Below are 57,671 nucleotides of genomic sequence, written 5' to 3'. Positions count from 1 at the left end.
GAAAAAGGTCAAGAGTTGTCTGCTCTGTATTACAAAGCGGCTCCGTTTATCAGTTCAAAAATGGTCTTCAGTAAAACACTGCGTGATAGTGTCTACCATGATCTTGTTCAATTAAAGGATTTGTTTACTGATGTTGCAGCCAATGGCAGTGCAAGTTCATACAAAATCACGAAAGAAGATCAAAAAGCGATCAATAATCTGTACAACAATGCACTTGAATCAACTCCTGAGTTCATCCAGGAGAAAATCGAGAACACAGGTAAGAGCGTCGGGATTTCAAACCTGACGAACTCAACGGTTTCTACTATTCTGGCAAAAGCAGGACTTTCTCCTATTAAGGCTGCCAGTGATGAAACCCGTTTAATCGTGAAATTAAAAGATAAGAAAGATGCAGCAAGTATCCAGGGGAAAACAAAATCAATGGGTGTGGACTCCATTTCCCCTTTAAAGGCGAACGATTCTTTCTTCTCAAATATGTATGTAGTAGAAGTAGATGGAAACGCTTCTGGTAAAGTCTCCACAGCATCATTAAAAGCTACTTCAAAAGAGATTGCGAAGCTGCCTGAAGTCGAGTTTGTTGAACCAGTCCAACAATATAAAGCTCTGTCTTCCGATGCTCAATATCCTTACCAGTGGTCCCTTAAGAATAATGGAGACAACGGAGGTACCCCTGATGCCGATATTCAGTACGAACAGCTTCAGGAGATCTTGAAAGAAAAAGACCTGGAAGATACGGTCATTGCTGTAGTGGATACAGGTGTGGACCACACGCTGGCAGATCTGAGTCATCATGTCCTAAAGGATGACGGTTATAATTTTGTAGGACGAAATTCAGATGCGATGGATGACCACGGACATGGAACCCATGTATCAGGCATCATTGCAGCAGAAGCGAATAATCACTATTCGATGGCAGGGATCAATCCTCACACAAAGATTCTTCCCGTTAAAGTGCTTGATGCATCCGGAAGCGGTGATACAGAACAAATCGCTTACGGGATCAAATATGCTGTCGATCACGGAGCTCAAGTCATTAACTTAAGTCTTGGCGGGTCATATAGCCGTGTGATTGAGTACGCATTGAAATATGCCGATGACCATGGAGTGACCGTGGTAGCGGCTACAGGTAATGACGGAATGGAAGAAATTTCTTACCCTGGTTCATCAAAGTATGTTGTTTCTGTTGGAGCGACAAATAATATGGACCTTGTTTCAGACTACTCAAACTTTGGAAATGGAATTGACCTGGTTGCACCGGGAACGAATATTCCCAGTCTGGTTCCAGATGGAAACGTGACCTATATGAGTGGAACGTCTATGGCGACACCTCATGTGGCAGCGGTAGCTGGTTTACTGCTTTCCCATGATGCCGGGTTAACGCCGGCTCAAGTAGAGAGAGTGTTAACAAGAACAGCTGTGGATATTACGTTTGACGAAGAAGATAACCCGGGCAACGGTTATTATTACGAAGATGAGTATCCGTATCCTGCAGAATTGGTGCTTCCGGGATATGATACTGTATCCGGCTGGGGAAGATTGGATGCCTTAAGTGCCGTTACAGGGATCGATCAAGCGAATATTGGAACGGAACGACTCTTTGGAACCGATCGTTATGAGACGGCAGTGAAGATTTCAAGTAAAGGATGGGAGCAATCTGATGTAGCGGTCATTGCCACAGGGCGTAATTACCCGGACGCATTAAGCGCAACACCTCTTGCTTATCACCAAGATGCCCCATTATTGTTAACCAATACGACAACCCTTCCTAAGTCGGTGAAGGACGAACTAAAACGCTTGAAAGTGAAAAAGGTGATTCTGGTTGGCGGTAAATCAGTTATTACAGCCAATGTCGAGAAAGAGATGAAAGATTTAGGTATCAAGACGATTTCACGCATCTCAGGAGCCGATCGTTATGAAACATCTGTGAAAATCGCTGAACAATTAGGTTTCACCGATCGTGCAGTCGTGGCAACGGGGCAAAGCTTCGCAGATGCCCTTTCCATTGCTCCGATAGCGGCTTCCCTTGAAATGCCGATTTTATTAACAAAGAAAAACGGTACACCGGATTCTGTGCGCAGCTTCATGGAAGAGAGCATGTTCGAGCAGTTCTACGTAATTGGCGGGGAATCAGCCATCCCGGAAATGGTGGCTGAGGAGTTCATGAACTATGAACGTTTAAGTGGAATTGACCGTTATGAAACGAATAGCAGTATCATCAACTACTTCGCTGGTGAATTGAACATGTCCACACCATTCATCGCAACGGGTAAGAACTATCCTGATGCCCTGGCTGGTTCTGCACTGGCAGCTGTAGAAGGGAATCCCGTAGTATTGACTCATCCAAAAGAGGCACAGTATACAACGATGGATACTCTTGCTATGTTCGCTCCGGTTACCGATATGTATTATATTCTTGGTGGAGAAGGAGCCATATCTGATTCGGTGGTTGAATCACTTTTGGCACAATAATAAATGAGGAAGCCTCCATTTGATGCACTCGTGTATCGAATGGAGGCTTTTTTAATCCCTTATGATATCTGATCTCACTACTCATTCATCCATTTTTGAGCTCCTTTTCTCGACACTATCTCCCAGGAAATATTCCATTTCCTCAAATTATGAGATTTTTCCCGAAAAATATACAAATATAAATGGAAATCTCCTGACATTAGTATATAATAGTAATAAAGTCTCATATATAAGAAGATTCTGATAAAAGGGGCTTTATTAAAAAGGAAAAGGAAGGTGTTTTGATTGAATGGTTTAGAAGTGCTGGTTACTCGAAGGACTTTGGCGATTTGTCCTGCTTATGATGGGATCCATCGGTCTATCATTTATGACTACTCGGGGAGAAAGACGTTCAGCAAAAAATCGATTATGGAGATTTTAGATGAATCCTGTATGGCTTACCGGTCGACATATGACGGCAGGATCAAAGCCGTTCGGCATGCTACCAAGTATTTACGAAAAACACCTCTCATGATTTGCCCACAAGAGTTCATCTATTGTATACCTACCATGGCCCCAACACACTATGATTGCATCTGGTTATTCTGCCAGCATATCGAGTCATCATCCACTTCTGAAGGGAAAACATACATCCAGTTTACGAATGGTGAGCGGTTGGAAATCAACTGTTCTGAAAAAGTCATCACCAAACAACGGGAACGGGCGGCTGCCACCATGAATCACTTCGCCAGCTTCCCATCCCGCCGAGCTTTGAGAAGGACCGAAAGCGAACTATATCTTCCAGGATTCCATCCCGGTATGCTTGATTCAGCAGACATTCCAAATGATCCACAGATCGATTTTTGAGGGACGGACCCTCTGGGTGTAAAGAAAGACAAACATGAAATAAAGAAAAAACAGGAGTAGGAAGCCTGTTCCAACTCCTATTTGTCGTTAAATTCTTTGCTCTTAACGGGACTGTATTGTCATGTAAAACAAGTTCTTCCAGCAGAGTAAAAAATAATATAAAGAAAACAGATTTTCTAATTTTTAAAAGGATAACTGCTTTCTTTTAAAGGTTGTCTTCTACACATTCATTTATATTGGTTCATATAAAAAACTTTATGCTGCGAAAGTTGATTGGAGCGGAAGGTGCTCGACTCCTGCGGGAATAGCGGGAAAGTACGAAAAGCGGAGGCGGCTCGCCCAGCCCCGACAAGCATAAGATGAATGGGCCGGGAAGGCGTTTTTTGCCTTCTTGGACCATTTAGCTTATGACCTCGAGGGGCTAGCCGCCGGAGCTAGACAGTTGAGACCCCGCAGGGCAAAGCCCGAGGAGGCTCAACTCACGCCCCGCGGAAAGCGAGCACCTGAAGCGGAAATCAACCAGTACTTTCTACTGTTAAAAAACAACCATGTTTACTTTAATGAATGTACCCCCCAACTAGAAAACTTCTCCTCCTTTTCCACAAAAAACATCGGTCTATTTTAAAATAAAATTTCATATATTTAAAAATACAATTGAAATATTATTTTAAAAGTGATATTAATATAAGTAATGAAAACGCATTCAGATTTTCTAGGAGGAATGACTTATGAAAGAAGATAAATTTTTTGAATTATCAACAGAGAAGGTGAATCAGAATACGCTGGGGATCGATACGGCCAGTACAGGTGAGATTCTCCGCATGATGAATGAGGAAGATCAGAAGGTCGCTTCGGTCGTTCAAGCGGTGATTCCTCAAGTGGAACAAGTGGTTGACGAAGTAGTGAAGTCCATCTCTCAAGGCGGGAGATTGATTTATATAGGTGCAGGTACAAGCGGCAGACTCGGTGTGCTTGACGCGGTGGAATGTCCACCGACCTTTAGTGTCAGCAGTGACGTCGTGGTCGGATTGATTGCCGGCGGGGAGAAAGCATTCGTCAAAGCGGTTGAGGGAGCAGAGGATGATGAGGAGCTAGGTGTATCCGACCTGAAAGAAATAGGGCTGGCAGAGGTGGACACGGTCGTCGGGATTGCAGCGAGCGGACGTACCCCATATGTCATCGGTGGTCTAAGATATGCAAGGGAACTCGGTGCGACAACGGTTGCCCTGTCCTGTAATACAGGCTCGAAAATCTCTGCTGAAGCAAAGCATGCGATTGAAGTAGATGCCGGACCGGAAGCATTGACCGGATCCACTCGATTAAAAGCCGGTACTGCACAGAAAATGGTCCTCAACATGATTTCGACAGCGGCCATGATCAAGCTTGGAAAGGCCTATGGAAACCTGATGGTGGATGTGAATATCAGTAATTACAAGCTTGAACAGCGGGCGATCGGGATCATTGAAAGCATCACAGGTGCTGATAGAGAAACCGCAGCATCCACCTTAAAGAAAGCGAACAACGAAGTGAAACCATCCATTGTCATGATCACTCTTGGCTGTGGCTATGAAGAAGCGAAGAGCCGATTAGAAGATGCCAATGGTTATGTTCGTTTAGCCATTGAAAAATAGGATTTTTGTATAGGGGTACCTGTCCAGTTCTCTTCATAGGAATAGAAGGGGAAATGAATACAACTTGAAAGGGGAAGGTGAACAATGACGAATAAGGAATTAGCTGGCATCATTTTAGAGCAGTTTGGCGGTGCCGATAATATAGCAAGTTATGAAAATTGTATGACCAGACTGAGAGTGAAAGTGTATAACGAAGATCTGGTGCAAAAAGCCAACATCAAGAAAATTGAAGGAGTACTGGGATTTGTAGAAGACGAAACGTATCAGGTCATTTTAGGGCCGGGTAAGGTCAATAAAGTAACGGAAGAATTCGGGAAACTGGTTGCATCCGGATCAGGTGATCTTGATCTGAAAGCCCGTGCCGCTGAGCAAAAAGCGGATTTGAAAAAGAAGAACAGCACACCATTTAAATTACTTCTGAGACGAGTGGCAAATATCTTCATTCCACTGATTCCTGCGTTGATTGCGTCAGGATTGATTACAGGATTTACGAAGTTCTTCGTTCAAGCCGGCTGGTTAAATGGTGAGTCACAGCTTGTGATGATGCTATCAATCATCGGAAGTGGGTTATTCGGCTACCTTGGTATCCTTGTCGGGATGAATGCGGCGAAGGAGTTCGGTGGATCTGCAGCACTTGGTGGCTTGGCGGGTATTCTGATCATCAACCCTGCCATTGGTGATGTCACGCTATTTGGTGAAAATCTGCTTCCAGGCCGGGGCGGATTGATCGGGGTATTGATTGCAGCCATTTTCATGGCGTTCGTGGAGAAAAATGTTCGCAAAGTGATTCCCCAGGCTGTGGACATTATCGTTACACCGACCATTGCGTTACTTGTCACAGGACTATTAACATACACGGTATTCATGCCGGTAGGTGGATTTATTTCAGATTTAATCACGAACGGACTCCTTTCATTGATTGAAATGGGTGGATTGGTCGCTGGATTTGTACTTGGTGCCACCTTCCTGCCACTCGTCGTAACCGGGTTGCATCAAGGATTGACACCGGTTCATTTGGAACTGATCAACACGATCGGGGACGACCCGCTTCTTCCGATCCTTGCAATGGGTGGAGCAGGACAGGTTGGAGCAGCCTTCGCGATCTTCATGAAAACGAAGAAGAAGAAGTTGAAGAGAGCGATTGGCGGAGCACTTCCGGCAGGGATGCTTGGAATTGGTGAACCGCTTATCTTTGGTGTGACGTTACCACTAGGCCGACCATTCCTGACAGCTTGTATAGGTGCCGGATTCGGAGGAGCATTCCAAGCGTACTTTGATGTTGCGACATTCGCGATCGGTGTATCAGGATTGCCCCTGATTTTCCTTGTGAATGCAGGAGAAATTCTATACTACACGATCGGACTTTTAATTGCCTATGCAGCCGGATTTGCCATCACGTATCTGGTTGGCTTTAAAGACGAAATGGCGAGTGAGTTCGAATGATCGGGATCTCCGTTTATTTATCTGACGAAGGAGCCGAAGAGAGAATTCTTCGAGCTTCTTCATTAGGTATCAAGCTTGCGTTCACTTCTCTTCACATTCCTGAAGAGTCGGTGTATAGCAGGGAGCATGTCCGTCACCTGTTATCCATTTTTCAAAGAGAAGGATTCGAAGTGTTTGCTGATGTTTCAAAGAACACGCCTTCCTTTTTAGGGTTAGACAGCTTTGAAGAGTTAAAAGGATTGGGTTTGACGGCACTGCGTCTGGATGATGGGTTTACGGCAGAAGAGATGGTGGCGTTATCCCATCACTTCCAGATTGCCATCAATGCCAGTACCGTCGAGGAAAGGGAACTGAAAGATTGGATCGACAGCGGACTGGAAACAGGAAGCATGATTGCGTGGCATAATTTCTACCCCAAGCCTGAAACGGGATTGGATCGGGCTTACTTTATGAAACAGCAAAGACTGTTTGAAGCTATAAACATTCCGGTTTATGCCTTTATCCCGGGTGACGATGAAAAAAGAGGACCGTTATACAAGGGTCTCCCAACTTTGGAAGATCATCGTGATCAAAACCCATTTGTGAGTGCCATACAATTGAGGTACTGGGGTGTTCAGGGTGTATTCATTGGGGATCCCGGATGTTCACAGGAATTGCTTCGTAAACTAGCGGATGTTGATCAAGAAAATGTATTGGAGCTTTCATATGAGGGCGGCGTTGAAATGGAAGGACAATATCAGCTCCGACCTGATCCGGGAAGAGATGTGTATCGATTGCTGGATACAAGGAAGAGTCACGATGTTCCCCCTTCAAATACTGTAGAAAGACCACGAGGCACCATCACCCAGGACAATGCTCTGTATGGACGCTACAAAGGGGAAATGCAGATTGTCCGAAATGACCTGGAGAAAAACCCTGCCGTGAACGTGATCGGAAGCATTCTCGAGAAAGACCTTGAACTATTGGAATTAGTGGAGCCTGGTCAAAAAATCCGGTTGATGAGAGGGACGGACCTCAGTGAGTGAAGTGCTCGAATAAAATCTTCTAATGATGATTCATTAGAGGATTTTTTTTTTGTTTCAATGCGATACATCTATTATTCGACACGGTCCATACTAACTAGAAAACGCCTGTAAAGGAGGGACGACATTGAGATTAGACAAAAAACACCTGCTATTCATAACGGGACTTGCGGGTTTGATGGTTCTGCTTTGGGTGTTGTTCCCTCCTGTCATTTCCGGACGGGACATGGAAGAGAAAGGTCCTTCTTCAGCCATTGCCGCCCACTGGATCTTCTCAAAGGATTATATTCAATCCGGGACCATCACCGAAAAGGATTTGGTGATGAGAGATGTAAGTGGGAACGCGAATCATCTCCGGTTAATCAACCTGGAAGACTCCAATCAAAAGATTCCTTCCGTACGCTGGTCTGAAGAAGATTACGAACAAAAGGATGGGGTGGAGACTCTGCAGTTTCATCACAAAAAAAGTGATGCCGGAGGTCAATATTTTCAAACCGACAAGGATGCCCCTTTGAATCATAATCGCTTTAAAAACGGATATACCATCGAGGTATTATTCAAACTGCCGAAACAGTTCTCTCCTAAAGATCACGGTGGAATGGGCATTATGTCAAGGGGTGGCGGGCGCTCCACCTTATCTGTCTCCGATTTTAAACAAGTCCAGTGGGCCAGTCAGCCATTAAATCTTCAACGCAGCGAGACAGATTGGTCCCTTGCCCTTGATAGTGTAGAAAACTGGTATCATGTAGCGGTCGTTAATGATGGGAAACATTCAAGCATCTATATAAATGGAGTGGCTGACTTCAGGCACTCCACTGACGCTGAAATATTCGGGATTGATGTTGCAAAAGGAAAGGGATGGAATATCGGGGCATCAGAAAAAGAGAACAAAGCAGATGCCTTGTTTTCGGGGAATTTACAGGAAATACGCATCGCCAATCGAGCTCTTCCACAAGAAGAATGGCTTATCCAACAAAAGGCGGGTGACCACGTCCAAAACGGGTCCAATCACTATCAATCCTTACGAACAAAAAAGAAAAATTATTCCTTTCTTTTTGTCCCTGATCCTCAAAAAACGGTACGCTCTAAACCAGAAATTTTCAAAGAACAAATGAGATGGATTTCTAAGAAATATGAAAAGTTGAATTTCGCCATGACCGCTTTCTTAGGAGACATGGTCGATCAAAGCGATTCGTTGGAGGAATGGGTCCACTCGTCTACAAGCGTCGGTCTCCTCGACCAGGGAAAGGCACCGTATGTAACGATTGCCGGGAATCATGACTACGGTAAAGGAAATCCCTATCTTAAATATTATGGGTCAGGTCGTTTTAAGGACAAATCGTATTTTAAAGGGGCTTCCCCTACTGGATATAGTTCGTATTCCATCATTAAAGCGGGAAGCTATCATTACTTATTCCTATCCCTCGACATGGAACATATGAAGGAGGACATTCCATGGGCAAAAAAGGTTCTAAAAGCACATCCCAAAACACCAACCATCCTTCTTTCTCATCAAATCCTCAACATAGAGGGAGACACTCCCATTGAGACAGAGAGGGGGACACTGGCTTGGGATGAACTGGTCCATCCTTTTAACCAGGTATTCATGACGGTCAATGGCCATCATCAAGGCTCCACTCACAGAGTGAAAAAAAATGCAGCAGGTAATCAGGTTTTACAAATGCTGGTCGACTACCAGTCAAGCTATCACGGTGGCAATGGCTGGATGAGATTTGCAGAATTCGATGAATCTGATAAGGTGATTAGGTTTAAAACCTACTCCCCATGGGTGGATAAACTGCCAAGGCCTCAGAAGACGTATTTTGATGTGGCGTATTTAACGGGGGAACGTGATCAATTCCAGATACCTTTTGATTTTGAAGAGCGGTTTGATTTTGGGCAGTAGTTAATAACGGTGCAATATGCATTTTCTTAAAAGCATGAAGAAATATCTTCATGCTTTTCTATATAATTCAACTTTTTAATCCTTATAAGAAGACTAGAACTAATCATCTCGTGTTATCCACTGTTTTAACTTTATATTTACCTTTAAGAAATGTATCTATCTTCCTAGATATTTGTCGTGAAATGATAGGTTATGTCTAGTTATCTCATATATAATAAGCATTGTAACGTGTTATAGTAACACCGTCTTCTACTAATTTAAAGGATGATTTCAGTGGACAACATTGTGATAACAGGGTACGGAATTAAGGCACCAGGTGTATTAAGTAAAGAAGACTTTCAAAGGGTATTAAGGAACGGTATATGCACTCACTCCGTTCTTGAAAATAGAGGCAAAGATCAGTCCAGTGTAATTGCCGGATTAATAGAAGATGATTTTGCGATTTTGAGAGAAAAAAATTATACAAGGTATCCCCGGTCCACAAGAATGGCATTAGCTGCTGCGAATGATGCTGTTGAAATGGCTGGATTATCATGCGCCCCCCATAGAATTGCTATCATTATAGGTACTTCAGCTGGAGCCATTCTTGAAGTGGAGCACTATTCTTCAGTCGCACTGAACATGAAGAAGTATCCATTGCATGGAGTCTCACTTGTTGACTCACATACATTATCAGCTACCGTAGCGGAACATATAGGTACAAGAGGTCCGACCTTTACCATAACCACAGGGTGCACAGCAAGTTTAGATGCGGTTCTATTGGCAAAACTCTTATTGGAAGCCGGACAAGTTGATGCTTGTATAGTTGGTGGGACAGATGCACCACTTGGACAATGGAGTATCAATGGATTTATTAAGACCAGGGCCATTACTTCCGGTGTACATATCAATGAAACAGGCGTCCCTTTTTCAACAGATCATCAAGGTTTTGTTCTTTCAGAAGGTGCAGGGATTATGGTATTAGAGACTGAAGAGATAGCGCTAAAGCATGGTAAAACCATATATGGCAGAGTTGAAAAAGTATGCTCAAGGAATGAAGGTAAGCCTATTTTGCATACTGATGAAACGGGAGAAGAGATGCTTTCTGTTTATAAAGAAACGTTAGGGAATACTGTTCCTTGCTATGTAAATAGTCAAGCCCTGGGACTCAAAACCAATGATCGAATTGAAGGGATCATACATAAAAAACTATTGACAAACACAGTTCCGCTAACATCCATAAAGGGAATGACTGGTCACTCCTTTGCAGCGATGGGAGCCATACAAATGATTTCTGCTTTACTTTCTATTGAATATGGGTTCATACCTCCTACAATTAAGACAGGAGGGAAGGGATTTGAAGACTTACCGATTGTGTACCAAACCGTCTATCAACCAGTAAGCACTGTAAGTATTACGACTCATGGAAATAGTGGGAATAACGCTTGTGTCATCGTTACTAAATAGGGGGTTTACTTCATATGTTTTTTCTTTTTTTACTTCTAGTCGCCCTTATTCCACTTAGTATTGGGATTACTGTTCTTTTATTGTTCAAGAAAAGTAAACTTTCTAAAGTCTTATTTCTATTCCTGCTATTAGCGTCTTTTTGGCAGGTGGATGTAGCTTTATTGTTTGCTTATGGTGTATTATCCCAGGAAACCATCGATCTGTATTTCAGATTATTTCGAATAGGATCCATCCTTGTATCTCCAACGTTGTATTATGTGGCATACACCATTTATCAAGAAGAATTTCCAAGCTTTAAAAGGAGTAAATGGCGTTTTGTGATGAATAAATATAGCGTTATCTTCTTTTATGTCTGGAGTTTTATTGTTTATTTAGTAGGCTGGAGCAGGCATGGAATTGATACACTTATTCTAATAAAACCAAAGGGATCCTTTGAATTTTATTTTCCTGTATACGGGGAATTATCATGGGTCTTCCATACGAATGTGTTTTTATTTGGATTAAGTATGATCCTTTCATTCTTTATTTCTAAAAGAATACATCATTCAGCTTTGCGGTCATTTTTGTTTCATTTTCTACTCTCTACAGCTGTTGGGTATGGAATAGGGATTTTAAATATGTTTCCTGAATCCAGATTGCTTCCCAGTGCCATATCAGTCATGGTGTTTGCCATATCCATTTTAATTCTTTCGAACCGAATGCATGTTGGAATTGTTAGAGATATGAACAAACAGCTTGATGAACAACGGCTTTTCCTAAGAACAGTAATTGATTTAAATCCTAATTACATTTATGCAAAAGATAAAGATGGACGGTATTCTCTAGTGAATGGATCCTATGCAGGGCTTTATGGTTTAACCAAAGAAGAAATGCTCGGGAAAACGGACTTCGACATACAAATTGATAAAGAAATGGCTGCTTCTATTTATCGTAATGATAAAGCGATCCTTTCAGAGTTAAAAGGTGTATCCATTCCCGAGGAATATTTCACTGATAAAGAAGGGAATATCAGGTGGCTGCAAACGACGAAAATTCCGATCGTCAGTGGGGACGATACCATTTTGCTGGGGGTATCAACAGATATTACACAGCGAAAAAAGCATGAAGACGAACTCATTCATCAAGCAAATCATGACGTATTAACAGGTTTACCGAACAGAAGACTGTTCAATGAGGATTTAACCTCTGTTTTAATAGATCACACTTCTCATAACATCAGCGCTGCTATCATGTTGATTGATTTGGACAGGTTTAAATATATTAATGATACTTTGGGTCATGATTTTGGAGATTTGCTATTAATAGAAGTTTCAAGACGATTAGAGAAATTCCTTGAAATAAATCAGCTGTCTAATTCAAAGGTCTATCGACAGGGTGGCGATGAATTCACTTTACTGTTTCCTAATTTCTCAAGAGAAAAAGCGACTAAAACAGCCAAGCTCCTTCTTGAACAATTTAGCGAAGAGTTTCTAATCATGGATCAAGAATTCTATATTACCCCCAGTATCGGAATCAGCATGTATCCGGAAGATGGTGAAGATGCAAAAACGTTAATGAAAAATGCGGATACAGCAATGTATTATGTTAAAGATCGAGAAAAGAACAGCTTTCAACTGTTCAGCAAAGAAATGAATCAACAGTTTTATAGGAAAATGGTTATTGAGAAAGAATTACGCAATGCTCTCGAAAAGGAAGAATTTCACCTTGTTTACCAGCCACTCTTAAATGTGAAGACAGGATCGATATGTGGAATGGAAGCACTCATCCGCTGGGAAAGTAGCAGCTTAGGTAATGTATCACCAGCTGAATTCATTTCAATAGCTGAGGAAACCGGGCTGATTATCCCTATTGGGCAATGGGTACTCGATCATGCTTTGAAACAAAATCAGCAATGGCAAAAAGCGGGATACAAAGCATTGAAAGTAGGCGTTAATATATCGATTAGACAACTTCTGGACAAATCATTTGTTGGTAAAGTAGAAGAAAGTATCAAGAGATACAGTATTAATCCAGCTTACATTGATTTAGAAGTAACAGAAAGCATTGCCATGTGCGATCAAGAAGTGATGGTGTTTAAACTACAGGAACTAAAGAGGTTAGGAGTAAGTTTATCTATGGATGACTTTGGAACGGGCTATTCATCTCTTAGTTACTTAAAGAAATATCCCTTAGATACATTGAAAATCGATCGATCCTTCATTAGAGGAATTACTTCTCATGAAGATCACCAGGCCATTGTAAGAAGCACTATATCCATGGCAAAACACCTTCACTTAAACGTAACCGCAGAAGGGGTGGAGAGTCAGGAGGAATACCTGTTCTTGAAAACTAGTAACTGTGATTTGGTGCAAGGATATGGGATTGGTCACCCAATGTCTCCAGAGGAGTTCGAGAAAAATGTATTTCTAGAAAATTCCTTACCTGAATGGTTATGAGAAACGTAAAAAAGCATGAAGAATGGATCTTCATGCTTTTTTAATATCCTATTTTACTCCATAATCCCCACAGAATCAAAGCCACCGGCAGCTGCTTCTGCCTCTGCACTGCCTTCTCCATACAAGTCGACAGCAGATTGAATGATCGCTTGACGGGCATCACTGAAATCAGACACAGGCGTCAAATAAATCGTCAATGCCCGGTAATAAATTTTTCCGAGCTTTTCGCGTCCAATATCCTGAGCCGTGAGGTAGGCGGCATGATTAATGATGGACGAGTTAATATGAACACCTCCGTTATCCAAGGAACGGGGAAGATCGTAAAATTCATCCATGTGCGATGGATATTTGCCTTCACCATTTCCGTACTCTACATATTTTGCTCCTACCGGGTATTTGCTTGGGTCACTTAAGCTGCGAAGAGATTCTCTGCCGTCTGCTTTGGCAGCCGGTGCCATGATGTCTTCACCGAGCTCCCAGTTCTCGTCATCGATCAATGCACCGAAGATATCTGCGAAAGCTTCATTTAGCGCCCCTGGTTGAAAGCGGTACACAAGGTTGGCGGAGTTGGAAATGACCCCATGAGTCATTTCATGGGCGGCCACGTCAAGACCGGCAGATAATGGAACCATGAATTCTCCATCACCGTCACCGTACGTCATTTGGCGACCGTTCCAGAAGGCGTTGTTATAATTTGTTCCATAATGAACATAAGAAATGATCGCCATTCCTTCATCATCAAGGGAATTTCGGTCATGCTCATTAAGATAATATTCATACACCTTCTCTGAGTTAAAATGGGCGTCCACGGCAGGACGATCGTACTCTGATTTAAATGAAGCATCCTTATTGGAGAATATCTCTCTTGAAGGATAATCGTACGTTAAAATCCCCTCCAAATCCTCATGGCTATAATCCGCCATCTGGAATTCGGTGCCTGAATGCGGTTCCTTTACTTGTGAGATATGTAGAAGACGATGTTCACCCAATACACCTGTTCCTGTTCCTGTTTGAGTTTTGATCTCTTCGGAATGCATGATTCCATTGTATTGATCCACCACTTTTCCACTTTTCGCATCAACGAACACAAACCAGTTTCCAGGCTCTTCTCCCAGGAAGTTCACATTCACTTTATAGGCCACATGATTTTTCCCTTCAAACGGGTAGATTACGAGTTCCGATGTAGGAGTGTATTCTGTTTTTTCTGGAGCATGAACAGAGGCTTTCGCTGCTTCTACCGCTTTTTCGCTGGTAACGAGCGTAGACGTATTCAGTTCGCTCGTTTCCACTTGTTCATTGTAAGAGCCATTCACAGCTGTGATTTCACTGTTTTTGTTATAGTGAACAATGATTTCAGATCCTTCAACAGGCAGTCCATTCTTTGTTTGATGGAAGCGGACGTGGGTCATCCCCAGCTCATCTTTTTTTGATTCCTTCACTTTCAAACTGGCTTTGGGATTCTTCATTCCAATTTTACTTTTATGTTGATCCAGATAGTTAAGAGCATCATTAGAATTAACTGCAAGGCGTTTGACTGCCTGCTTTTCTTTTACAAAAAGAGGGACATTGGCAATCTCATTCCATTCTTTTGAGGCTGTATTTACAGCGTGTTCCTGGGGTTGGACGGCAAGGGCATCGCTGGACGGAAGGGCGGCAGAAAAGAGAGTAGTAGAAAGGATAATTGGTGCGATTAGTATTTTCTTCAAATTATCTCCTCCTTTAGTAACTTATGTACAAGTATAGAGAGGGTGGAAAATAATTACATGATTCATTTCTATTATCTTAATAGTCTGAATAAATAGGTATTTATTGGCGGGAGGAGAAGGTGGATATAGGTATATTAGAGCAATACACTATTTCCTCTCATTCATTTCGGATTTCAAAGTAATAAGTATGAACTAGTTATTGTCGAAAATTAAAGAATAATGGGGAAGATTATTTAGATAATAATAGGTTATAAATATTAGTTTTGTGGGTACTTAGAATTATGTGAAGAGATAAACCTTACAATAATAAAATTAATTAGCCGCCGGTTTTAATAAAACCTTTGATAGTAATGCACTTCTCTGAAAAAGGTGTCGATAAGTATTTATTCTTAATTTATAGATTATTCTGAAATATATCCTATAATAGAAGTGTAGGAAATATATGTTAATATATCACTTTGTTAGGAGGAATGACAATGTCCGGATATTATATGAAAGAAGTATGGACGCCATTAAAATTAGTAGGGATAAAAATCTTTAAAACAGAAAAAAAACGAGTATTTATGAAGTTTCTCAACAAACCAAGAAAACGTATTTTCTAAGATATAGTTTGATAATCTAATTTGCAATATTTCCATCCTTCATTCCCAACTGCTTTTCTTTCCAAAACCTCACTTTTTATGCTAAATCGCGTATTAAAAATATTCCTTTTTCCACTTATCCATTATATATAAGAAAATAATGGAACCAATTTTTTCACGTCTAGAATTCAGCTTTCTCAAATAATATAAGTTTGTAAACCGATGTTGAGCGTTACATATATTTTCAATCCGAAGGGGCTGGAGTCATGGAGAAAATCAGTACCGGTTTATTTGTCATTCTATTGATCTTCTGTTTGAGTGTTTCGCCGTCGTTTGCCGCTGGTGCGTTTGATTACACAACGATTAAAGAAGAACTTCAATCTCTCTCAAAGAAACCATCTACATCAACACTGGATGACTCTACCTTCACCAGGCTGAAAGAAAGGATGAAAGGATTAAACAAGCCCGATGAAATGAAGTTGATGGGTGAAGTGTATGAACTGGAACCCAATGATTACCCTTACCAGGCTGACTACATCCGCCTCGACGACATCGTACTCGGCACCTTTTGGTGGTCTGAAGACTTGGACTTTTACAGCTTGGATATCGATGAAATGCAAGATACGTATATTTACGGATCGACATTGACGACTCTCAATGATCTGGGGTATTTGCTTTTCACCCAGGAAGGAGAGCCTGTCTATCCCGATGAATGGCTGGAAGATGGTAGCGACAATCTCCAGATCTATTATTCTCTTCCTCCAGGTTCCTATTATCTTGCAGCCACTGACCTGAATATGTTCGGCGGGGATGGAGTATATGGATTGACCGCATTCACTGGAGAGGAAACCGTGGATAATGTGTATCGGATTTACGGAAAAGACCGGCACGAAACCGCCATTGAAATCTCAAAGGTAGGATGGCCTGACGGTGCTGAAACGGTTGTTTTGGCAAGAGACACCACATTCCCTGACGCTTTGGCAGGTGCCCCATTCGCTTATCAAAATGATGCACCGATCCTATTAAATCCAAAGGATAGCTTAAATGGTAAGGTGAAAGAACGAATAAAAGAATTAGGGGCTAAGAAGGTTGTCATTTTAGGGGGGGAGGGTGCAATATCAGCTAAAGTTGCAAAGGATTTACAGAATAACGGCTTGGATGTCCGTCGAATCGGGGGGAAAACCAGATATGAAACGGCTGCGAAACTTGCAAAAGAATTAGGGTATTACGATCAGGCAGTCATTGCCTACGGCGGCAATTTCCCTGATGCTTTATCTATTGCCCCTTTTGCTGCCTCAAGTGGAATACCTATCCTGTTAAGTCCTGCTAATGCATTAGCAGATGAAACGAAGGAGGCTCTGAAAAATGTCACGGACACAATCATCGTAGGAGGAAAATCAGCCATTTCAGACGGAGTCCAAAAGCAACTTGCTACAAAGAATCCTGTGCGGATTTCAGGTAAAGACCGTTATGAAACATCGGTCAACATCGCCACACAACTTGAAATGCCCGGAGATATCATCACCGTTGCCACCGGTCAAAACTTTGCCGATGCACTGACTGGTTCTGTACTCGCCTCCAAATACTACGAACCTATCATCCTGGTAGAAAAAAATAAGGTTCCTGACGCTGTACGGAAATATATTTCAGAAAATGGAACGTGGTACTATACTGTACTTGGGGGAGAAGGTGCCGTTTCTCAAAAAGTGGTAGAGGAGCTCAGCGGTTTATAGGAAATATCAGAAAGACCAATGACGCCTCGGGTGTTCATTGGTCTTATTTTATTTTCATCTGTTTCAATTATTCCCCAACTAATAAAATACCAAATGACTCTCATCCTATCCCTTATTTTCTGTTATGATGATATCAACGAATATTTTGACAATAAACGGAATGAAGGGACTGCCATTCAATGACTAGTGCTTCAACCACGCTGATACAATTTCTGGAAAATCATTCAGATGAATTTTTACATAATTGGCTAAAAGACATCGTTATTTCAGAAAACGATTTATATAAAGAAGAAGTGTTGAAAAATGGGGTGAAAATGTTTCAATTAGTGAAACGTGCGATCGAGAAGCCCCTCAGTGAAGAAGAAATTACCTACCTTGCCCACAAGACTGCACTGGAACGAGTCAACGCAAACGTCAATATCAGTGAGTTTGTGTACAACGTGAATATAGGAAAAAGCATCATCATAAAATGGGTAAGTAATTCAGGGATCGAGCTCCGGGAATTACAGCCCATCTTTGAAGAAATCAATGCGTTATTCGACCGTTTTTCCTACTTGGCCGTCAGAAAATATACGGAAATCAAAGAGCAGCAGCTCCAGGAAAAAGAGTCGTATATCGACCAGACCCATAAAGAAAGGCTGACGATTCTGGGACAGATGAGTTCGAGCTTTGTCCATGAATTTAGAAACCCACTCACTTCCATCATCGGGTTCACCAAGCTCTTGCAGAACGGTTATCCTGACTTACCGTATCTGGATATAATGCAGCATGAGCTTGAGCAATTGAATTACCGTATCTCTCAATTCCTACATGTGTCGAGAAAAGATTTAATTGAGAGTGTAAGGGAAGAGATCATCCTTTCCGACCATCTTGAAGAAACCATTGAATTCTTGTATCCCAGCCTTCTGGATGGCGATGTAACCATTGATTTTAAGTGTGATACGGCCATCAGGGTATTGGGGAACAGGGATGAGCTTAGACAGGTTTTTCTTAACCTGATCATGAACTCGATTGACGCTCTTCAAGAAGTGGAAGGCCACCGTCAGATCATCGTTTCCTGTGAAGAAGAAGCAGGCAAGACAAAACTGGAGATCTCCAATAATGGCCCGCGGATTAAGGAGGAGACCATCGAAGCCATCTTTGAACCCTTTTACACGACGAAAGATCTTGGAACCGGAATCGGTCTATATATCTGTAAAAAGTTGATTGAGAAGCATGGCGGTGAAATTCGTTGTCATTCGAACGATGAGTGGACGACGTTTACGATCGGTATTCCTGTTGAATCCAATCTGGTTATCTAAAGGAATACCGGCTTATCGGTGCAATCTATCGGTGCCAGGCACACAACGTGGTTTTTGTGCCTGGCACCGATAGATTGGCATCGTTTTTTTTTTTTTGGTTGATTTTAACACATGATTGAGTGATTAGTAGAATGGGAATGATATAATCGATATAGGAAAATATAATCAGTTGAAGAGGAGGTTGGATGAGATCATGACACAAAATGAAAAAGGGATTACGTTACTTGAAGTGCTTTTGTCGATGGTGATCTTATCGATCGTTCTCTTGACAATTGTGTATTTCTTTCCCCAGATGGGCAGGATGAATACGTATAATGGCGAGAAAATGAAGGCTGTGAACGTGGCCAGGGGAGAACTTGCTGCGTGGAAGGAAAGGGGAAGTCTTGACACACCGCCCCCACATTACATAAAAAATGAAGGAACAGACCCCAATGACTATCATTATTTCACTTCCACAATCGATGGATTTGAGGTAAATGTAACGATCAATAAACACTCGGATTTGGATACAGCGGAATCTCCATCCCCAACAAAAGCTCATCAATTACTCGTTCAAGTGGTTGAAGATCAAAAAATAGTAAGTGAAACCTACGGATACGTGATGGTAAATGACTAAGGGGGCTTCTACATTGATACATAACGAACGGGGATTATCATTTGTTGAAGTCCTTGCTACATTAACGATTTTGTCGATTATAGGTGCAGTTGTGTGGAACGTTTTCTTTCAGGGAATTAATTATACGAAAAAGGCAGTCTCACAAAATAGTATTCAGCAGGAAGCGAATAGTTTAACGATGAAGTTGACGAGGATTCATCAGACTTCTGAATCCTATGAATTGGAAAACCCGGATTGTACCATCAAAGTGAAATACAGTGAAAAAGAAGAGGAGTTTCATCATAACGATCTGTGTTTTTCACTGGAAAATGCCCCGGAAGAACCCATCAAACCAAGCAAGATCGATTACCCTTTACTCGTCACGATCACAGATAAGCACCATCCCAACAATAAGTTCGTCATCGATACAACCTTATATAGACTGAAGGGAAGTAACCATAGTGAATGATCTAAAAAACGAAAAAGGATATGCATTGGTAACCGTCTTATTAATGATGGTTGTTTTTATGGTGATTTCATTATCCTTCATGGGCCAATCCTTTAGCAGTGTGAAGCAAAATAAGGAAGTAGAGAAGGACTATCAATCGGTTGCATTGGCGGAGATGGGCGTGGAGTATTTTGAAGGTAAGATCAGGAATGTCTTGAAAGAAGCAGAGGTAGAGGGGGCAACAAATAGTGAAGATTTAAAGGTGAAAGTTGAAGGGTCCCTGGAAAATGAAAAGGTAGAGATAGAAGATGAAGAATTGGGTTCTTATTTTCAAATCACTAAAAATGATGATTTAACGAACTTTAGTGACCTTAATGAACAAAAGAATGAACTATTCATCCATTTTAAAAGCTTAGGAAGTTCGGAAAGTAAAGAAACTATCTTACTTACGACCATGACGATACCTATTACAATCGGATCAACCTCTTCAAAAGAACTACCAGATTTCAATCAAATCCGGAAACCGGAAAACCTACGGGGGGAATGCAAAAACCCACCGATTATTTATGATCGTTGCGACGAAATTTTAGTTCTGGGATCGGGATCCTATCCTCAAAATCATAATGACTTGGAAGACAAGCTTATTTATACAACCGGAGCACTCATACTGGACGGTAATGCCAATAACATGAACACTACACAAATTCATTCTGACGGATCCATGTCACTGGGGAAGAATATGAATAATGCTTCAAACGTGATCCTTGAAGTAAAGGGTGCGATGAGCTTTGGAGGACACCTAAGATTGGACAGTTCCAAGGTATATGTCGGAGGCAGCATGAGCCTTGACGGGCATATGGATATAGAAGACAATTCCTATACGTATGTTGGGGGGGGCGCTTCTATTTCCAAACACTTATCCATTCGTAAAAACTCAAAAATGTGTGTGGCCGGTAACCTAGAAGCCAGTCAGATACATGTAAATGGTAAGTTATTTGTGAAAGGTTCTGTAAGTGGGGATGTTAAGTCTGGTCAGCCAACCTATGTCAACCGCACTGACTTTGTGAAAAATTGCGGTGTAAGCGTTTCTTCTCAAACGTTATCCATTATGTGGGATGATATTTCCACTGAAGTTGATTATTGATGGTATAAATGCAAGCCTTTCACTTTTGGTGGAAGGTTTTTTTAGTAGATATTCATACGGTATATCTACTCCTTCTTCTGTTAAAGCTGACTAGTAAAATACATAAAGTCGGGAGATGCAGGATGATAGAAAAAGAAGGAAGTCTATTTGAAGGTTTGTTTTGGGGTGTGTTATTCAGTATACCCCTTTGGATCTCGTTTTTTGGATGGGTGAAGCTGGTGAACGTTGAGGAAGAATGAGGATTGAATGTGTACCAGGTATAAATCGCCGTTTTTGTACCAGGCACGTCCCCCACATGATGTACCTGGTACACTTGTAATGACAGGTGTGCCAGGCACCGTTATTGGGTTTAGTGCCAGGCACCGCAATTCTCATCCACTATGTCATTAATTGAGTGGATAATTGAACCGCCTTTTTATACTCCTCGGACTCTACGTAATACTCATAGAGCACTTTCCCAAACCTCTCAATCAACAGCACATTCTTCGCTTCAAAAAAATAAGGCAGTGCTTTGTTTTCGAGATATGAGAAGTAGTCATCGATTTTGTTGTCTATACGGAGAGAAAAAAGTTCGAATAATGTAATGAATAAAGTACTGTTTGCGCTTTTGCTCTCTGATAGACCGCGTTGGATGTGTTTCTTTATCTGTTTAGAATGGACGAGATTTCCTTCGATGCATGCATCCGTATAATTACATAATCGCCGCAAATATGACATAGAACCTTTTTTTGCTAGATCCAACGCTTCTTTAAAGCATTTTTTGGCTAGGGCATATTCTTCACGATTGTAATACTCGTACCCTAAGTTATTTAAGAGAGTCCCTTTTTGATCTAAATACCCAAGTGAATCGCTGTCCTGAATCAGGCTCTCATACCTTTCCACCAGATCTTCAAATTCGAGATACATCTCACTGCTCAGCTGAAGGAGCATTAAGGACTCAGCCTTGATTGCACCGGAGTAATTATTCGTCTTTTTAAAATAACTGAGGGATTTACCGGCGTGAAAGTAGGACATTACTTTATTTCCGATGCAGTGATAAGCAATGGATATATGATAATGGCATTCTTCATTTTTGTATTCATCCATATTTATTTTCTTTAAGATTTGTACGGCTTTTTGCTGGTTTTCTTCCGTAGTGTCTCTAATATAAATAAGCCCTTGAACGTGATAAAACAGATTGGTCTCAAAGGCTGTAAGAGGACTTGAACCCCTTTGGATGGAATCCAGTATGTTTGAAGAGAGGTCATCTTTATTATGCAGGATGTAGTACCTCGCCCTAAGTAAGTGGTAATAGACACCATATTTCGAGGATTCGAGAAACGGGGACTTTTCAAGTTCGGATTTCATTTGTTCAACGAGGTTCATCCTCCTCATAATGATGCTATTGTGCCATAGTTGCAACTGCTTTTCGACTTGATTAGAGGAGTTGATCTCGTGAAGAATGTCGATCCCCAGCCGTTCTGAGAACAGTGAAATAATATCGTCGGAATAAGCCGTCTTACCCCTCTCGATCTTACTGACATGCGTCGTTGTACATATCCCTTCCCCCAATTGAGACTGAGTGAGACCTGCTTTTTCCCTATAAAATCGAATGATTTCCCCTGTGTGCATGGGTAACCCCCTCCTTAAAAATATCCCTTTACGAGTAGTATTTGTTAGGGTGAGGGGTTTTTCCTGCTTTGAGAGTGATGGTGAAAGTTAAATGAGTGGATAGGCATGGGGTTTTGGTGGAATTTGGTTTGGCAATCGGAGAGAGGATGGAGAGTAGGGAAGAATTTAAGCATAAAGATTTTTCGACAAGCAGGATCAATTATTTAAATACAGGATTGATTATTCCCACTTAGGGATCAATTATTTGAAATGGGGATTAAAAAATTCAAATCGGGATTAATCTACCGTGAAAGTGGATAAATTATAAAGTCTAAATGAAATAATCCTACTATTCCACACAAATTTTCCCGGAAACGGTGCCGATAAACTAAAGAAGCAAGCTAAAAAAGAGTTCCATACAAACTTCAGACGTGATCCACATAAAAAAACCTCTTCGATCTCAATCGAAAAGGTCATTTCAACTTCTCAATATCCTCAATCATCTCTTCATAAGGAGGATTGGACACTCCTTCATACTGCTTTAACAAAACCCCATTTTCACTCACTAAATAAAATGACGTTCCATGAACAAACTGATTCGATCCTTCTACTTGAGCAGCAGGAGTTTTAAACGAAACATTGGCGAAGGATTCAATCTCATCACGGGAGTATCCCGTTAAAAAGCTCCAATTCTCATCATCCATTTCATATCGTCCACTATATTGTTTCAACACCTCAGGAGTATCATGTTCAGGATCCACACTAATTGAAACCAGCTGTACATCATCATCCAATCCCGCATCTGCTATCTTCTTTTGAAGCTTCGACATATTCGCTGTCATGGGGAGACAAACGGTATCACAATTTGTAAAGATGAAATCAGCAATCACAATCTTTCCTTTATTGAGATCCGCTAATGACGTGGTCTCCCCATTCTGATCCACAGCAACCAAGTCACCGACCTCTACTTTCATGGGAAAAGACTCTTCACTATTTTCACCTTGGCAGCCAGCCAGCAAGAAAAGGGATAAGGCAATCGCAGCAATAATAGACTTTACTCTCACTTAACATCCTCCTTCTGAAACAGAGGTCCGTCCCTCGTTGGTTACAAATCAGCGAGGGACGGACCTTGGTCAGGTTAGTCTATGAATTGTTTGTCAATTAGATCGGTGAATTCCGGTTTTTCTTTGAGGAATTTCAGTTCATAGGATGAGTCGGCAAATGCTTGAACGGCCTCGGAGTCCACTTTGTAAGTGAAACCGATGCGTTCCCATGCCTGGTCGACGGCTTCTTTGCTTAGTTCTTGACCGGTTACGTCTTTCACGTCTTTAATGGTGATTTCTTTTGCTTCTTCAGGATTTTCTTTAATGAAAGAAGTCGCTTCTTTATGGGCGTCAACGATTTTTTGGATGGTGTCAGGGTTTTCTTTCACAGATTTTCCAGACGCTACAAGTACTGAAGCAGGTAGTGTTTCACCGAAAGAAATTTCATCATGATCGATGATTACATTTGCACCTGTTTCCTGTTGAATCACTGCTGCCCATGGTTCCGGGGCAACGGCGATGTCGACTTTACCAGATTTCAGCATGCTCGCATATTGTGCCGGATTTCCGGTTACGTGTTTCATGGTCCCGCCGATACGTTGAGATTCAATCCCATGTTCTTGAAGGAATGTTTCGACCTGCACATCATGCGTGCACCCGACCGCAGGGGTGATGAAGGATTTGCCTGCAAAATCGGCGACGGATTTCACACCGCTTTCTTTACTTGCAAGAACCACCGTTCCACCAGTGGATCCCCCACCGATGATCTTCACGTCAGCACCGGTCATGTAGTTGTTCATGGCTGGGCCTGGCCCGACAAGACCGGCATCAATTTCACCTGTTTTCAATGCGGTCATAAACGATGATCCATCGGGGAAGGTTTTATATTCAATCTTTGTACCGTCTCCCAGCTGCTTTTCATAAAATCCTTTGTCCTTCGCCACCATAGCTGGAACGTGGTTAATATTAGGGAAATAGCCGATGACGACTTTCTCGCTTACGTTACCGCCTGAACTCTTTTCAGTCCCGCAGCCTGCCAGAACACCTAGGAAAGTAAAGAAAATCGTTAAGAGTAGAAAAGCTTTTTTCATTTTGTAACCTCCTGTTTTTTTATTAATGACGCAGGAAATGAGTACCTGCCGTATAATCTCCACTATGCTTATGACTCCAATCCCCAACGCGTAATGACTGATTTCTCAATACGCTGGAAGATCAGCTGATCCACGATGGCACCGATGACTCCAATGATGATCATCACGGCAATGACGAGGCTCATATCCCCGAAATCCGATGCGTATCGGAGGGTGTATCCAAGGCCGGGTCCGGTGCTCAGCAGTTCCCCTGCCATCAAAGCTCTCCAGGCGAATGCCCATGCAAGACGTGAACCCGTGACCACATAAGGGATCGATGCCGGGAAGATGACTCGAATGAATAAGTCCAAACCTCTCGATCCCATGGTTTGAGCTGCTTTTAAAAAGAGGGGGGAGACGTTTTTTATGCCCATTCGAATGTTGAGGGCCATGACGAATGTGCCGCCAAGGATGACGACGAAAATCACCGCTTTTTCATTGAGGCCGAACCACATGATGGCTAGAGGCAGCCACACGATACTCGGTACACTCTGGAATGCCAGCAGTAATGAGCCCAGCGTATCGTCAGCTGTTTTGGATTTGGCAAGAAGAACGCCGATGCTGGTTCCGATAACGAGCGAAATCCCCAATCCGATGAATAAGCGTTTGAAACTCGCAATAAGGTCAATGATCAAGGTTTGATCTGCAATTCCTATAAAAAGGGCCTGGAAAACGGAACTGGGAGAGGGGAGGACAACTTCTGTCCATAGTCCGAATCGTGATCCCGATTCCCAAAGGCCTATAATGAGGGCGAAAAAGATAATGCGTTTAAGAGCTGTGTTCATAGGCCAATTCCTCACTTATCACTTTGTCGATTTCCTTCTTCAAATAACCCATAATATGTTCTTCGATCTTTACCATTTCTTCTTTATGAGCATCCCGTGGACGAGGAAGATCTACTTTGATATCCGCCAATATCGTACCAGGTCGGGTACCCATGACGATGATCCGGTCTGAGAGTTTAATAGATTCCGAGATACTGTGTGTGACGAACAGGACGGTTTTCTTCGTTTCCATCCAGATCGTTTCAAGCTGATGGTGAAGACGGGAGCGGGTCTGTTCATCCAGCGCGCCGAATGGTTCATCCATGAGAAGGATTTCCGGGTTCATGGAGAGAGCCCGGGCAATGGCCACCCGTTGCTGCATCCCTCCTGACAGCTCATGAGGGTAATGATCCTGATAGTTTCCCAGCTGGACCATATGTAAGTATTTAGCTGCTTGTTGCCGTGCCACTTTCTTAGACATTTCTTTTTTGAGAGGGAATGTCACGTTGTCCCGCACGTTCAGCCACGGGAATAAGGCTGCCTGCTGGAAAACCATCCCCCGGTCTTTTCCGGGTTTTTTGATCGGATTTCCATCTACAAGAATTTCTCCCGAAGTAGAGGAGGTCAGTCCTGCCACGATGGAGAGGAGGGTAGACTTTCCACATCCCGAAGGCCCCAGGATTGAAACAAACTCACCCTTTTCTATGCCGAGATTAATCTCCTTCAGTACATCGGTTGGATTTCCTGACTTATCGAGGTATTGCTTATTGAGATGGTTGATCTGTATAAACATGTCATCATCCTTATCTTATAAATCTTATTAGTTTAGTCGGAATATAAATAATACAATTATAGTATATAGCGGATGGTTGTCAAGGTTTCCTTTATTTTGAAGGGGTTAGATAAACGGGTGCAAGGCACTAATAGGTGGTTTAGTGCCTTGCACCGAATGTAATCATTCATGCAGCAGGATAAGTTTTTTTATAAGGAATTGGAAATTTAATCTAAAAAGTGAAATGATTTCAACTTCTATATCGTCTAATATATAAAAGAAAAAAAGCGGGGGAATGGGATGTCCAACAATAGATTGGTCGCAGATTGGTTTCGGCTTTACAGTGATCCTATATATACATTCTTGGTATATCGAATGGGTACCACTGATGTGGAAGATCTTGTTCAGGAAGTATTCATTCGGGCACTGAATTCCGTGGAATCGTTTGAGGCAAAAGCGAATCCGAAAACATGGTTATATTCCATTGCCAGGAATCTGGCCCTTGATGAACTGAGAAAGAAGAAGAGGAATAAATGGTCCATTACATCTTTTTCCCCAACAAATCATGAAGCCGCTTCATTAGAAACACCGGAATCTCTTTATTTTCTGAATGAAGGAAGTCGCGAACTTCTAACCACTATTCAGAAGCTTAAATCCAATTATCGGGATGTGGTGGTTTTAAAAGGAATAAATGGCTTTGATGTAAAAGAAACGGCCACCATTCTTGGGTGGACGGAGAATAAAGTTCGGATCACCTATCACCGTGCGTGTAAAAAGCTTCAATCCATAACAGGAGGATATACAAATGAAGAATCATAATGAAGACAATCTATCTAAAAACCTTCCCCCGCTTCAATTAAATGACGAGGCGAAAGAACGGATTCATACAGCCATCCTACATCATGAGCCTTCTCCGGCTTCCCGGATGAAAGCCTGGAAAGAAGGCAGGTTTAAAAGCTTTGCCGCTGCAGCGGTAGGATTGTTGGTTTTCTCAATCTTGACGTTATATGTCATTTCCGAAACAGAAAAAGAGAAAGCAAATCAGTTATTCGCTGATGCAGAGGAGAACATTCAAGCGGTTTATGAAGAAATGGAATTGAACCTGCAAGAAACGGAAGAAGGCGGATTACTAAAAACGATTGAACCGTCAGAACTAAAGTCGGCTCAAGTATCACTGAAAAATGCTGAGAAGGAAATGTTGAAAAGTGGAGAAGAGAAGGAAAGGGAACTGCGTCAACATTTAATTCCGATGATGAAAGAAATAGAGGATTATAACCAAATCGTTCCAGTGGCAAATGAGCTTCAACAGGATATAAACGATATACGCAGTCTCCTGGAGAAAAGTCCTTTAGAAGAAAAAATGGCCGATAAGGTAGCTTCAATAAAAAAGGAACTGGCAGATAAATTAAAGACATTCGACAAACTTGAAAGCCCATCCCTTAGAGCGTTTTTTACTAATCAATATTCCACACAGGTGAATCGTATGGATCAAACCTTTAGTCAATACAAGGAAGTTCAAGAAGAAATCGAAAACCTTAAAGCGATTGCAGAAGAACAATCTTTAAACGAAGAGGATTTCGGGCAAGAAGCAGAGAGAGTGATGAAACAGGTTACAATTTTGCCGGATAATCAGACGACTGCTGAGATGAAAGAAGAAATAGAGTCGGCAAAAGATGCGTTCGATCAGGTGAAAGAAGAGGCGGAGAACAAAAAGCGCCTTGAAGAAGAAGCGAGTCTTGAAAAGGAAAAGGTAAGCAGCGGCGAGGTAAGAAGTGCCTCTGCAGATGAGAAAGAAAAAGAAGATACAAACCAAGATAGTCCTGAAGACGAGCTATACCCAATGGAATTCACCATGACTGATTCAAATGGACATACGTTTAAGCTAAGTCGTGATTTCGAAATATATAAAATCGGAAAGGGATATGACGACATTGCGAAAAGGTACGGAGGGCGCTTCTACTATACTCCTAACTCAGATATGTCACACGTCATTATAGGCAGAAAGATCATAGCGACCATTTCTCTCGTGTCTGCAGCTGATGTGGAATATAAAGACCTCTTTATCGATTTGATGTCACTTCGATCCAAGAAATATACAAGGGACCAATTCGCTTCCATTGTAGAGACGGTCATCCAGAGTGGTGAGCCTTATAAAGTGGAGGAAGGGGACTCGGGGGAGTTACTCCAGGTGAAAAATGGAGTGTTGGTTTATCATGGGTGGTAGAGAGTTATCAGAAAAAGTAGATATTGAAAGGCCACACCCTTTGGATAAGGTGTGGTTTTTTCTGTTTGATCAGATTGGCCGATTTGAGAGTTTAAGAATAGTCGTTTTTATCCAGGGATAGAAGGGTAACATTATAGTAGATACCAATATTTTCATTCATTTATAGGAGGGACCCGATTTGATCAGCCAAACAAGAGATATTGTTCAGAAGTCATTGGATGCTTTATTAGAGGACGAATCTTTTTTACCTGAAGTGAAAAGTGAGACAAGAAAGAAAGCGTTTACGTCTTTGACTTCCATTCTGTCGACACCGAATCACGTACATAAATCGTATTTACGGATTCCGTTGGAGGACGAGAAGGTGGTCCGTATCCCCGCTTTCCGTGTTCAGCACAATAATGCCCTCGGGCCTTATAAGGGAGGGATACGTTTTCACGAAACGGTGAATGAGGAAGAAGTCGTGAACCTGGCTTCTTTGATGACGTTGAAGAATGCCCTTCATGATGTTCCATTCGGTGGGGGAAAAGGCGGGATCATCCTGAATCCCCGTGAGTATTCCGAGAAGGAGCTTCATTTGATTGCGAGGAAGTATGTCCAATATTTCAGCGATGTCCTTGGACCCGATAAAGACATTCCTGCGCCTGATATGGGATCGGGAGAACGTGAAATGGACTGGATGATGGCTGAGTACAAGAGTATCCGGCCGGGGATGCCTTATAGAGGGAGCTTTACGGGAAAAAGCGTTGTGAACGGCGGTTCGTTGGGCCGGAGGGAAGCGACGGGAAAAGGTGTCTTCTTTACATTCCGCTATCTCGTTCATGATTTTGTGAAGGAACAGAAGAGTCTATTGACGAAGACGGATAATGTTTTTGCGAAAACGGCTCTGGATTTTGAGGATCGTCCCTTGACGATTTCAGTGCAGGGGTTCGGGAATGTAGGGTCGGTGGCGGCACTTGAAGCCTATCAATCCACTCATTTACAGAATAAAGTGGTGGCGGTGAGTGACCGGAATGTTACGTTGTTTAACTCGGATGGTCTTGATATTCCGGCATTGGTTGAGTTTACGATGAAGAATAAAGGAGATCTTCCCACGAAGGATGAACAGCTGAAGGAAATCGGCGTGAAGGCTGAGGTCCGTGGTCGTGAAGAGGTTCTGTACCTGGATGTGGACGTTCTGATGTTAGCGGCGTTAGAGGATCAGGTACACAAGGAAAACGTGGAAAAAGTGAAAGCAAGAATCATCGTGGAAGGAGCCAATGCTCCAATCACAACGGAAGCGGATAAATATTTAAGTGATAAAGGAGTCATTATCATCCCCGATATCCTGGCCAATGCCGGAGGGGTCATCGTCTCCTACTTTGAATGGCTGCAAGGACGGGAAACCCAGTTCTACACAGAGGAAGAAGTATTCAACCTCCTCTACGACAAAATGAAATCAACCATGGACACCGTCCTGCCGCTATTCTTCGGCGATCCATTCCCACTGCGCCAAAACTGCTACATCCACTCCGTCATGAAACTATCGACGGTTCTATACAGGCAAGGAAAACTTTATTAAGAACGAGGGACGGACCTCTATTCCTAGGAGCTGGTACTAGGAATGGAGGTCCGTCCCTCTTTTTTTTCAAACGGGGTGTCCTTCGCTCTTCCTATTCCCTATATAAAGGGTGAAAGGAGGTGAGGCACATGGCAACAGCGGATTTAAAGTCTACGAGAATACGACTGGCTTACAATGATGGCCTGGACGAGAAAGGGAATCCTAAGTTTGTGTATAAATCGTACAGCTACATCAATGCACTGGCAACAGCGGATGAGATGAACAGCGCAGCTTTATCGCTGGCTAGTCTTTCATCAAAAGGATTGTCCAACATCGAGAAGGTCCAAAGCTTCGACATTAACGAGTAAGGGTAGATCGATATTTTAAAAGAAAGGAGGTAGATGCAGCATGGCAAAAGTATTAGAACTGGAATTCCAAACGGAAACGGGGAAGCCGGCGAAACTAACCATTAATGACCCAATCGAGCCGATTGATACTGTGGCGGTGAAAGCAGCGATGGATAACCTGATCGCGACCAATGTGTTTGGAAGTTCCAATGGTGCACTCGTGAGTGTGGAAGGAGCCCGTGTGGTAGAACGTAATGTGACGGATTATGAAGTAATGTAATCGATTGGAAGTGTTCTCCTGTATAGGGGGGGCACTTTCTTCATGTTCCTCAATATGAAAAAAGAGTAACCTGTTCCAGGTCACTCTCAGTCATGAAACAATTATTTTCCCAACAGCCCTTCTGCCTGCTCTAACACCTTCGCACCATTCATCATTCCATAGTGCATCCCATCGATGACATCTACCTTAATATGATAAGGCTCTGCCTTTTCAATGATTTTAGAAGATAGATAGCGGACTTGAGGTCCGATCAGGATGACGTCCAGTTTATCTAAATGATTGCTTAAGTCAGCTTCAGATGTAGCATTAATGGTGGCTTCAAGGCCTTTTTCTTCAGCGGCTTTCCGCATTTTTTGGACTAACATACTCGTTGACATGCCTGCCGAGCAGACCAGCATGATATTCATATAAAGCACTCCTTACTTGTTTTGGTGGATTTCGATGATTTCCTGTGCCAGTTCTTTCACGGTGATGGCATTCATGAGATGATCCTGGGCGTGAATCAATAGAATCGTAGGATTCTGTGTGTCACCACTTGCTTCTTTTTGTAGTAATTGCGTTTGATAGTGGTGAGCTTGATGTACTTCTTTCGCTGCTTCAGCCATTTTTTCCTCCGCTATTTCGAATTGTTTCTTCTTTGCAGCTTGGAGGGCTTCCATGGCGGAAGACCGTGCGTTTCCAGCATGTAATATGATATGAAAAGAAATCTCTTCTAAAGTCAGATTTGCATTCATGCGATTTTATCACTCGTTTCGGTTGTTTTCTTTAATTGGGCCCGTTCCGATGCGAGCAGGAATGGGATATACATGAGTGTGGCAATCGTCAGGTTCACTAGTTGAAGGACAATCCCACTCCAGGATCCCCCCGTTACAAGGTAGCCACTGATGATCGGTGGTGTCGTCCAAGGAACAATCGCGACGGTTTTTGGTACAACTCCTAAACTCAGTGCCAGGTAAGATGTAACAGTGAGCACGACTGGGACCAGTAAAAACGGGATAAACATAAGCGGGTTTAACACGATCGGCAATCCAAAGATGACCGGTTCATTTATATTGAAGACACCAGGTGCAGCAGACAATTTTCCGACTGTGCGGTAATGCTTCGTCTTCACCACAAGGAAGATGGCGATGATCAAGGCGATCGTCGTACCGGATCCACCCATGTACACATAAGCATCGAAGAAGGGCTTTGTCACAATGTATGGCACGTCAAAGGCACTCATACCATCTGCGAACAGCTGCTGATTTTTTTCAATTAAAGGAAGGTAGATCGGTTCGATGATCGGACCTAATATGTTTGTGCCATGTAAGCCAAAGAACCAAAGGAAATGATTTAAGAAGGCTACAACAATAGCTGATGGCAGTGAGTTTGAGACGGCTTGCAATGGTTCCTGAACCACCGTAAACACGATTTCGAATATACTTTTCTCTGCAAAAGAAGTTAAGAGAGCTTGAATGAGACCAATAAGAATCAAAATGATCGTAGCCGGGATCAGAGCTTTGAATGATTTCACTACCCCTTCAGGTACACCGTCCGGCATACTGATCGTAAACTTCGAGCGAATCAACACTTTGAATAATTCTGTGACAAGGAGGGACGTGATCACGGCGACGAATATCCCTTGTGCTCCGGTCCAGGCGTAGGAAATCCCCCAGTCTTCTGTTACCGGTGTGAGGATGATGAGTGAAGCTATCGATACTAATGCTGCTGACAACCCATCGATATGATAGGACTTGGCTAAATGATAACTGATGGATGCAGCGACGAGCAGTCCGAGGATGGCGAATGATCCATTCCACATATTCCCCCCGACGGATTTCCAGCTTTCGCCGAATACAGAGACCATAAAATTTTGAAAGGCATCAATCGGCAGATTATTTAATAAGACAGCCAAAGATCCCACGATGATCAGCGGCATGATCGAAACGAATCCATCACGGATGGCAACGAGATGTCGTTGGGACCCGATTCTTCCTGCAATAGGCATAAACTTGCTTTCCATAAACCCCATTACTTTACTCATTTCTCTTTCCCCCATTTACTAGATTAATTGAATTGCGGTAAAAACTCTTTGTGAGCTTCCAATAATTCATCGACTAGTTGTCTTGCTACCCCTTCGTTCTGTACTAGCGGATTCATCACCATGGCTCTGTAGGCGTCGGAGTACTCACCAGATCGTGCTGCTTGTATCACTAATTCTTCGAAAGCTTTCATCTGTTGGATGATTCCTTTAACAGATGGAGGCAGCGGGCCGGTGGCGATTGGCCGAGGTCCGTCCCTCGTAATGACGGCGTTTACTTCGATGACAGCGTCGTGTGGCAGGTCCGGGATGGTTCCGTTGTTCAGTGTGTTGACGGTTTGGATGTCTCCTGAGTTGTTGTAAATGCTCGCCATGAGGCTGCAGGCAGCATCACTGTAGTAGGCACCTCCTCGATTTTCCAGTTCTTTTGGTTTTTCATTTAACTCCTCTTTCATATATTGTATGAAAAGTTCTTTTTCAACTTTTCGAACAACCTCTGCCCGTGTACCGTTTTCTCTATAAGCTTGAAGGTCCTTTTCCAACACAGAGTCCCGTTGGAAGTAGTATTGATGATAAGGATTGGGAAGCATCCCGAGAGCTTGTAAAAATTCCTTCGACCATCCGAGTGAGACGATGTTGGCCGGTGAGTAATCCACTTCTTGATGGATCAGTTTTTGCAGAACCTGATCGGTGACATCCTGACCTTTGACCCAAACCTTTTTTCCAAACACAAAATGATTCATCCCTACAAACTCGATTTGTACTTCATTTGCAGAACAATTCATCATCTCGGCGACGCTGTTTTTCATGTTGAAAGGAATATTGCACACCCCGATGACTTTATGATGTGTACTGTATTTAAGCAGGGCTTCCGTAACAATGCCTGCCGGGTTGGTAAAGTTAATAAGCCATGCATGGGGACAAATCTGTTGGATGTCATGACAAATTTCCATTAGGACCGGAATGGTGCGCAAGGCCTTGAATATACCGCCTGCTCCATTGGTTTCCTGACCGATGACACCATGACTTAACGGTATCCGTTCATCTTTTTCCCTGGCTGAGAGGCCGCCCACCCTGATTTGTGTTGTCACAAAGTCAGCGCCAATTAAGGCATCCCTGCGGTTAAGGGTCCATTCCAATTCAATCGGCACACCTGCTTTTTGGATCATTCGACGAGCAAATTGCCCGATAATCTCAAGCTTCTCTTTCCCTGCTTCGATGTCTACAAGCGTTATGTCCGTGACAGGAAAAGATTTGTATCGGTGGATGAACCCCTCGATAATTTCTGGTGTATAGCTTGATCCGCCTCCGATTATGACCACCTTTAATGACATTCTGTCGAGCTCCCTTCATTTTGAAAGCGATTTCTATTTTTTATAATGTATCATACAAATTTTCACTCGTCTATATATTGTAATGACAAATATAAATTTTATGACTATTTTTTATTTAATTGTAATAACAAATTATTTTTATGATAAAATGATTAGGAATAGAGAATTGCACGTGGATGTGTTATAACAAATATAGGAAGAAAGTGGAAGGGAGAAACAGAATGAAAGAGACACAAGAAGCAAAGGCCCTGCATTCGCATGTAAAAGAAGAAATCATCCACATGATTAAAAATAAAGAATATGCGCCGAATACAAAACTGCCGACAGAGGCGGAGTTTTGCGAAAAGTTCAATGTCAGCCGTACGACGATCCGGACGGCGCTCCAGCAGCTGACACTTGAAGGTTACGTGTATCGCGAGCAAGGAAGAGGAACCTTTGTCGCAGAAGAGAAAGTCAGTCAAATCCTGTCCTCGACGATCGACAACTACACAGAGCAACTGCGATTACAAGGTAAGAAACCTAAGATCAAGGTACTGAGCATGAATGTCATCCCGGCAGAATCCACAGTGGAAAAAGCGTTGGAATTGAAGAATGGAGATCCCGTCAATCGGTTAGAGAGGATCCGATATTCAGACGGGCTGCCCCTGCAATATGAGGTGGCCTATCTGCCCTGGTACAAGACGCCAGGACTTGATAAAGACGAATGTGAAAGATCTCTTTACAAGCTCCTGGAAACACAGTTTGAGATAAAAATTAAAAAAACCATCGAAACCATCGAGCTATTTTTAGCAGATGAGCGAGTGGCAGGGAAGCTTGAGGTACCAGAGGGGACACCTTGCTTTATGATCGAAACGACTGCTTATGTAGAGGATGGATCCGTGATCGAATTTTCCAAAGCGATCTTCAGAGGAGATAAAGCGAGCTTTCTTGTAGAAAGAACCTATTAGAAAAAAGGGGATGGGGGATTATGAGGAACGTGATCGTCAATGCAGATGACTTTGGTTTATGCCGGGGAGTGAACTATGGCATCGTTGATAGTCACCGGTTTGGAATTGTCAACTCAACAACGATGCTTGTCAATATGCCCGGGACTCTGCATGCGTTGGAATTGGCGAAGGTTTTTCCTGAATTAAAGGTTGGGATCCATTTAACACTGACATGCGGGAGACCGGTTTCGGCCGGGGTACCATCACTACAGGATGAAAGAGGCTTTTTCCGTTACACCAGCAGGATTTTTGAAGAAAAAGAAATCAATGTGGATGAGGTTGAAATGGAGTGGGAGGCTCAGGTGGATAAATTTCTATCATTCGGTCTGCCCCTTTCTCATATTGACAGTCATCATCATGTTCATAGCTTTCGACCACTGATCCCGGTGGTGAAGAGATTGTCAGAGCGCTTTGGGGTACCGGTCCGGAATGTTTTTGGTGATAAGGGTGGCGAAATGGATGTGTTAACCGATCGGTTCTCGATGGACTTTTATGGGGACGGAGTGTCGGTTGAAGGATTGAAGAGGATTTTGGACAGCAGGGATGGAGGTGAGACGCTTGAGATTATGTGTCATCCGGCTTATGTTGATTCCTATTTGAAGATGAATTCTTCTTATTGTGAGCAGCGGTTGAGGGAGTTGGATGTGTTGACAGTGATTAAGGAGTGGGCGTTTTAGTTTTCGTTTGGTTGTTTGAGAGATTAGAATATTTGTAGTGAGTTGTTATGACAAATGATCGGGGTGCTGCTATTGAAGGTAGTGCCTTTTTGTATTGGTAATGGAGGTTAGTCCCAATTGGAGGTGGAAAGGAATGTTTTTGGATAATATGTATGGTTTTTGAGTCTTTGAGATGGTGTAAAGGCAGGATATTAACTGAAATCGATGTGAGATACATGGATTGATAGGGTGCGAGGAGTTTTATTATCGACATTCCCCCTTTTATTATCAACTTTAGGAATATATTATTAACTGTAAAAAAGTGGATATATTCCACCCCAAGATCAAACCCTAGTCCAACAACACAAAAAAACCTTCCCTAGTACAACAATAAAGATAACGCTTACATAAAAACAACTGTAAAATTCCCTATTGACTTCCATTCCCATACCCAGTATTATCCTCTATAAGATTAAAAAATTAGAAAATTACATACTTTCAATTATCCAGAGTGACCGAGGGATCAGGCCCTACGACGTCCGGCAACCTCCAGTATTGGAACGGTGCCAATTCCTGCAGAATGATTTCATTCTGAGAGATAAGTCGAGATAAACAGGCGATGCTTCTTTCAGTTGAAAGAGGCATTTTTTATTGGATGAAAAAAGGGGTGTGCACATTGATCGAGATTCGAAATCTAGTTAAAACCTACAGTACAAAAAAGCAAACGGTGGTCGGTGTCGATAACGTTTCCGTAAAAATCGAAAAGGGTGAGATTTTTGGAATCGTCGGATACAGTGGAGCGGGGAAGAGTTCACTCATTCGCTGCCTGAATTTATTAGAAACCCCTACATCAGGAGAAATCATCATTGACGGACAGGATTTCACGAAACTCACGTCCAAACAATTAAGACTCGCCCGTCAAAAAACGAGCATGATCTTTCAACATTTTCACTTGATCAAATCCAAAACGGTGTTTGACAATCTGGCTTTTGCCTTGAAAGCGGCTAGTGTACCTAAAGCGAAAATCAAGCCCAGAGTCGTCGAGCTCCTTGAGATGGTCGGTCTATCGGACAAAGCAGATGCGTACCCGGCCCAGCTCAGCGGAGGACAAAAGCAAAGAGTCGGGATTGCGAGAGCCCTTGCGAATAACCCATCGGTTTTACTTTGCGACGAAGCGACCTCGGCACTCGATCCGAATACAACGAAATCAATCTTGAAACTATTGAAAAAGATTAATAAAGAACTAGGTTTGACCATCGTCCTCATCACACACGAGATGGAAGTGGTGAAAGAGATATGCGACCGGATGGCCGTGATGCAGGACGGGAAAATCGTGGAGGAAGGGCCGGTTTACGACCTGTTTGCAGAACCTAAGCAGCCTTTAACGAAGCAATTCATTGAAACAATCCTTCAATTTGAACTCCCGCCGCACCTCGTGGAATCAAGGAAAGGAAAACTGATCAAAATCCAATTCAAAGGATCGATCGCAGAGGAAAGCGTCGTATCGGAAGTGTTCCAGAAATACAAGGTGCGAGGCAATATCCTGCACGGCAAGATCGAATATATTCAGGAAGTGCCACTGGGGATTTTCATCATGGAGCTGATTGGCTCCCATGAAGAAATCGAAGCAGCGATCCGATTCATCACGCTGAAGACGCAGAGCTTGGAGGTGCTTGAGAATGCTGCCTGATTCATTGACTGCGATTTTGCCAGAATTGAATAAAGCCTTTTTTGAAACGGTCTATATGGTGGGGATTTCACTTGGAGTCGCGATTTTAGTGGGATTACCGCTTGGGATTCTTCTTTTTGTAACAGACAAAGGCTTGTTTTTACAAAATAGTTTGATTAAAAAGGTCGTTGGATTTGTCGTCAATATGGTGCGGTCGGTTCCGTTCATTATTCTATTAGTAGCACTCTTACCATTAACCAAACTATTGACCGGAACCACGATCGGACCGACGGCAGCATCCGTATCACTCTCTGTTGCGGGAATTCCATTTTTTGCGAGAATGGTAGAAACGTCATTGCGAGAGATTGATAAAGGTGTCATTGAAGCTTCGGTTTCAGTGGGGGCAAGTCCTTGGATGATCATTAAGGACGTGCTGTTACCGGAAGCACGACCGGCGGTGATTCAGGCAATCACGATTACAACGATCAGTTTAGTCGCCTATTCCGCCATGGCTGGGATCGTCGGTGGAGGCGGAGTCGGGGACCTGGCGATCCGCTTCGGATACTACCGTTATGACAACACGGTGATGATCACGACCGTCGTCATTTTAATTTGTTTAGTTCAGCTCATCCAGTATACGGGTGATGTGTTTGCACGATTAGTCGATAAACGATAACTACTTTAGGGGGAACAACAAGTGAAAAAGTGGATTTTATTCGTAGCATTAGCGGTAACAATGAGCATTCTTGCAGCTTGCGGCGGGGACGAAGCAAGTTCAAGCGCGGAAGATAAAAAAGAGGTAACCATTGGAGCGACATCCGGACCATACAGTGATATGGTGACAAAAGCGATCAAGCCCGGTCTTGAAGAAAAAGGATACACGGTTGAAGTGAAAGAGTTCAGTGATTACATCCAGCCGAACAACGCACTGGCCCAGGGAGATCTGGATGCGAACCTTTTCCAGCATAAAATCTACATGGAAACCTTCGCGAAACAGCATAATATGGATTTATCCGAAGTGATTGTCGTACCAACGGCTCCAATGGGAATCTACTCACAGAAGTTCGATTCGATTGAAAACATAAAAGAAGGCAGTGCCATTGCCATTCCTAATGATCCGACGAACGCAGCACGGGCGTTTCAGATTCTGGAGGATGCTAAGCTGATCACGTTAAAGCCGGATACAGATCCATTGACTGTTTCAGAAAAAGATATTGCAGAAAACGTGAAAAACCTGCAATTCAAACCAATCGAAGCAGCACAGCTGCCAAGAGCAGTTGACAGTGTTGATCTATCTGCGGTTCCAGGGAACTATGCACTCGCTGCCGATATGGACTTACTTGATTCACTTCAGCTGGAGGACATGCCCGATCAGTATCGAAACCGAGTGGTTGTAAATACGAAGGACGTTGACTCACAACTGGTGAAAGACATCAAAGCAGTCGTCGAAGCAGACGAATTCGAGAAAATCATCGACGAAGAATTCAAAGGCTTCGGTAAGCCTGAGTGGATGGAGTAGAGGGACGGACCTCTAGTCGGGATATTTAATATAAGAAAGCCATAGGGACGGGCTTCCGCAAAATGCGGAGGTCCGTCCCTCATTTTATAGACAGCACTTCTTATATTTTTTACCGCTGCCGCATGGGCAAGGGTCATTGCGTCCTACTTTTTCTTCGTTTATGACGGGTTGTGGAATTAGCGCGGCTGGTTCATTCAACATTTCAAGTTCCATTACCTCCAGTAAGTGTCTCCACTCTGGAAGTTTGGGGTGTTGGATGCCATTCATGACGCAATTGACATATAGTGATTCTTCTAAGCAAAGCAGCCCATCTTCATACCCTGTTTCAATTAAAACTTCTATCCTGGGAATCGCGTCTGTTGATAGATGTCGACATAGATTATATGTCGACATAGATTATCTGCCATGATTGTTCTGGCGGTTAGGTCCTCGGTTTGATCAAACAGTCTTAGTAATGCTTGTACAGCTTCTTTAGTTTTGATCCTTCCAAGTACATCCAAAGTGTAGAAAAAGGTGTTTCCGTAGAGTGCTATTTTTTCAACTTCTTGTACGACCAGGTCCGTCCCTATTTTGACGAGGGTATTTGCAATTTCCTCAAATAAAAAGTCGCCTTCCTCTTCGTTTTTAAAGAGACTCACTAATAGGGGGACTACACTTTCTTCCCGCATTTCACCTGCCATGTAGACAACATATATCCCTTCAAATCCGAAAAACTCCTCTTCCTCCATAATGTTCTGAAGTCCATTCTGTACTTCCCAGCTTTCAATGCCCCCTTTTTTTATAAGCTCCTTGATGATTCTTTTCCCATGATCATAAAAGTCTTGGTCAAACTCATATTCATCCAGGTAAACCATAACATCAGCCAACGCCATGTATAGTTCTTCAATAGTTAAAGAAGGAAGCTTCTCTACTTCTTTTAACTGTTTCTCCCCTATGTATTGATTTACTTTATTTCTGTATGCAATTAATAATTCTGTGCTGGCGTTTGTAACTAATTGAATGTAGGACAGTCGGTTGTTATCCTTTTTACTCATGACATCTAAACGATTTACTACTTCATTCAATCCTTCTTCATTAAGAGGTAAGTACAGTAAATTAGGGAGAATAGGCGAAGAATATTCCGAAACCGGTCCCCGATCAACGGCCTTCAATCCGGTCAAAAACGTATCCCCTCCAGGTAAATAAGTATCCTCCAACATTTCAATGGCATACCTCTGCACAAATGGGTCCTCACTCAAAAAATACGGTTCGACCCTTTCAACAAAACGATCCATCCAACCATCCTTTATCTTTCATATTTTCCTATAGTGTAATGGGTGAGAAAGGAAAAGGGAAGAGGGACGGACCTCTAACTCAAGGTCAGAATAGGATAACGTGATAAGGACGGACTTCTGCAAAAAAACGGAGGTCCGTCCCTCTTTTTTTTCAATTTCAAAGGATTTTCCAAGTTTTTATCGAATATATGCATTAACGGTATTATTAAGGAACTTTTCCTTAAATAATCATTCGACAGAAAAAGGAGATTTTTCATGAAGTTAAAGCAGCTTGTCCAATCAGTAGAGAAGGAAGTCATTGAATTACGCAGACACTTTCATCAGCATCCAGAGGTGAGCGGTGAGGAGTTTGAAACATCGAAAACGATTCAGGTGAAATTGGCAGAAGCAGGTATCCCTTTTAAAACGGGCTATGCCAAAACAGGAGTGCTTGGCATCATTAAAGGAGAAAAGCCAGGAGGCACGGTTGCACTGAGAGCAGATATCGATGCTCTGCCGATTCAGGAGGGAAATGACCTTTCTTACAAATCCAGCACTCACAACAAAATGCATGCCTGCGGTCATGATGCTCATACCGCCATGCTGGTGGGTACAGGGAAAGTGTTGAATCAGATGAAATCGGAAATGGCAGGAACGATCCTTCTTGTCTTCCAGCCGGCGGAAGAAAATGCTCCTGTTGGAGGATCACGGCAAATGATGGACGATGGCTTATTTGATGAATATAAGCCTGATGTCATTTTCGGACAGCATGTGTGGCCGGATCTGCCTGTCGGGGAAGTCGGCGTGCTGCCTCATGAAATCATGGGAGCTTCGGACCGCTTTAAGATTACGGTTAATGGATCTGGCGGACATGCGAGCATGCCCCATCAATCGAATGATGCCATCATTATTGCCAACAACCTCATTACCCAGCTTCAAACGATCGTGAGCAGAAATACGGATCCCCTTGATTCTGCCGTCCTCACCATCGGAAAAATCGAGGGAGGTTACCGCTATAATGTCATTGCGGATGAAGTATCCTTAGAGGGAACCATCCGGACCTTCAAACCGGAAGTGAAAGATATGGTGAAGAATCGTTTCCACTCTATCATTGAAGGAGTGGGAAAAAGTTTCGATGCTCAAATGACGATTGATTATTTAGATGGGTACCCTGCAACAGTCAATTCACCACAATGGGCAGAAGAAGTGAGAGGCGCTGCACAAAAAGTTCTTGGAGAAAATTCCACCCCAGTGGTTTCCCCGTCTCTTGGAGGAGAGGATTTCTCTCGTTTTCTTAAAGAATATCCCGGTGCCTTCTACTGGCTGGGAACATCTGTGAAGGAAACAGAAACCCAATATCCCCTCCATGACCCGCGTTTTAAAATAAATGAAAGTGCTTTAGTAAAAGGGGTCGAAGTGATGGCTCAACTTGCACTGGATACCTTGAAAAAGCTTGAAAAAGGAGTCTTGAAAGATGAGAACTGTTGAACATTTTATCAATGAACTATCACCGACACTCACTGCGTTCAGACGAACCTTTCATCAGAAGCCCGAACTTGGATTCACTGAATATGTCACCACTTATCTAATCGGAAAAGAATTAATCAACCTTGGCTTCACGATTCACCTTGGAAAAGATGCATTGGATTCCAGCGAACGAATCGGGATTCCCTCACCAAAATATTTAGCCAAACAAGAAGAACGGGCCATAAAGGAAGGCGTGGAAAAGAGCTGGATCGACAAAATGAAAGGCGGTCATACAGGATTGGCTGCCACATTTGATACAGGAAAGCCTGGTCCTCATATGGCATTCCGATTCGATATCGATGCTCTACCCATCAAAGAATCGGATGATCCGCAACACCACCTTCCGACTAGAGAAGGCTTTCGTTCACAATATGAAGGGGTCATGCATGCCTGTGGTCATGACGGTCACGCTGCTATCGGTCTGGGTGTGGCAAACTTCCTCTCGCTTTACATAGATCAGCTTTCTGGAAGGTTCACCCTTCTCTTCCAGCCAGCTGAAGAAGGTGGACGGGGAGCCAAAGCTATGGTGAAAAAAGGTTGGCTGGAGAATGTCGATTATTTTGCAAGCGGTCATATCGGCATACGGGATACAAAGCTTGGGCGAGTGTATGCTACAACTCATTCATTTCTCGCTTCCTCCAAAATCAACGTCACTTATAAAGGAAAAGCGGCCCACGCAGGTCTCGAGCCTGAAAAAGGGAAGAATGCTTTATTGGCAGCTGCTGCAGCAACTCTTCACCTTTACAATATCCCGCGCCATTCTGACGGGGCGACCAGGGTCAATGTCGGGAGGCTTCAAGGGGGAGCAGGCAGAAACATCATTGCCGATGAAGCTCACCTTGAAATGGAAACAAGAGGGGAAACGACTGCCATCAATCAGTACATGCAGAAAGAAGCCCTGCGGATCCTTCAAGCATCGGGAGACCTTTATGGGGTGGAAACCGGAATCGATGTGGTGGGAGAGACGGTTGAAGCAGCATGTAACCCTGAATGGATTCAGTGGTTAAAGGATATGGGCGAGGAAAGTCCATTTATATCCGATATTCATGATGGTTTACCTTTAAAGGCATCAGAGGATGTTACTTATATGATGAATGAGGTGCAAAGTCAGGGGGGCAAAGCAACCTTCATGGTATTCGGAACCGGATTGAAAAACGGACATCATCATCATCAATTTGATTTTGAAGAAGGAGTATTAAAAGTGGCTGTGGATGCCTTCGCGCGTCTTATTCTCAAATTATCTCACCACAAAGAGGAGGTTACGAGTTGAAAGAATGGTTAAGTACAACTCTAGAAGCTTTAAATCTTGTTGAAACGATGGAACAGCCCAATGGATTTACGAGATTGGGTTATTCCGAGGAAGAGACTGCTTCCATGAATGTGTTTCGGGACGTTGCAGAAACGTTAGGGTTATCCGTTATAAGAGATCAGGCAGGAAACCTTTTTGCCAGGTGGGAAGGGGCCACCGGTCAAGTTGTCATGACCGGATCTCATCTTGATACGGTTGAAAACGGAGGAGGTTATGACGGGGCAGCCGGTGTCCTATGTGGACTGGGAGCCGTGAAAGCATTAAAAGACGGTGGTTTCGAACCCCATCACTCCATTGAAGTGGCCTGTTTTGCTTCAGAAGAGTCAGCGCGTTTCGGCGTATCTACCCTGGGAAGTAAGAGTGTGGCAGGAATTCTTGATAAATCAGTAGAAAGCGTCAGGGACCGCCATGGGGTCAACATTAAAGAAGCGGTAGAATCAACGGGCTTAGACTGGTCATCCATTGAAAAAGCTGAACGATCAAAAGAGGAAATCCTCTCATTCATCGAACTGCATATTGAACAAGGGACCCAAATCGAAGATCATGACGCTCAATTCGGAATTGTCCGGGGTGTAGCCTGTCCGATCCGCTTGAAGGTAAAGGTCGAAGGGATGGCGGGTCACACAGGAACGACTCCAATGGGGAAACGGGCGGACGCTCTAGTGGCTCTCGCTCCACTTATTCCCTTCGTTTCTCAAGAAGCGGAAAAGCTATCAAAGCAGTCCCGGAAACCACTTGTAGCAACCGTCAGCACGATGAACGTAAAACCGAACGTCATGAATGTCATCCCGGGTCATACAGAAGCGGGAATCGATATCCGTTCCGTCGACGATGACCTAAAGCGTACAATGGCCGATAAAATAATAGAAAAGTGCCGAAGCTTAGAGGGTGAATTTAATGTTACAATCAACATAGAAACTCTTGTAGATAATCCTTCTATTCTATTAGATGAAGAGCTGACAGCCAGAGTCAAACGAGCCGGGGAAACGCTGGGGTACAAAACGTTTGAAATGGACAGCGGGGCAGGGCATGATGTCATGAATATGGCAGCGAAATGGCCTTCCGCTTTAGTATTCATCCCCTGTGAAAAAGGGATCAGCCATCATCCAAAGGAACATAGCTCGTTAGAAGACATGTATGCAGGAGTCGAGATTCTAGCTGAAGTATTGCGGCAAGAAGCAGGTGAATGATAGTTGATGATAAAAATTGGTGTCATCGGCCCTGATGATTCGATTCAGCGGATCAATCATGTGGCCGCTCATTTTGACAATATCGAACTTATGAATTTTCCTTATCACGGGGTGAATGAGATAGAAGAGATTCTTGAGAAGAACCGCGGTCTAGTAGATCAATGGTTCTTTTCGGGACAATCCCCCTTCTACTTTGCGCTTGAAAAAGGATGGATCACGGAAAAGGAAGGGAGCTTTCCGCCCTTACATGGATCCAGTTTCTTTGGAGCATTATTAGAAGCGCAAATGAAAGAAAAGACTCTATTAAATAAAATTAGTATAGATACAATTTCAAAAGAGGAAATTGAAACCGCGGTTCAATTTCACTCCTTTGATCAACTGGAAATCGCAACCTATCCATATGAAGGATACCGGAGTGCTGATGAGCTGGTAGACTATCACCGTTCACTCTATGAAAAAGGAGAAATTGAAACGGCGATCACGTGTATTCAAAGTGTTCAGAAGCAACTCACTGAAGCAGGCATTCCTTGTTACCGAGTCGTACCGACGAATTTATCCATCCGGATGATTTTGCAGTATTTATTAGAGAGGGCACAATCGAGAAAATATCAAAAATCCCAAATTGCCATCGTTGGAATCGAAGTCATCTATTCGACCCAGACATTGGACGAGTCCCATTTTTCTTATAAAATGAAGCATCAAGAGCTGGACCTGAAACGCAATCTTCTTGATATCGCCCAAAAGATCAATGGGTCCATGGTTCAATTAGGGGACGGATTATTCTTCGTTTATACAACAAGAGGGGAACTCGATCTTCATGAGAAGGAGTCTGTTTTCACTACTTTGACTCAGGAAGTGAAGGCACATACAGATCTGGATATCCGTGTGGGGTTAGGGTTTGGTGTGACCGTATTGGAAGCTGAGCATCATGTCCGTCTTGCTTTTCAACATGCGAGAAAGCACGAATCTTCCATCGTCATAAGTGTCAATGAAGACAAGACGGTAACGGAAATTCTTCCATCGTCAGAGTCCATTACATACGCTCTCAACAACTTGGGCAATGAATGGAAGGAAGTCTTTAAAGAGGCCTCGGTCAGTTCTGCCATCGTCTCAAAAATCCTTTCTCTTTCCCGCCATTACGACAAAGAGGAAATCACATCCCAAGACCTTTCCCGCTGGCTGAAAAGCACCGAACGGAACGGGCGCAGAATTCTCACTGAAATGGAACGGATCGGGATTGTGGAAATCAGCGGCGAAGAACAAAGCGGCGGAAGAGGAAGACCAAGGAAGTTATATCGCTTTCAACTTAAATAACTGTATCTTAAAATCCCTTTCTCTATCTATGAGTAGGGGATTTTTTATATTCGCCGAGTCAGTAATCCGTAAATTTAAAATTTTCTCATAAATATTAAAAAATAAAGAGGATTTATACAATCGATATCGAAATACTTATTAACGGAAGTAAAAAGGAATTATTCCTTAAAGCATTATTTGAAGGAGTGACCTCATGATAAATCCCAATTTAGAGCCGAATTCACCTAAAAAGGAGAAGGGATATCTTCGAATTTTAGGTGGAATCGAAAAGGTAGGGAATAAACTCCCTGACCCATTCATGTTGTTTGTGTACTTATCTTTCTTTATTATCTTGTTTTCCTGGTTCATTTCAAGTCTGGGTGTGACGGTGATCCACCCGAAAAACGGAGAAGAGTTAGCCATCAAGAGCCTCGTATCCGGAGAAGGTCTCCAATACATCCTGACCTCCATGCTCGATAACTTTACCGGCTTCGCTCCACTCGGCCTGGTATTAGCGATGATGCTTGGGATCGGTTTGGCCGAAAAGGTTGGACTCCTTGAGACAGCGATCAAGAAAACGGTGTTGAACGCTCCGAAAGGATTGATTACATACGCTGTTATTATGGTAGGGATCATGGGGAACCTGGCGTCAGACGCAGCCTTCGTTATCATTCCTCCACTTGCCGCCATGATTTTCTATACGGTGGGAAGACATCCTCTGGCGGGACTCGCTGCCGGATTCTCCGGAGTAGGGGCAGGATTTACGGCAAACTTTATCATTACCGGTACCGATGCGTTACTAGCCGGGATATCAACCGAAGCTGCCAAAGCATTTGAAGTGACGGTCACACCGGTGGATAACTGGTACTTCATGATTGCTTCTGTTGTCCTTCTTACAGCTGTAGGAGCTTTTGTCACAGAAAAAATTGTTGAACCCCGTTTAGGGACATATAAAGGGAAAGTAGATAAAACCTTAGAAGAAGAAAGTCCATTAGAAGGAAAAGGACTCCGAAATGCAACCCTGGCAGGATTAGCATTCATCGTCCTGTTAGTCGTTTCGATTGCCTGGCCGAACTCTCCGATGAGAAATGAAGATGGGGGACTTATTCCGTCTACCTTCTTATCCGGGATCATTCCCATCACGCTATTCTTCTTTATCGTGATCGGTGTTGTTTACGGGGTGACGGTGAAGAAGATTCAGTCGTCAAGGGACGTACCTAAGTATATGACAGAAGCCATGAAAGACATGGGCGGTTATATCGTATTAATCTTTGCAGCCGCGCAATTTATCGCTTACTTTGATTGGACAAATCTAGGGACTTGGGTAGCGGTCAGCGGAGCGAATTTCCTCGAATCGATCAATATGACGGGGCTCGCAGCCATCATCGGATTTGTCCTGTTGACAGCATTATTGAATCTATTGATCTTTAGTGGTTCCGCTCAATGGGCATTGGAAGCACCGATCTTTATCCCGATGTTTGCGACACTTGGGTATAACCCGGCGTTTGTACAAGCCGCCTATCGTATTGCGGATTCATCCACAAACATCATCACACCGATGAACCCGTATATCATCGTGATCCTTGCTTTTATGAAGGAGTATGATAAGAAAGCGGGACTCGGAACCTTGATCTCACTAATGCTTCCTTATACGATTGCTTTCTTATCTGTATGGATTGTATTACTCCTGACTTTTGCGTTATTAGGCATTCCATTTGGTCCAGGGGTAGGAGTCTATCTGTAAAAGCGGAATTATTACTATTTAACTAGAAAATAATCATAAGCCCGGTTCGGGAGCTGTTAATTCGCTCCAGAACCGGGCTTTGTCAATTTTTATAGTTCGAATTTACTTAATAGTAATGTAAGCGTTAACAAATTTCAGTTAATTTACTCTATTTTTACACTATTATGACAAATCCTGTTGTATACTGGTAGATGGTGGCGAATCTACCACTTTACTAAACTACGAACAGGGGGAAGAAAATGAACAGGAAAACAATGAAGCGTCAATTGTTAAGTGTAACAGTTGCCTCCAGTATGGCCTTAAGCTTGTTTGCGCCTCCTCTATCTCAGCACGTATCTGCTGCAGATGAGGCATTTCAGGACTTAATCATTTCTGAATATATCGAAGGATCCAGTTACAATAAAGCAATTGAACTTTATAACGGTACTGGTGAAGCAATTGATTTATCGACTTACTCCTTAGAATTACATACAAATGGTGCAACAACCACGGATAAGACCTTTCCTTTATCAGGCACTCTCAATGCAGGGGAAACCTTGGTGCTTGCTCACAAACAGGCAGATCCAGCCATCCTTGAAAAAGCGGATATTCAAGACAGCTTCATCATCAATTTCAATGGAAATGATCCCATTACCTTAAAGAAAAACGGGACTGTGATTGATTCGATCGGACAAGTTGGCTCAGAAGCCTCCTTCGCAAGTGACGTCTCCATCGTCCGTAAGGATTCCGTGATGACAGGGGATATAGATGTAACCGATGCATTTGATCCATCTGCAGAATGGACGAATTTAGGCAAAGATGTATTCAGTGATCTTGGAACACATCTATCAGATGAACCGGCTCCTGAACCGACACCAGTCGAACTATCCACCATCGCTGAAGCTCGCACTGCCCCTAAAGGCACGGTTGTTAAAGTACAAGGTATTGCGACAGCATCTTTTGAAGCAGGCGGACAGACGAACCTATTCATCCAGGATGGAACAGCCGGTGTCATCGTCCGTGCCAGCGGTCTTACTGCTGAGCCAGGGGACGAAGTAGTAGCTGAAGGAAAACTTAGCGATTATTATGGAATGCAGCAAATCGAAGCGACTGCTTCTAACGTTGAAATTACAGAAGTAGACAAGGGAGTTCCTTCACCAGCCTCTCTTATCTCTACAGACCTTTCAGCTGAAAATGGTGAAGATCACGAAGGAATGTTTGTTGAATTTACGAATGTGACAGTGGAATCAAAAGACAGCAACGGTAATTTCACTGCAACAGACAGCTCCGGGGAGTTCGTCATCAAACCAACTGATAGTACGATGCTTGAAGTTGGCAAAACGTACGAAATTCTACGTGGCGTGGTTGATTATAACTTTGACGAATATAAACTAGTCCCGCGTACTACGTCAGATGTCATTGAAACAGCCTTCTCTGTAACCGCTGATCCAGCTTCAGGATCTGTTGTAGAAGGAACGAAGGTTACACTTCAAACGGCATCTGAAGGTGGAGCCATTCATTACACATTGGATGGAACTGATCCGACAGATTCCAGTCCAGAATATACAACACCGATCGAACTTACTGCTGATGTAACGGTTAAAGCAGTTGTTGTAAAAGAGGGCAACACAAGCGATGTTTCCACTTTTACTTACAAAATCCTTAAATCAGCTGATGGTTTAAGCATTCATGATATTCAAGGAGATTCCCATACCTCTCCTTACGAAAATATGACCGTCTCTAACGTTCAAGGAATAGTGACAGCGAAGGCAGGTTCCAATGCATTTTATATGCAGGAAGAGACCCCGGACGATAGTCTGGCGACTTCTGAAGGAATTTATGTTTATGCAAAGGGCAATTCTGTCAAAGTCGGAGACAAAGTAAATGTGGCAGGTCAGGTAAAAGAGTGGAGAGAAGATGGCTACGCTGATGCCAAAGACCTTCTGACAACTCAAATCACGGCATCGGCCGTTACAGTAGAATCTTCAGGCAACACTGTGCCTGCAGCTATCGTGATGGGGGAAGACCGCGTACCACCGACTGAAATCATTGAAGATGATGAAATGACCTCATTCGATCCCGAAACAGATGGCCTGGACTTTTATGAAAGTCTTGAAGGGATGCTGATTGAAATCCCTGATGCCACGATTACAGGTCCGGTAAAATATGATGAACTTCCTGTAGTAGTGAATACAAGCGAAGATCAACTTCGCACAAGAGCAGGGGGAGTATTGATATCTCCTGAAGATTATAACCCTGAGCGCATGCTGATCGACGTGGACGGCATGAATATCAATGTGAAAACAGGTGATATGCTGGATGGTTCCGTTATTGGAAACGTAAGCTATGATTATAGCAACTTTAAGATCCGTCCAACAGGAACTTTCCCTACAGTAGTTGATGGGGGAACAGCACAGGAAGTAACGTCGATCACTCCTGAAGAAGAAGATCTAACGATTGCTTCTTATAATATTGAAAACTTCTATGCTGGAATTGAAGAAAGCAAAGTAGAAAAGATTGCTGATTCAATCGTTTCGAATATGAAAACGCCGGATATCATTGGCCTGGTCGAGGTTCAAGATAATAATGGACCAACAGATGATGGTACGACAGATGCAAGTGCGTCCTATCAGACAATCATCAAGGCCATTGAGGAAGCTGGCGGACCTACTTATGAATTCACCGATATCGCTCCTGTTGATAAAACAGATGGCGGGCAGCCTGGTGGAAACATCCGTGTAGGTTTCATCTACAACCCTGAGCGTGTCCAATTAACAGAAAAAGAAGCCGGGGATGCGGTGACTTCCGTGGGTGTTGATGAAAATGGACTTACTCATAACCCGGGACGCATCGATCCAACAAACGAAGCATTTGACGATTCCCGTAAAGCCCTTGCAGCTGAATTCATGTTTAACGGTGAAAAAGTCATCGTCGTAGCAAACCACTTTAACTCCAAAGGTGGAGACGGAGCTTTATTCGGTGCAGATCATCCGGTTGTGCTTGGTAGTGAGGTACAGCGACTGAAACAAGCCGAGGTACTAAATGACTTTGTGAATGATGTGAACGAAAAGGTCGAAGATGCAAATGTTGTGGTTCTTGGTGACCTTAACGACTTCGAATTTTCTGCTCCAATCAATACTCTCGAAGGGGACATCTTGACCAATATGATGGAAAAGCTCCCTGTAGAGGAACGCTACACGTATATTTATCAAGGGAACTCTCAAGTTCTTGATCATATTCTAGTGACGAATAATCTGGCAAAGTCAACGATGATCGATAGTATCAACATCAACTCTGATTTTAGTGAAGAAGATGGACGTGCGAGTGACCATGATCCTGTCCTGGCTAAGATTCAGTTTGAAAATAAGGTAGAACGTATTTCTGGTGACGATCGTTACCAAACGGCCATTGAGATTTCTAAAAAAGGCTGGGAGTCCACTGACACAGTGGTCATTGCCAGAGGCGATAAATTCCCTGATGCCCTTGCAGGAGCTCCACTTGCATACAAACATGATGCACCGATCCTATTGACACAGCAAGGCAGTTTGAACGCTGAAGTACAAGATGAAATCAAGCGTTTAGGTGCGAAGAAAGCGATCATCCTTGGTGGTGAAGGTGCGGTATCCAAGTATGTTCAATATCAGCTTAAAGGATTAGGTTTGAAAACAGACCGTATTTCAGGTGACGATCGATTTGAAACAGCGGCCAATATCGCTGCTAAATTGGATGGGGATCCCGAAAAGGCGATCGTGGCAAATGCCTATCAATTCGCTGATGCCCTTTCTGTTGCTTCTTATGCAGCACAGAATGGATATCCGATTGTACTATCTGCTCAAGACAAATTGTCAAAAGCCTCAAATAAAGTATTAATAGAAATTGATGAAAAAATCGTCGTTGGTGGCGAAAATGCGATCAGCACTGAAATTTTCGACAGCTTTGAAGAAGCGACTCGCTATAGTGGCTTGAACCGTTACGAAACATCAGCCGAAATTGCGAAACATTTAACTCCTCAAACTAACAATGCGATTGTGGCAACAGGGACTAATTTTGCCGATGCACTGGCAGGTTCGGTCCTTGCAGCAAAAGAGGGTGCTGAAATCCTCCTTGTGAAGAAAGAGGAAGTACCAGAGGATATTATGGAAGCAATTGATATGGATGATATTTCTAACTTTCGTGTTATTGGTGGGGAAAATGCCGTTAGTGAAGAAGTTGTGAAGCAACTAAAGAAATAGATTGTAGAAAAAGGCAGGGGGGATACCTCCCCTGCCCTGATATGTAAAAAGAACCAGATTTGTTTTAATATTTAGTAAAATAATCACATTTTGCCATAAAATTACTATATAATGGGTTTTGTGGATGAAGTTCCGACAAAAACCTACATAAGAAAGGGAAGGGATTAACCAAATGAATATTAAAAAACCTTTATACGGTGTATTATCAACTGCAGCTCTGGCTGCTGCGATTTTTGCATTAACCCCTGCAACTTCAGCTTCAGCAGAAGGGGAAGAGTTTGATTTAACGATCATGCATACCAACGATACCCATGCTCATGTTGAAGGCTATCCCCGTTTAGTAACAGCAGTAAACGAGCTGCGCACTGAAAAAGCGAACTCTTTACTGGTAGACGCCGGTGACGTATTCTCGGGTACCCTTTACTTCCGTCAATATCTTGGACAAGCGGACCTACATTTTATGAACGAGCTTGGCTACGATGCCATGACTCTTGGTAATCATGAATTCGATAAAGATTCTAAAACCCTTGCAGACTTCATTAAAAATATGAATTTCCCGATGGTGTCATCAAATGTTACTGTTACAGGTGATACGGATTTGGAGCCCCTTTTCAAAAATGAAATCGGACAACCAGGTGACGGCGGCAACGTCTACCCTGCCATGATCAAAGAAGTAGACGGAGAGAAAGTGGGAATCTACGGATTAACGACTCCAGATACAGAATTCATCGCTAATCCGGGAGAAAATGTTGTCTTTGAAGATGCTGTTGAAAAATCGAAGGCCACGATCGCGATGCTTAAAGAAAAAGGCGTCAACAAAATCATCGCCCTTTCTCACCTTGGATATTCAAATGACTTAGAATTGGCTGAGGAAGTGGATGGACTTGATATCATCGTAGGTGGTCATTCCCATACGGTCCTTGACGAGCCTGTAGTCATTGACAAAGAAGAACCGACATTGATTGTTCAAGCTGGTGAATACTTGAACCTGCTTGGATTATTGGATGTAACCTTCGATGATGAAGGTGTCGTAACAAGCCATAACGGAGAAGTGCTGGACCTTGAAGGTTATGAACAAGATGCTGAGGCTCTTGCGAAGGTAGAAGAGTTCAAAAAGCCTCTTGATGATATGAAGAAAGAAGTGGTTGGAAACACAGAGGTAGCTCTTGATGGAGAACGTGCCGATGTACGCCGGAAAGAAACAAACCTAGGAAACTTGATTGCTGACGGTATGGTTGCGAAAGCAAATGAATTCGTGGAAACCTATATCGGCCTTCAAAACGGTGGGGGAATCCGTGCGTCAATCGATGCAGGTGAAATCACTCTTGGAGAAGTTCTGACGACGATGCCATTCGGAAACAATCTTGTGACACTTGACCTAACCGGCGAAGAAATCGTAGCTGCCCTTGAGCACAGTGTGAAGAGAGTAGAAGGAGAAGACGCACCGGGTGAATTCCTTCAAGTATCCGGCATTAACTATAAGTATGATGTGACCAAATCTGCCGGAGAACGTGTGTGGCATGTAGAAGTCATGACTGAGGACGGGTTTGAAGAAATTGACTTAGACATGATGTACTCTGTCGCTACTAACGCGTTCACTGCCGATGGCGGAGACGGGTATACAATGTTCAAGGACGCGAAAGAAGAAGGACGAATGACAGAATTATTCGTTGTCGATTTCGAGGTGTTCACTTCTTACCTTGAAAAGAACAACCCTGTTTCCCCGGAGGTTGAAGATCGAATCGTTCAAGAAGAAGCACCAGAAGTGACACGCCTGACTGGTGATACTCGTTATGAGACAGCCGTTGAAATTTCGAAAGAAGGTTGGGAATCGGCGGATACAGTGATCCTTGCCCGCGGAGATTCGTTCCCTGATGCCCTTGCAGGAGCTCCTCTTGCATACAAACATGATGCACCGATCCTGTTAACGGAAAAAGGTACATTAAATGCAGCAGCAAAAGCAGAAATCAAGCGCCTTGGTGCTAAGAATGTCATTATTCTTGGTGGAAAAGGGGCTGTAAGTAACTATGTGAAGTATCAGCTTGAAGGAATGGGTCTGGATGTAGACCGTATTGGCGGAGATGATCGCTGGGAAACAGCCGTGAACATCGCAGCGAGTCTTGGGGGATCCCCGGAGAAAGCAGTAGTGGCAAACGGTAAAAACTTCCCTGATGCCCTTGCCATCGCTTCTTATGCAGCGAGCAATGGATACCCGATCTTGTTAACGGATTCTGATATACTTCCAACTGAAACAAAGAAAGCTTTAAAAGGAATCGACAGTACGATTGTAGTCGGTGGAGAAGCTGTAGTAAGCAAGGACGTGATGAAATCACTTCCTGAAGCGACTCGTTACTTCGGTCAAGATCGTTACGGCACAGCAGCAGAGATCGCGACTGAACTTAATCCATCAACTAAGGTATACTTAGCGACTGGAAAGAATTTTGCCGATGCATTGGCAGGTTCTGTCCTTGCAGCTAAAGAAAATGCTTCTATGCTTCTAGTACAGCCTAATGATCTTCCGGATGTCACTTCTGATGCCATTGAAGAGATGAAAGCGAAGGATTTCCAAATTCTTGGCGGAGAGAATGCTGTAAGTGAGACTGTGGTAGAAAAATTAATGAAATAACTTTTAATAAAGAGAAAAGCCATCGAATTCTTTTGATGGCTTTTTCTTATTTAATATGATTTAAAAAAAGCCCTGGATGATCAAGGCTAGAGTGATTAGGTGTCTGGAGGATTACCATAAATTTTATTCATAATTTGTTCTTCTCAAACATTGGGTGGCAGGAACCCACAAGAAATGTAAAGAAGGAAGGAACTTATGATCAAAGTTGTTCTTCCTACCTATGCCAACGACTCTCCCCAAACTTCCCAGCCTCCACAAAATAAGACTCCACCGAAGTATACCCAATCCGATAGAACCCTTCATCAGGCTCCCAAATCCGATAAGCATCCAAACTCTTAGTATACTCATCACTAAGATCATCAGGCACAGGATAAGTGTCATCGTACTCCAAATTCTCAAATTCTTGAACCGGTAGATAATAAAGAGCGGATTGTATTGTCCCGTCTTCAACCAGTTTTTTCAAAGCTGCTCCTGACGCGGCATGGTCCCGGTGAGGGTCATGAAAGGATAAGGCATGATGTCTTGCTTCAGGGTAACGTTCGTTCATTTCCTTCATAATCGCCATGACTTCATCTTCTTTTATATCTCCATCGGGAAGGTCGTATATGTAAACATTCTCTGGCTCGACTCCCAATTCTTCAACGGATTTCTTGAATTCCTTCACCCGTGAATCACCGAACTCTTCTTTAGAGATGGGAGGCAGATTTTTTTCCTGTAAGTTCTCGTTGATTTGTTTGATCGATTGACTGGCCTCACCATGTGAGAGCAGCACCACGGCCACTTCATTTCCCTTGTCGATTTGACGCAGGATGGAAGGACCTAAGCTTAGCGTTTCGTCGTCTGCATGTGGAGCGTAAAAGACAGAGGTATCAGGTTCTTTTTCGAAAAAGGTACAGGCGCTTAGTGAAGCGGATAGTAATAGAATGAGAGATAGATAGGCAACTCGCATGTGGACCTCCAGGTGAGAAAAATAGTTAAATCTTTACTAATTGATTCTATCAAAGTTTTTGGGGCTGGTGTATACTTTCATAGTAGGAAAGTATAGAACGTGAAGTGAAAGGAACAGAGTATGGAACAAGTTCAACCAACAGAGAAACAGGTACAAGTGAAAAAGAAAAAAAGAGTCTATTCCCTCGATATGCTGAGAGGGATTATTGTAGCGTTATCCGTGTTTTTGAGTACGATTCCTTATGGGAAGGCAGATTATCCCTATTTCCGTCATGCGGAATGGTATGGGGTCACGTTGATTGATATCATCTTACCGACGTTCATCACCATTTTCGGTGTGAGTATGGCGATTGCCTATCAGCGCGGGGTGAAATGGGAGAAGATTTTAAAACGGACCGTCCGCTTGATCGTGTACGGCATCATTTTTACGATCATAGTGGAATGGACGTTGGATTTCCCGACGATTCGACTGACCGGTGTATTACAGATGTTTGCCCTTCTGGGAATTGTGACGGTAGCGATCACCAAGTTTGTGCAATCTCCTTTGAAGTTGATGATGATTGCGTTGTTGGTGTCATCGGTATATGGGGGGCTCATCCTCTATACAGGTCAATCCTGTGAAGGCGGATTGCCACAGCCGGAATGTAATCCTTCTCACGCAATTGATACCGCAGTCTTCGGCGAAAAGCATTTATACCATCATGGGGAGCGTGGCTATGACCCTGAAGGACTGGTCACCAGTTTGTCCGCCTTATCAAATGTCCTTTTCGGATATGCCTTTGGACGATTGATCCTGACCCGTAAAGAGACGGGGGCATGGCGGGAACTATTGGGGATCGGTGTTCTATTGATTGCCGCCTCTCTCGCTTGGGATCATTTCCTCCCGTATAACAAACGCTTATGGACACCTGCGTTTGCTCTATTGGCAGCAGGATTTGCAGCTGGCATGCTATCGATTCTGTATCTAGTATTCGATAAACGAAAAGGAGATGCCAAAGAGACAGCGCTGAAGCCGGTAGTTTGGTTTCTGGAAGCCTATGGCCGCAACAGCTTTTTAATCTATTTCGGTAAATTCATGCTCGGTTCCGTGCTGATCCATCTTTCGGTGACAGATGATGGCATTGAAAAATCGTTGTCCAGAGTGATAAATGAATGGGTGGCAACGTTTGCCCCTCATCCGCAGCTGGCTTACGGCTTATTGAACCTGATTTTCTGGACAGTCGTTGCCTTTGTCTGTCATAAAAAGAAGTGGTATTTGAAAGTATAAAAGAAAGAAGGTCCGTCCCTTACTCTGAGGGACGGACCTTCTTCTATTTCTGGTTCAAAGTCTTTTCAAATATAAGGCTGGCATAGGTTCTTGTGTATTTCAGAATGGTTTCTCCAACCTCTTCAGCCGGAAAATCAAATAAAGGCTGGAACAGCTCTTTATTACTATCCGTACCGAATGCGTCAACGAAACGGTACGTTAATCGAAGTTCGGTGAAGGTTGTCGTAAAGTAAATTTCCAACTGGGTGACGATGTCATTATCGGATTCTTCACTTTCAACCCGTTTGTGATAAAGGGGGACCAGTCCTTCCATGTCATTTTCAATGCGTGCATGTGCGCGATTCATAAGCTGCGAAACGCCATCCAGGTTAGGGAATTTTTCATTTAACAGAAGTGGCTGAAGAATTCCATGAAGAGCTTTGGTTGATTCAACATGTAATACAATGGCCCTCACCAAATGTTTTGTGTATTCTTCCTCTGTTGATGAGCTTTTCATCGTTTGAAGTAATTGATTATTTACCTCTTCACGAAGCTCGTCCTTATCAAGGTGGATGACCAGTTTTTTATAGATGGTTGCGACTGATTGTGTGAGAGACTCCATGGGTAGTATGCCTTCTTTCTTATGTATGGTTTGAAATATGCTACTATTTTACCATTAATATACAGAAAATTCTATATATTATTTGCGATAAAAAACGCGCTCTGAATAGAACGCGTTTCTACGGATTATTGATTGCCTTCCAGGACTGCCCAAATGTCCTTTTCTACATTCGGTTGAATGGCTTTTGTTCCACCAAGGATCTTCACATCATACGTGTAATCGATCATCAGGTCTTTGATGGCTGGATGTAATTTTTCCGGGGTAGTCAATAATAAAGGTTCACCGGTATGTGCTGCAAGAGCGGAACCTGTTAATGCATCGGCAAATTGAGTCCCGGTTGCAAAGAACACAGAACCAGTATGGACATTGAACTTCTGAATGATGCTTGCATTCGTTTCATACCGGTTCACACCGTAAATTCTTGTTGGATGGTTTAATTTTGTCAGGACTGACTGGCTGATGACACCTGTTCCCCCAATGACGTAGTTTTCCTTATATGTGTTCGCTTGAGCAAGGGTGGAAGCAGGGATTGTGTCCTTCTCAGATAACAGAATCGGATAGCCCTCTTGTGCAGCTATCGAAGCAATGGAAAGGGCATCAGGGTAGTTCTTTCCACTCACGACAACCGCCGCATCATGGTTGGGAAGAGACTTAGAAATGGCAACAGCTGTTTCATAACGATCTTTTCCGCTGATACGGGTAACAGAAACCCCCAAATCTTTAATCTCCTCCACTACTTTATCAGATATCACGCCTGCGCCCCCAAGGATGGTTACTTTTTTGACATCCATTTCTTCAATTCCTTTTTTTGCTGAAGAATGCAGAGTATGCTCGGATGTTAGTAGAATGGGAGCACCCTTATGGTAAGCAAGCGGTGCTCCCGCCAGAGCATCTGGAAAATTGGTCCCGGTAGCTAAAATCATTTCATCACTACCGGATTCCCAACCCTTTAATGCAACTTGAAGAGCCGTTTCATATCGATCCGCACCGTAGATCCGTTCTACATTAGGCTGGAAATAGAACTGGGAGACCATCAACACATATTCTTTATCCACTCCTAAATCACTTTTATTCTTAACAGATACGAAGTAAGTACCAGGCGTAGAAGGGTAAAGGGCCCCATAT

General features: G+C 43.1%; 47 protein-coding genes and 1 riboswitch (2 of these 48 cut by a window edge). Of the genes, 32 read left to right on the top strand and 15 right to left on the bottom strand.

Annotated elements, in window-relative coordinates:
- From ACFQWC_RS16245 to ACFQWC_RS16210, 8 genes are all read left to right on the top strand, one after another.
- On the top strand, positions 1 to 2,469 hold the 3' portion of the coding sequence (locus tag ACFQWC_RS16245) for a cell wall-binding repeat-containing protein (RefSeq protein WP_377108478.1). It extends 609 nt beyond the left edge of the window; the window shows 2,469 of its 3,078 coding nt (coding positions 610-3,078); the start codon falls outside the window, past its left edge; the stop codon is at positions 2,467 to 2,469.
- A 285-nt stretch (positions 2,470 to 2,754) separates the two neighbouring features.
- A complete protein-coding gene (locus tag ACFQWC_RS16240) occupies positions 2,755 to 3,315 on the top strand; it encodes a competence protein ComK (RefSeq protein WP_299742743.1) in 561 nt (186 codons plus the stop codon).
- A 728-nt stretch (positions 3,316 to 4,043) separates the two neighbouring features.
- A complete protein-coding gene (gene murQ, locus ACFQWC_RS16235) occupies positions 4,044 to 4,946 on the top strand; it encodes an N-acetylmuramic acid 6-phosphate etherase (RefSeq protein WP_341357035.1) in 903 nt (300 codons plus the stop codon).
- Between the two features lie 84 nt (positions 4,947 to 5,030).
- The gene (locus ACFQWC_RS16230; RefSeq protein WP_299742749.1) at positions 5,031 to 6,389 is read left to right on the top strand and encodes a PTS transporter subunit EIIC; all 1,359 of its coding nucleotides are present in this window, start codon (positions 5,031 to 5,033) and stop codon (positions 6,387 to 6,389) included.
- Positions 6,386 to 7,414, top strand: a complete 1,029-nt coding sequence (locus ACFQWC_RS16225; protein ID WP_377108475.1) for a MupG family TIM beta-alpha barrel fold protein — start codon at positions 6,386 to 6,388, stop codon at positions 7,412 to 7,414. Before ACFQWC_RS16230 ends, ACFQWC_RS16225 begins: the two co-directional genes overlap by 4 nt.
- A gap of 124 nt (positions 7,415 to 7,538) precedes the next feature.
- Entirely contained in the window at positions 7,539 to 9,317 is a 1,779-nt protein-coding gene (locus ACFQWC_RS16220; RefSeq protein WP_377108473.1) for a laminin G domain-containing metallophosphoesterase family protein, read from the top strand.
- 273 nt (positions 9,318 to 9,590) lie between these two features.
- Positions 9,591 to 10,763: a beta-ketoacyl synthase N-terminal-like domain-containing protein gene (locus ACFQWC_RS16215; RefSeq protein ID WP_341357033.1), complete on the top strand. Its 1,173-nt coding sequence runs from the start codon at positions 9,591 to 9,593 to the stop codon at positions 10,761 to 10,763.
- A gap of 14 nt (positions 10,764 to 10,777) precedes the next feature.
- Positions 10,778 to 13,198 carry a putative bifunctional diguanylate cyclase/phosphodiesterase gene (locus ACFQWC_RS16210; RefSeq protein WP_299742761.1) on the top strand — a complete coding sequence of 807 codons (2,421 nt, stop codon included), beginning with the start codon at positions 10,778 to 10,780 and terminating at the stop codon, positions 13,196 to 13,198.
- Positions 13,199 to 13,251: 53 nt separating this feature from the next.
- Here ACFQWC_RS16210 and ACFQWC_RS16205 read toward each other — a convergent pair whose 3' ends face one another.
- A complete protein-coding gene (locus ACFQWC_RS16205) occupies positions 13,252 to 14,904 on the bottom strand; it encodes a M4 family metallopeptidase (RefSeq protein WP_299742764.1) in 1,653 nt (550 codons plus the stop codon).
- 476 nt (positions 14,905 to 15,380) lie between these two features.
- Between ACFQWC_RS16205 and ACFQWC_RS16200 the strand changes: the two genes are divergently transcribed.
- The 6 genes from ACFQWC_RS16200 to ACFQWC_RS16175 all read left to right on the top strand — a co-directional run bounded on the left by ACFQWC_RS16200 (position 15,381) and on the right by ACFQWC_RS16175 (position 20,706).
- Positions 15,381 to 15,506, top strand: a complete 126-nt coding sequence (locus ACFQWC_RS16200) for a hypothetical protein (RefSeq protein ID WP_299742766.1) — start codon at positions 15,381 to 15,383, stop codon at positions 15,504 to 15,506.
- Positions 15,507 to 15,751: 245 nt separating this feature from the next.
- Entirely contained in the window at positions 15,752 to 17,218 is a 1,467-nt protein-coding gene (locus ACFQWC_RS16195) for a cell wall-binding repeat-containing protein (RefSeq protein ID WP_377108470.1), read from the top strand.
- Positions 17,219 to 17,397: 179 nt separating this feature from the next.
- Positions 17,398 to 18,519 (top strand): sensor histidine kinase, encoded by a 1,122-nt coding sequence (locus ACFQWC_RS16190; protein WP_299742772.1) that lies wholly within the window; start codon positions 17,398 to 17,400, stop codon positions 18,517 to 18,519.
- A gap of 193 nt (positions 18,520 to 18,712) precedes the next feature.
- Positions 18,713 to 19,135 carry a type IV pilus modification PilV family protein gene (locus tag ACFQWC_RS16185; RefSeq protein WP_299742775.1) on the top strand — a complete coding sequence of 141 codons (423 nt, stop codon included), beginning with the start codon at positions 18,713 to 18,715 and terminating at the stop codon, positions 19,133 to 19,135.
- A 13-nt stretch (positions 19,136 to 19,148) separates the two neighbouring features.
- Positions 19,149 to 19,583 carry a pilus assembly FimT family protein gene (locus ACFQWC_RS16180; RefSeq protein WP_377108468.1) on the top strand — a complete coding sequence of 145 codons (435 nt, stop codon included), beginning with the start codon at positions 19,149 to 19,151 and terminating at the stop codon, positions 19,581 to 19,583.
- Entirely contained in the window at positions 19,576 to 20,706 is a 1,131-nt protein-coding gene (locus ACFQWC_RS16175) for a hypothetical protein (protein ID WP_377108466.1), read from the top strand. The genes ACFQWC_RS16180 and ACFQWC_RS16175 overlap by 8 nt, the downstream gene beginning before the upstream one ends.
- A 378-nt stretch (positions 20,707 to 21,084) precedes the next feature.
- On the opposite strand, the gene ACFQWC_RS16170 is transcribed toward ACFQWC_RS16175, so the two are convergent.
- From ACFQWC_RS16170 to ACFQWC_RS16150, 5 genes are all read right to left on the bottom strand, one after another.
- Positions 21,085 to 22,317 carry a helix-turn-helix domain-containing protein gene (locus ACFQWC_RS16170; protein WP_341357027.1) on the bottom strand — a complete coding sequence of 411 codons (1,233 nt, stop codon included), beginning with the start codon at positions 22,315 to 22,317 and terminating at the stop codon, positions 21,085 to 21,087.
- A gap of 452 nt (positions 22,318 to 22,769) precedes the next feature.
- Entirely contained in the window at positions 22,770 to 23,360 is a 591-nt protein-coding gene (locus ACFQWC_RS16165) for an SCO family protein (protein ID WP_299742787.1), read from the bottom strand.
- A 74-nt stretch (positions 23,361 to 23,434) separates the two neighbouring features.
- A complete protein-coding gene (locus ACFQWC_RS16160; RefSeq protein ID WP_299742790.1) occupies positions 23,435 to 24,430 on the bottom strand; it encodes an aliphatic sulfonate ABC transporter substrate-binding protein in 996 nt (331 codons plus the stop codon).
- A 68-nt stretch (positions 24,431 to 24,498) separates the two neighbouring features.
- Complete coding sequence (locus ACFQWC_RS16155) at positions 24,499 to 25,254, bottom strand: ABC transporter permease (RefSeq protein ID WP_299742793.1); 756 nt, start codon at positions 25,252 to 25,254, stop codon at positions 24,499 to 24,501.
- Positions 25,238 to 26,026 carry an ABC transporter ATP-binding protein gene (locus ACFQWC_RS16150; RefSeq protein ID WP_299742796.1) on the bottom strand — a complete coding sequence of 263 codons (789 nt, stop codon included), beginning with the start codon at positions 26,024 to 26,026 and terminating at the stop codon, positions 25,238 to 25,240. The genes ACFQWC_RS16155 and ACFQWC_RS16150 overlap by 17 nt, the downstream gene beginning before the upstream one ends.
- Before the next feature lie 279 nt (positions 26,027 to 26,305).
- Here ACFQWC_RS16150 and ACFQWC_RS16145 point away from each other — a divergent pair, with 279 nt between their 5' ends.
- The 5 genes from ACFQWC_RS16145 (at position 26,306) to ACFQWC_RS16125 (ending at position 30,393) form a co-directional block, all read left to right on the top strand.
- Positions 26,306 to 26,824: an RNA polymerase sigma factor gene (locus tag ACFQWC_RS16145; RefSeq protein ID WP_299742799.1), complete on the top strand. Its 519-nt coding sequence runs from the start codon at positions 26,306 to 26,308 to the stop codon at positions 26,822 to 26,824.
- Positions 26,811 to 28,229, top strand: coding sequence for a hypothetical protein (locus ACFQWC_RS16140; RefSeq protein WP_377108462.1), 1,419 nt, complete (start codon positions 26,811 to 26,813; stop codon positions 28,227 to 28,229). The genes ACFQWC_RS16145 and ACFQWC_RS16140 overlap by 14 nt, the downstream gene beginning before the upstream one ends.
- Positions 28,230 to 28,407: 178 nt before the next feature.
- Positions 28,408 to 29,787, top strand: a complete 1,380-nt coding sequence (locus ACFQWC_RS16135; RefSeq protein ID WP_299742805.1) for a Glu/Leu/Phe/Val family dehydrogenase — start codon at positions 28,408 to 28,410, stop codon at positions 29,785 to 29,787.
- Between the two features lie 128 nt (positions 29,788 to 29,915).
- Positions 29,916 to 30,134: a DUF1659 domain-containing protein gene (locus tag ACFQWC_RS16130; protein WP_299742808.1), complete on the top strand. Its 219-nt coding sequence runs from the start codon at positions 29,916 to 29,918 to the stop codon at positions 30,132 to 30,134.
- 40 nt (positions 30,135 to 30,174) lie between these two features.
- The gene (locus tag ACFQWC_RS16125; protein ID WP_299742811.1) at positions 30,175 to 30,393 is read left to right on the top strand and encodes a DUF2922 domain-containing protein; all 219 of its coding nucleotides are present in this window, start codon (positions 30,175 to 30,177) and stop codon (positions 30,391 to 30,393) included.
- Between the two features lie 101 nt (positions 30,394 to 30,494).
- Here the strand turns inward: ACFQWC_RS16125 and ACFQWC_RS16120 are convergent, their stop codons facing one another.
- The 4 genes from ACFQWC_RS16120 to ACFQWC_RS16105 are packed head-to-tail and all read right to left on the bottom strand — an operon-like array spanning position 30,495 to position 33,747.
- Positions 30,495 to 30,800: a PTS sugar transporter subunit IIB gene (locus ACFQWC_RS16120; RefSeq protein ID WP_299742814.1), complete on the bottom strand. Its 306-nt coding sequence runs from the start codon at positions 30,798 to 30,800 to the stop codon at positions 30,495 to 30,497.
- A gap of 12 nt (positions 30,801 to 30,812) precedes the next feature.
- The gene (locus tag ACFQWC_RS16115; RefSeq protein WP_299742816.1) at positions 30,813 to 31,127 is read right to left on the bottom strand and encodes a PTS sugar transporter subunit IIA; all 315 of its coding nucleotides are present in this window, start codon (positions 31,125 to 31,127) and stop codon (positions 30,813 to 30,815) included.
- Positions 31,124 to 32,416 carry a PTS cellobiose transporter subunit IIC gene (gene celB / locus ACFQWC_RS16110; RefSeq protein WP_377108459.1) on the bottom strand — a complete coding sequence of 431 codons (1,293 nt, stop codon included), beginning with the start codon at positions 32,414 to 32,416 and terminating at the stop codon, positions 31,124 to 31,126. Before celB ends, ACFQWC_RS16115 begins: the two co-directional genes overlap by 4 nt.
- Before the next feature lie 23 nt (positions 32,417 to 32,439).
- A complete protein-coding gene (locus ACFQWC_RS16105) occupies positions 32,440 to 33,747 on the bottom strand; it encodes a 6-phospho-beta-glucosidase (RefSeq protein ID WP_299742822.1) in 1,308 nt (435 codons plus the stop codon).
- A gap of 221 nt (positions 33,748 to 33,968) precedes the next feature.
- Between ACFQWC_RS16105 and ACFQWC_RS16100 the strand changes: the two genes are divergently transcribed.
- The 5 genes from ACFQWC_RS16100 (at position 33,969) to ACFQWC_RS16080 (ending at position 38,577) form a co-directional block, all read left to right on the top strand.
- Positions 33,969 to 34,694, top strand: coding sequence for a GntR family transcriptional regulator (locus ACFQWC_RS16100; RefSeq protein ID WP_299742825.1), 726 nt, complete (start codon positions 33,969 to 33,971; stop codon positions 34,692 to 34,694).
- Positions 34,695 to 34,714: 20 nt separating this feature from the next.
- A complete protein-coding gene (gene chbG, locus ACFQWC_RS16095) occupies positions 34,715 to 35,410 on the top strand; it encodes a chitin disaccharide deacetylase (RefSeq protein WP_377108456.1) in 696 nt (231 codons plus the stop codon).
- 478 nt (positions 35,411 to 35,888) lie between these two features.
- Positions 35,889 to 35,994, top strand: a riboswitch (SAM riboswitch).
- Between the two features lie 71 nt (positions 35,995 to 36,065).
- Complete coding sequence (locus ACFQWC_RS16090; protein ID WP_148970314.1) at positions 36,066 to 37,079, top strand: methionine ABC transporter ATP-binding protein; 1,014 nt, start codon at positions 36,066 to 36,068, stop codon at positions 37,077 to 37,079.
- Positions 37,069 to 37,734: a methionine ABC transporter permease gene (locus tag ACFQWC_RS16085; RefSeq protein ID WP_044338425.1), complete on the top strand. Its 666-nt coding sequence runs from the start codon at positions 37,069 to 37,071 to the stop codon at positions 37,732 to 37,734. The genes ACFQWC_RS16090 and ACFQWC_RS16085 overlap by 11 nt, the downstream gene beginning before the upstream one ends.
- 21 nt (positions 37,735 to 37,755) lie before the next feature.
- Positions 37,756 to 38,577 (top strand): MetQ/NlpA family ABC transporter substrate-binding protein, encoded by an 822-nt coding sequence (locus tag ACFQWC_RS16080; RefSeq protein WP_299742844.1) that lies wholly within the window; start codon positions 37,756 to 37,758, stop codon positions 38,575 to 38,577.
- An 84-nt stretch (positions 38,578 to 38,661) separates the two neighbouring features.
- On the opposite strand, the gene ACFQWC_RS16075 is transcribed toward ACFQWC_RS16080, so the two are convergent.
- The gene (locus ACFQWC_RS16075) at positions 38,662 to 38,778 is read right to left on the bottom strand and encodes an SEC-C metal-binding domain-containing protein (protein WP_377108527.1); all 117 of its coding nucleotides are present in this window, start codon (positions 38,776 to 38,778) and stop codon (positions 38,662 to 38,664) included.
- A 137-nt stretch (positions 38,779 to 38,915) separates the two neighbouring features.
- Positions 38,916 to 39,851, bottom strand: coding sequence for a hypothetical protein (locus tag ACFQWC_RS16070; RefSeq protein WP_377108453.1), 936 nt, complete (start codon positions 39,849 to 39,851; stop codon positions 38,916 to 38,918).
- 255 nt (positions 39,852 to 40,106) lie between these two features.
- On the opposite strand from ACFQWC_RS16070, the gene ACFQWC_RS16065 reads away from it, so the two are divergent.
- The 7 genes from ACFQWC_RS16065 (at position 40,107) to ACFQWC_RS16035 (ending at position 53,730) form a co-directional block, all read left to right on the top strand.
- Positions 40,107 to 41,318 (top strand): M20 metallopeptidase family protein, encoded by a 1,212-nt coding sequence (locus tag ACFQWC_RS16065; protein ID WP_377108451.1) that lies wholly within the window; start codon positions 40,107 to 40,109, stop codon positions 41,316 to 41,318.
- The gene (locus tag ACFQWC_RS16060) at positions 41,305 to 42,627 is read left to right on the top strand and encodes an amidohydrolase (protein WP_341357015.1); all 1,323 of its coding nucleotides are present in this window, start codon (positions 41,305 to 41,307) and stop codon (positions 42,625 to 42,627) included. Before ACFQWC_RS16065 ends, ACFQWC_RS16060 begins: the two co-directional genes overlap by 14 nt.
- Positions 42,624 to 43,856 (top strand): M20 family metallo-hydrolase, encoded by a 1,233-nt coding sequence (locus ACFQWC_RS16055; protein WP_299742855.1) that lies wholly within the window; start codon positions 42,624 to 42,626, stop codon positions 43,854 to 43,856. The genes ACFQWC_RS16060 and ACFQWC_RS16055 overlap by 4 nt, the downstream gene beginning before the upstream one ends.
- Positions 43,857 to 43,862: 6 nt before the next feature.
- The gene (locus ACFQWC_RS16050; protein WP_299743963.1) at positions 43,863 to 45,170 is read left to right on the top strand and encodes a helix-turn-helix domain-containing protein; all 1,308 of its coding nucleotides are present in this window, start codon (positions 43,863 to 43,865) and stop codon (positions 45,168 to 45,170) included.
- A gap of 193 nt (positions 45,171 to 45,363) precedes the next feature.
- Positions 45,364 to 46,893: an AbgT family transporter gene (locus ACFQWC_RS16045; RefSeq protein WP_299742858.1), complete on the top strand. Its 1,530-nt coding sequence runs from the start codon at positions 45,364 to 45,366 to the stop codon at positions 46,891 to 46,893.
- Positions 46,894 to 47,132: 239 nt separating this feature from the next.
- Positions 47,133 to 51,104: a cell wall-binding repeat-containing protein gene (locus ACFQWC_RS16040; protein WP_377108448.1), complete on the top strand. Its 3,972-nt coding sequence runs from the start codon at positions 47,133 to 47,135 to the stop codon at positions 51,102 to 51,104.
- 172 nt (positions 51,105 to 51,276) lie between these two features.
- Positions 51,277 to 53,730 (top strand): cell wall-binding repeat-containing protein, encoded by a 2,454-nt coding sequence (locus tag ACFQWC_RS16035; RefSeq protein WP_377108446.1) that lies wholly within the window; start codon positions 51,277 to 51,279, stop codon positions 53,728 to 53,730.
- A 214-nt stretch (positions 53,731 to 53,944) separates the two neighbouring features.
- Here the strand turns inward: ACFQWC_RS16035 and ACFQWC_RS16030 are convergent, their stop codons facing one another.
- Complete coding sequence (locus ACFQWC_RS16030) at positions 53,945 to 54,679, bottom strand: PIG-L family deacetylase (RefSeq protein WP_299742867.1); 735 nt, start codon at positions 54,677 to 54,679, stop codon at positions 53,945 to 53,947.
- Between the two features lie 120 nt (positions 54,680 to 54,799).
- On the opposite strand from ACFQWC_RS16030, the gene ACFQWC_RS16025 reads away from it, so the two are divergent.
- Entirely contained in the window at positions 54,800 to 55,945 is a 1,146-nt protein-coding gene (locus tag ACFQWC_RS16025) for a heparan-alpha-glucosaminide N-acetyltransferase domain-containing protein (protein ID WP_377108444.1), read from the top strand.
- A 43-nt stretch (positions 55,946 to 55,988) separates the two neighbouring features.
- On the opposite strand, the gene ACFQWC_RS16020 is transcribed toward ACFQWC_RS16025, so the two are convergent.
- Both ACFQWC_RS16020 and ACFQWC_RS16015 read right to left on the bottom strand, forming a co-directional pair.
- Positions 55,989 to 56,546 carry a hypothetical protein gene (locus ACFQWC_RS16020; RefSeq protein WP_377108442.1) on the bottom strand — a complete coding sequence of 186 codons (558 nt, stop codon included), beginning with the start codon at positions 56,544 to 56,546 and terminating at the stop codon, positions 55,989 to 55,991.
- A gap of 125 nt (positions 56,547 to 56,671) precedes the next feature.
- A protein-coding gene (locus ACFQWC_RS16015; protein WP_377108440.1) for a cell wall-binding repeat-containing protein crosses the window boundary here: on the bottom strand, positions 56,672 to 57,671 show its 3' portion. Its footprint extends 401 nt past the window's final position; only the last 1,000 of its 1,401 coding nucleotides appear in the window; its start codon lies off the right edge, out of view; it ends in the stop codon at positions 56,672 to 56,674.

This window comes from Rossellomorea sp. GCM10028870, from assembly GCF_042666755.1.
In the GTDB taxonomy this organism is placed as follows: Bacteria; Bacillota; Bacilli; order Bacillales; family Bacillaceae_B; genus Rossellomorea.
This window is presented reverse-complemented; position numbering and strand designations above follow the sequence as displayed.

Bases quoted from the DNA above. Each gene is read 5' to 3' on its own strand.
- ACFQWC_RS16060 (WP_341357015.1), top strand. From the start codon at position 41,305: ATGAGAACTGTTGAACATTTTATCAATGAACTATCACCGACACTCACT.
- ACFQWC_RS16200 (WP_299742766.1), top strand. From the start codon at position 15,381: ATGTCCGGATATTATATGAAAGAAGTATGGACGCCATTAAAATTAGTA.
- chbG (WP_377108456.1), top strand. From the start codon at position 34,715: ATGAGGAACGTGATCGTCAATGCAGATGACTTTGGTTTATGCCGGGGA.
- ACFQWC_RS16020 (WP_377108442.1), bottom strand. From the start codon at position 56,546: ATGGAGTCTCTCACACAATCAGTCGCAACCATCTATAAAAAACTGGTC.
- ACFQWC_RS16145 (WP_299742799.1), top strand. From the start codon at position 26,306: ATGTCCAACAATAGATTGGTCGCAGATTGGTTTCGGCTTTACAGTGAT.
- ACFQWC_RS16050 (WP_299743963.1), top strand. From the start codon at position 43,863: ATGATAAAAATTGGTGTCATCGGCCCTGATGATTCGATTCAGCGGATC.
- celB (WP_377108459.1), bottom strand. From the start codon at position 32,416: ATGAGTAAAGTAATGGGGTTTATGGAAAGCAAGTTTATGCCTATTGCA.
- murQ (WP_341357035.1), top strand. From the start codon at position 4,044: ATGAAAGAAGATAAATTTTTTGAATTATCAACAGAGAAGGTGAATCAG.
- ACFQWC_RS16075 (WP_377108527.1), bottom strand. From the start codon at position 38,778: ATGTTGAATGAACCAGCCGCGCTAATTCCACAACCCGTCATAAACGAA.
- ACFQWC_RS16035 (WP_377108446.1), top strand. From the start codon at position 51,277: ATGAATATTAAAAAACCTTTATACGGTGTATTATCAACTGCAGCTCTG.
- ACFQWC_RS16230 (WP_299742749.1), top strand. From the start codon at position 5,031: ATGACGAATAAGGAATTAGCTGGCATCATTTTAGAGCAGTTTGGCGGT.
- ACFQWC_RS16130 (WP_299742808.1), top strand. From the start codon at position 29,916: ATGGCAACAGCGGATTTAAAGTCTACGAGAATACGACTGGCTTACAAT.
- ACFQWC_RS16045 (WP_299742858.1), top strand. From the start codon at position 45,364: ATGATAAATCCCAATTTAGAGCCGAATTCACCTAAAAAGGAGAAGGGA.
- ACFQWC_RS16190 (WP_299742772.1), top strand. From the start codon at position 17,398: ATGACTAGTGCTTCAACCACGCTGATACAATTTCTGGAAAATCATTCA.
- ACFQWC_RS16210 (WP_299742761.1), top strand. From the start codon at position 10,778: ATGTTTTTTCTTTTTTTACTTCTAGTCGCCCTTATTCCACTTAGTATT.
- ACFQWC_RS16150 (WP_299742796.1), bottom strand. From the start codon at position 26,026: ATGTTTATACAGATCAACCATCTCAATAAGCAATACCTCGATAAGTCA.
- ACFQWC_RS16025 (WP_377108444.1), top strand. From the start codon at position 54,800: ATGGAACAAGTTCAACCAACAGAGAAACAGGTACAAGTGAAAAAGAAA.
- ACFQWC_RS16105 (WP_299742822.1), bottom strand. From the start codon at position 33,747: ATGTCATTAAAGGTGGTCATAATCGGAGGCGGATCAAGCTATACACCA.
- ACFQWC_RS16100 (WP_299742825.1), top strand. From the start codon at position 33,969: ATGAAAGAGACACAAGAAGCAAAGGCCCTGCATTCGCATGTAAAAGAA.
- ACFQWC_RS16185 (WP_299742775.1), top strand. From the start codon at position 18,713: ATGACACAAAATGAAAAAGGGATTACGTTACTTGAAGTGCTTTTGTCG.
- ACFQWC_RS16195 (WP_377108470.1), top strand. From the start codon at position 15,752: ATGGAGAAAATCAGTACCGGTTTATTTGTCATTCTATTGATCTTCTGT.
- ACFQWC_RS16065 (WP_377108451.1), top strand. From the start codon at position 40,107: ATGAAGTTAAAGCAGCTTGTCCAATCAGTAGAGAAGGAAGTCATTGAA.
- ACFQWC_RS16125 (WP_299742811.1), top strand. From the start codon at position 30,175: ATGGCAAAAGTATTAGAACTGGAATTCCAAACGGAAACGGGGAAGCCG.
- ACFQWC_RS16120 (WP_299742814.1), bottom strand. From the start codon at position 30,800: ATGAATATCATGCTGGTCTGCTCGGCAGGCATGTCAACGAGTATGTTA.
- ACFQWC_RS16070 (WP_377108453.1), bottom strand. From the start codon at position 39,851: ATGGATCGTTTTGTTGAAAGGGTCGAACCGTATTTTTTGAGTGAGGAC.
- ACFQWC_RS16085 (WP_044338425.1), top strand. From the start codon at position 37,069: ATGCTGCCTGATTCATTGACTGCGATTTTGCCAGAATTGAATAAAGCC.
- ACFQWC_RS16140 (WP_377108462.1), top strand. From the start codon at position 26,811: ATGAAGAATCATAATGAAGACAATCTATCTAAAAACCTTCCCCCGCTT.
- ACFQWC_RS16030 (WP_299742867.1), bottom strand. From the start codon at position 54,679: ATGCGAGTTGCCTATCTATCTCTCATTCTATTACTATCCGCTTCACTA.
- ACFQWC_RS16160 (WP_299742790.1), bottom strand. From the start codon at position 24,430: ATGAAAAAAGCTTTTCTACTCTTAACGATTTTCTTTACTTTCCTAGGT.
- ACFQWC_RS16040 (WP_377108448.1), top strand. From the start codon at position 47,133: ATGAACAGGAAAACAATGAAGCGTCAATTGTTAAGTGTAACAGTTGCC.
- ACFQWC_RS16170 (WP_341357027.1), bottom strand. From the start codon at position 22,317: ATGCACACAGGGGAAATCATTCGATTTTATAGGGAAAAAGCAGGTCTC.
- ACFQWC_RS16155 (WP_299742793.1), bottom strand. From the start codon at position 25,254: ATGAACACAGCTCTTAAACGCATTATCTTTTTCGCCCTCATTATAGGC.
- ACFQWC_RS16115 (WP_299742816.1), bottom strand. From the start codon at position 31,127: ATGAATGCAAATCTGACTTTAGAAGAGATTTCTTTTCATATCATATTA.
- ACFQWC_RS16225 (WP_377108475.1), top strand. From the start codon at position 6,386: ATGATCGGGATCTCCGTTTATTTATCTGACGAAGGAGCCGAAGAGAGA.